This window comes from Pseudomonas sp. DVZ6 (genome assembly GCF_024259445.1).
Taxonomy (GTDB): Bacteria; Pseudomonadota; Gammaproteobacteria; order Pseudomonadales; family Pseudomonadaceae; genus Aquipseudomonas; species Aquipseudomonas peradeniyensis.
Window position 1 is genome coordinate 1 of record NZ_JANCLM010000017.1, and the last position, 56,697, is coordinate 56,697.

General features: G+C 64.0%; 50 protein-coding genes, 1 tRNA gene and 1 pseudogene (1 of these 52 only partly in view). 21 read left to right on the plus strand and 31 right to left on the minus strand.

The features are described 5' to 3' along the window. Positions 1-38: 38 nt before the first annotated feature. From purU to NMG10_RS11910, 6 genes are all read right to left on the minus strand, one after another. The gene (gene purU, locus NMG10_RS11885) at positions 39-896 is read right to left on the minus strand and encodes a formyltetrahydrofolate deformylase (RefSeq protein ID WP_234560647.1); all 858 of its coding nucleotides are present in this window, start codon (positions 894-896) and stop codon (positions 39-41) included. Between the two features lie 12 nt (positions 897-908). Next, positions 909-1,541 (minus strand): sarcosine oxidase subunit gamma, encoded by a 633-nt coding sequence (soxG, locus tag NMG10_RS11890; RefSeq protein WP_186731738.1) that lies wholly within the window; start codon positions 1,539-1,541, stop codon positions 909-911. A 142-nt stretch (positions 1,542-1,683) separates the two neighbouring features. Further along, the gene (locus NMG10_RS11895) at positions 1,684-4,701 is read right to left on the minus strand and encodes a sarcosine oxidase subunit alpha (protein WP_254464412.1); all 3,018 of its coding nucleotides are present in this window, start codon (positions 4,699-4,701) and stop codon (positions 1,684-1,686) included. After that, a complete protein-coding gene (locus NMG10_RS11900; protein ID WP_028688435.1) occupies positions 4,698-5,033 on the minus strand; it encodes a sarcosine oxidase subunit delta in 336 nt (111 codons plus the stop codon). The genes NMG10_RS11895 and NMG10_RS11900 overlap by 4 nt, the downstream gene beginning before the upstream one ends. Positions 5,034-5,049: 16 nt before the next feature. Beyond that, a complete protein-coding gene (locus tag NMG10_RS11905; protein ID WP_110735299.1) occupies positions 5,050-6,300 on the minus strand; it encodes a sarcosine oxidase subunit beta family protein in 1,251 nt (416 codons plus the stop codon). Between the two features lie 15 nt (positions 6,301-6,315). Next, on the minus strand, positions 6,316-7,569 hold the full coding sequence (locus NMG10_RS11910; RefSeq protein ID WP_203649757.1) for a serine hydroxymethyltransferase: 1,254 nt from the start codon (positions 7,567-7,569) through the stop codon (positions 6,316-6,318). Between the two features lie 327 nt (positions 7,570-7,896). On the opposite strand from NMG10_RS11910, the gene NMG10_RS11915 reads away from it, so the two are divergent. Continuing rightward, positions 7,897-8,937 (plus strand): low specificity L-threonine aldolase, encoded by a 1,041-nt coding sequence (locus tag NMG10_RS11915; RefSeq protein WP_254464413.1) that lies wholly within the window; start codon positions 7,897-7,899, stop codon positions 8,935-8,937. 105 nt (positions 8,938-9,042) lie between these two features. On the opposite strand, the gene NMG10_RS11920 is transcribed toward NMG10_RS11915, so the two are convergent. The 3 genes from NMG10_RS11920 to NMG10_RS11930 form a co-directional block, all read right to left on the minus strand. After that, positions 9,043-10,980 (minus strand): methyl-accepting chemotaxis protein, encoded by a 1,938-nt coding sequence (locus NMG10_RS11920; RefSeq protein ID WP_254464414.1) that lies wholly within the window; start codon positions 10,978-10,980, stop codon positions 9,043-9,045. A gap of 178 nt (positions 10,981-11,158) precedes the next feature. Then, positions 11,159-11,461 carry a cell division protein ZapA gene (locus NMG10_RS11925; RefSeq protein WP_203649751.1) on the minus strand — a complete coding sequence of 101 codons (303 nt, stop codon included), beginning with the start codon at positions 11,459-11,461 and terminating at the stop codon, positions 11,159-11,161. Further along, a complete protein-coding gene (locus tag NMG10_RS11930) occupies positions 11,458-11,688 on the minus strand; it encodes a hypothetical protein (protein WP_028688440.1) in 231 nt (76 codons plus the stop codon). The genes NMG10_RS11925 and NMG10_RS11930 overlap by 4 nt, the downstream gene beginning before the upstream one ends. 276 nt (positions 11,689-11,964) lie before the next feature. On the opposite strand from NMG10_RS11930, the gene NMG10_RS11935 reads away from it, so the two are divergent. Next, complete coding sequence (locus NMG10_RS11935; protein ID WP_254464415.1) at positions 11,965-13,590, plus strand: methyl-accepting chemotaxis protein; 1,626 nt, start codon at positions 11,965-11,967, stop codon at positions 13,588-13,590. 124 nt (positions 13,591-13,714) lie between these two features. Here NMG10_RS11935 and gbcB read toward each other — a convergent pair whose 3' ends face one another. Continuing rightward, a complete protein-coding gene (gbcB, locus tag NMG10_RS11940; RefSeq protein WP_050703446.1) occupies positions 13,715-14,815 on the minus strand; it encodes a glycine-betaine demethylase subunit GbcB in 1,101 nt (366 codons plus the stop codon). A 297-nt stretch (positions 14,816-15,112) separates the two neighbouring features. Here gbcB and gbcA point away from each other — a divergent pair, with 297 nt between their 5' ends. Beyond that, the gene (gene gbcA / locus NMG10_RS11945; protein ID WP_186712615.1) at positions 15,113-16,405 is read left to right on the plus strand and encodes a glycine-betaine demethylase subunit GbcA; all 1,293 of its coding nucleotides are present in this window, start codon (positions 15,113-15,115) and stop codon (positions 16,403-16,405) included. A gap of 88 nt (positions 16,406-16,493) precedes the next feature. Here the strand turns inward: gbcA and NMG10_RS11950 are convergent, their stop codons facing one another. From NMG10_RS11950 to NMG10_RS12000, 10 genes and pseudogenes are all read right to left on the minus strand, one after another. Next, positions 16,494-17,402: an RHS repeat-associated core domain-containing protein gene (locus NMG10_RS11950; RefSeq protein WP_232855027.1), complete on the minus strand. Its 909-nt coding sequence runs from the start codon at positions 17,400-17,402 to the stop codon at positions 16,494-16,496. Between the two features lie 270 nt (positions 17,403-17,672). Continuing rightward, positions 17,673-18,014, minus strand: coding sequence for a hypothetical protein (locus NMG10_RS11955; RefSeq protein WP_232855099.1), 342 nt, complete (start codon positions 18,012-18,014; stop codon positions 17,673-17,675). Between the two features lie 135 nt (positions 18,015-18,149). Beyond that, positions 18,150-18,461 (minus strand): annotated as a pseudogene (locus NMG10_RS11960) (RHS repeat-associated core domain-containing protein); the annotation flags it as partial. A gap of 55 nt (positions 18,462-18,516) precedes the next feature. Continuing rightward, positions 18,517-19,407, minus strand: coding sequence for an RHS repeat-associated core domain-containing protein (locus NMG10_RS11965; RefSeq protein ID WP_368044593.1), 891 nt, complete (start codon positions 19,405-19,407; stop codon positions 18,517-18,519). Positions 19,408-20,269: 862 nt separating this feature from the next. Further along, positions 20,270-21,040 carry an electron transfer flavoprotein subunit beta gene (locus NMG10_RS11975; RefSeq protein ID WP_254464416.1) on the minus strand — a complete coding sequence of 257 codons (771 nt, stop codon included), beginning with the start codon at positions 21,038-21,040 and terminating at the stop codon, positions 20,270-20,272. Positions 21,041-21,051: 11 nt separating this feature from the next. Beyond that, on the minus strand, positions 21,052-22,284 hold the full coding sequence (locus NMG10_RS11980) for an electron transfer flavoprotein subunit alpha/FixB family protein (protein WP_254464417.1): 1,233 nt from the start codon (positions 22,282-22,284) through the stop codon (positions 21,052-21,054). After that, positions 22,284-24,236 carry a dimethylglycine demethylation protein DgcB gene (gene dgcB, locus NMG10_RS11985; protein ID WP_254464418.1) on the minus strand — a complete coding sequence of 651 codons (1,953 nt, stop codon included), beginning with the start codon at positions 24,234-24,236 and terminating at the stop codon, positions 22,284-22,286. Before dgcB ends, NMG10_RS11980 begins: the two co-directional genes overlap by 1 nt. A 205-nt stretch (positions 24,237-24,441) precedes the next feature. Beyond that, positions 24,442-26,502, minus strand: coding sequence for a dimethylglycine demethylation protein DgcA (dgcA, locus tag NMG10_RS11990; protein WP_232855022.1), 2,061 nt, complete (start codon positions 26,500-26,502; stop codon positions 24,442-24,444). Between the two features lie 15 nt (positions 26,503-26,517). Beyond that, positions 26,518-27,048 carry a DUF5943 domain-containing protein gene (locus NMG10_RS11995; protein WP_254464419.1) on the minus strand — a complete coding sequence of 177 codons (531 nt, stop codon included), beginning with the start codon at positions 27,046-27,048 and terminating at the stop codon, positions 26,518-26,520. Positions 27,049-27,126: 78 nt separating this feature from the next. Continuing rightward, entirely contained in the window at positions 27,127-28,104 is a 978-nt protein-coding gene (locus NMG10_RS12000; protein WP_050703428.1) for a dipeptidase, read from the minus strand. A gap of 286 nt (positions 28,105-28,390) precedes the next feature. On the opposite strand from NMG10_RS12000, the gene NMG10_RS12005 reads away from it, so the two are divergent. Then, positions 28,391-28,813, plus strand: a complete 423-nt coding sequence (locus NMG10_RS12005) for a lysozyme inhibitor LprI family protein (RefSeq protein WP_203649728.1) — start codon at positions 28,391-28,393, stop codon at positions 28,811-28,813. Positions 28,814-28,949: 136 nt separating this feature from the next. On the opposite strand, the gene NMG10_RS12010 is transcribed toward NMG10_RS12005, so the two are convergent. After that, on the minus strand, positions 28,950-29,894 hold the full coding sequence (locus NMG10_RS12010) for a GlxA family transcriptional regulator (protein ID WP_203649726.1): 945 nt from the start codon (positions 29,892-29,894) through the stop codon (positions 28,950-28,952). Between the two features lie 144 nt (positions 29,895-30,038). Here NMG10_RS12010 and choX (NMG10_RS12015) point away from each other — a divergent pair, with 144 nt between their 5' ends. The 5 genes from choX (NMG10_RS12015) to NMG10_RS12035 all read left to right on the plus strand — a co-directional run bounded on the left by choX (NMG10_RS12015) (position 30,039) and on the right by NMG10_RS12035 (position 34,270). After that, positions 30,039-30,983, plus strand: coding sequence for a choline ABC transporter substrate-binding protein (gene choX, locus NMG10_RS12015; RefSeq protein WP_254464420.1), 945 nt, complete (start codon positions 30,039-30,041; stop codon positions 30,981-30,983). Positions 30,984-31,152: 169 nt separating this feature from the next. Next, the gene (locus NMG10_RS12020) at positions 31,153-32,037 is read left to right on the plus strand and encodes a 3-keto-5-aminohexanoate cleavage protein (protein ID WP_254464421.1); all 885 of its coding nucleotides are present in this window, start codon (positions 31,153-31,155) and stop codon (positions 32,035-32,037) included. Positions 32,038-32,190: 153 nt separating this feature from the next. Beyond that, entirely contained in the window at positions 32,191-33,156 is a 966-nt protein-coding gene (locus NMG10_RS12025; protein WP_234560634.1) for an L-carnitine dehydrogenase, read from the plus strand. 10 nt (positions 33,157-33,166) lie between these two features. Next, the gene (locus tag NMG10_RS12030; RefSeq protein WP_203649712.1) at positions 33,167-33,640 is read left to right on the plus strand and encodes a thioesterase family protein; all 474 of its coding nucleotides are present in this window, start codon (positions 33,167-33,169) and stop codon (positions 33,638-33,640) included. A 372-nt stretch (positions 33,641-34,012) separates the two neighbouring features. Further along, on the plus strand, positions 34,013-34,270 hold the full coding sequence (locus NMG10_RS12035; protein WP_028688456.1) for a hypothetical protein: 258 nt from the start codon (positions 34,013-34,015) through the stop codon (positions 34,268-34,270). A 150-nt stretch (positions 34,271-34,420) separates the two neighbouring features. Here NMG10_RS12035 and NMG10_RS12040 read toward each other — a convergent pair whose 3' ends face one another. Both NMG10_RS12040 and NMG10_RS12045 read right to left on the minus strand, forming a co-directional pair. Then, on the minus strand, positions 34,421-35,527 hold the full coding sequence (locus tag NMG10_RS12040) for a GlxA family transcriptional regulator (protein WP_234560632.1): 1,107 nt from the start codon (positions 35,525-35,527) through the stop codon (positions 34,421-34,423). Between the two features lie 389 nt (positions 35,528-35,916). Beyond that, positions 35,917-37,293 (minus strand): L-serine ammonia-lyase, encoded by a 1,377-nt coding sequence (locus NMG10_RS12045; protein ID WP_254464422.1) that lies wholly within the window; start codon positions 37,291-37,293, stop codon positions 35,917-35,919. Between the two features lie 444 nt (positions 37,294-37,737). Between NMG10_RS12045 and choX (NMG10_RS12050) the strand changes: the two genes are divergently transcribed. The 3 genes from choX (NMG10_RS12050) to choV all read left to right on the plus strand — a co-directional run bounded on the left by choX (NMG10_RS12050) (position 37,738) and on the right by choV (position 40,790). Next, entirely contained in the window at positions 37,738-38,685 is a 948-nt protein-coding gene (gene choX / locus NMG10_RS12050) for a choline ABC transporter substrate-binding protein (RefSeq protein ID WP_254464423.1), read from the plus strand. 81 nt (positions 38,686-38,766) lie between these two features. Further along, complete coding sequence (gene choW, locus NMG10_RS12055) at positions 38,767-39,615, plus strand: choline ABC transporter permease subunit (RefSeq protein WP_172402369.1); 849 nt, start codon at positions 38,767-38,769, stop codon at positions 39,613-39,615. After that, positions 39,612-40,790, plus strand: coding sequence for a choline ABC transporter ATP-binding protein (gene choV, locus NMG10_RS12060; RefSeq protein ID WP_254464424.1), 1,179 nt, complete (start codon positions 39,612-39,614; stop codon positions 40,788-40,790). The genes choW and choV overlap by 4 nt, the downstream gene beginning before the upstream one ends. Before the next feature lie 132 nt (positions 40,791-40,922). Here choV and hisF read toward each other — a convergent pair whose 3' ends face one another. The 6 genes from hisF to NMG10_RS12090 form a co-directional block, all read right to left on the minus strand. Continuing rightward, a complete protein-coding gene (gene hisF, locus NMG10_RS12065; RefSeq protein ID WP_186521271.1) occupies positions 40,923-41,693 on the minus strand; it encodes an imidazole glycerol phosphate synthase subunit HisF in 771 nt (256 codons plus the stop codon). A 9-nt stretch (positions 41,694-41,702) separates the two neighbouring features. Then, the gene (gene hisA / locus NMG10_RS12070; RefSeq protein WP_203649684.1) at positions 41,703-42,440 is read right to left on the minus strand and encodes a 1-(5-phosphoribosyl)-5-[(5-phosphoribosylamino)methylideneamino]imidazole-4-carboxamide isomerase; all 738 of its coding nucleotides are present in this window, start codon (positions 42,438-42,440) and stop codon (positions 41,703-41,705) included. 27 nt (positions 42,441-42,467) lie between these two features. Beyond that, complete coding sequence (locus NMG10_RS12075) at positions 42,468-42,728, minus strand: DUF2164 domain-containing protein (RefSeq protein WP_016714500.1); 261 nt, start codon at positions 42,726-42,728, stop codon at positions 42,468-42,470. Then, positions 42,729-43,367, minus strand: coding sequence for an imidazole glycerol phosphate synthase subunit HisH (gene hisH, locus NMG10_RS12080; protein ID WP_203649682.1), 639 nt, complete (start codon positions 43,365-43,367; stop codon positions 42,729-42,731). Beyond that, positions 43,368-43,961, minus strand: a complete 594-nt coding sequence (gene hisB, locus NMG10_RS12085) for an imidazoleglycerol-phosphate dehydratase HisB (protein ID WP_028688464.1) — start codon at positions 43,959-43,961, stop codon at positions 43,368-43,370. Between the two features lie 255 nt (positions 43,962-44,216). Next, positions 44,217-45,875 (minus strand): OFA family MFS transporter, encoded by a 1,659-nt coding sequence (locus NMG10_RS12090; RefSeq protein ID WP_203649679.1) that lies wholly within the window; start codon positions 45,873-45,875, stop codon positions 44,217-44,219. 436 nt (positions 45,876-46,311) lie between these two features. Between NMG10_RS12090 and NMG10_RS12095 the strand changes: the two genes are divergently transcribed. The 5 genes from NMG10_RS12095 to ppk2 all read left to right on the plus strand — a co-directional run bounded on the left by NMG10_RS12095 (position 46,312) and on the right by ppk2 (position 51,258). Next, the gene (locus NMG10_RS12095; protein ID WP_254464425.1) at positions 46,312-48,561 is read left to right on the plus strand and encodes an AsmA family protein; all 2,250 of its coding nucleotides are present in this window, start codon (positions 46,312-46,314) and stop codon (positions 48,559-48,561) included. Continuing rightward, positions 48,558-49,625, plus strand: a complete 1,068-nt coding sequence (gene mutY, locus NMG10_RS12100) for an A/G-specific adenine glycosylase (protein WP_254464426.1) — start codon at positions 48,558-48,560, stop codon at positions 49,623-49,625. The genes NMG10_RS12095 and mutY overlap by 4 nt, the downstream gene beginning before the upstream one ends. Further along, on the plus strand, positions 49,622-49,894 hold the full coding sequence (locus NMG10_RS12105) for an oxidative damage protection protein (RefSeq protein ID WP_110734368.1): 273 nt from the start codon (positions 49,622-49,624) through the stop codon (positions 49,892-49,894). The genes mutY and NMG10_RS12105 overlap by 4 nt, the downstream gene beginning before the upstream one ends. A gap of 89 nt (positions 49,895-49,983) precedes the next feature. Further along, positions 49,984-50,059: transfer RNA gene (locus tag NMG10_RS12110), tRNA-Phe, on the plus strand. A gap of 188 nt (positions 50,060-50,247) precedes the next feature. Beyond that, complete coding sequence (gene ppk2 / locus NMG10_RS12115; protein ID WP_254464427.1) at positions 50,248-51,258, plus strand: polyphosphate kinase 2; 1,011 nt, start codon at positions 50,248-50,250, stop codon at positions 51,256-51,258. Between the two features lie 115 nt (positions 51,259-51,373). Here ppk2 and NMG10_RS12120 read toward each other — a convergent pair whose 3' ends face one another. Further along, complete coding sequence (locus NMG10_RS12120) at positions 51,374-52,120, minus strand: NRDE family protein (RefSeq protein WP_232855011.1); 747 nt, start codon at positions 52,118-52,120, stop codon at positions 51,374-51,376. A 131-nt stretch (positions 52,121-52,251) separates the two neighbouring features. Between NMG10_RS12120 and NMG10_RS12125 the strand changes: the two genes are divergently transcribed. The 3 genes from NMG10_RS12125 to NMG10_RS12135 are packed head-to-tail and all read left to right on the plus strand — an operon-like array spanning position 52,252 to position 54,879. Continuing rightward, complete coding sequence (locus tag NMG10_RS12125; RefSeq protein ID WP_232855010.1) at positions 52,252-53,034, plus strand: sulfite exporter TauE/SafE family protein; 783 nt, start codon at positions 52,252-52,254, stop codon at positions 53,032-53,034. A gap of 16 nt (positions 53,035-53,050) precedes the next feature. Continuing rightward, positions 53,051-53,860, plus strand: a complete 810-nt coding sequence (gene lgt, locus NMG10_RS12130) for a prolipoprotein diacylglyceryl transferase (RefSeq protein WP_186732418.1) — start codon at positions 53,051-53,053, stop codon at positions 53,858-53,860. A gap of 47 nt (positions 53,861-53,907) precedes the next feature. Then, on the plus strand, positions 53,908-54,879 hold the full coding sequence (locus NMG10_RS12135) for a thymidylate synthase (protein WP_232855009.1): 972 nt from the start codon (positions 53,908-53,910) through the stop codon (positions 54,877-54,879). A 105-nt stretch (positions 54,880-54,984) separates the two neighbouring features. Here the strand turns inward: NMG10_RS12135 and cadR are convergent, their stop codons facing one another. Then, entirely contained in the window at positions 54,985-55,428 is a 444-nt protein-coding gene (cadR, locus tag NMG10_RS12140; RefSeq protein WP_203649648.1) for a Cd(II)/Pb(II)-responsive transcriptional regulator, read from the minus strand. A gap of 111 nt (positions 55,429-55,539) precedes the next feature. On the opposite strand from cadR, the gene NMG10_RS12145 reads away from it, so the two are divergent. Beyond that, positions 55,540-56,697, plus strand: partial view of a heavy metal translocating P-type ATPase gene (locus NMG10_RS12145; protein WP_232855008.1) — the 5' portion only. Its footprint extends 1,074 nt past the window's final position; the window shows 1,158 of its 2,232 coding nt (coding positions 1-1,158); the start codon lies at positions 55,540-55,542; the stop codon falls past the right edge of the window.

Here is a 56,697-nt window from a genome sequence, read left to right on the forward strand (position 1 = left end):
GTGCCGCGAAAGGGCTGCGCAGCAGCCCCGGCACTCGATCAGAGAACGACAGTGCGATTGGCGTTTAGGAAAACCCGCCGTTCGATGTGATAACCAACAGCCCGCGCCAGGGTCAGGCACTCGATATCGCGCCCCTTGGCGATCAGGTCCTCGGGATAGTGCGCATGGTCCACCACCTCCACGCCCTGGGCGATGATCGGCCCTTCGTCCAGGTCGTTGTTGATGTAGTGGGCGGTGGCGCCAACCATCTTCACACCTTTGTTGTAAGCCTGGTGATACGGCTTGGCGCCTTTGAACCCCGGCAGCAGCGAGTGATGGATGTTGATCGCCCAGCCATCCAGCCGCCGGCACAGCTCCGGCGACAGCACCTGCATATAGCGGGCAAGAATGACCAGCTCGGCGCCGCTCTCCTCGATCACCTGCAGCACCTTGCGCTCCTGCGCCGGCTTGTCGTTCGGGTCGAGGGCGAAGTGGTAATAGGGGATCTTGTGCCAGTGCGCCAAGGGTTCGAGGTCGGGGTGGTTGGACACCACCGCGACCACGTCCATGGCCAGCTGGCCGATGCGCTGGCGGTACAGCAAGTCGTTCAGGCAGTGGTCGGCCTTGGACACCATGATCACCACCTTGGGGCGGTGATTCGGCGCGGTCAGCTCGAAGGCCATGCCGAACGCCTCGCTGCGCTCGGCCAGCCCCGCACGGAAGGCATCCTCGTCGAAACCGTCCGGGACGCGGAACTCCACGCGAATGAAGAACCGCCCCGACAGCCGGTCATCGAAAGAATGGTGCTCGGTGACGTAGCAGCGCTGCTCGTAGAGATGACGCGTCACCACATCGACCGTGCCGAGCATGCTCGGGCAGTCGGCAGTGAGAATCCAGGTGTCCGGTGCCCGACTCATGGGTAATGCTCCTTACGCTTCGATAGCCAGGCCGTACTCGGCCGATGCGTCCTGCAGCCACAGCCACCAGTAGTCGGAGAAGCTGCGGCGGATCACCAGCTCCCAGGTGTCCTCGGCAGTGCGACGGATCACCAGCTGCGACTTGGCGAACACGGTACCGACAGCCTTGCCGACCGGGAAGTTGTTCGGGTGTACATCATAGCTGGTGGATTTCATCAGCACGTCGCGCACGTTGGGGCCGCGCAGCTCGAGCAGGGTCTGCCCGCCGCTGACGTTAACCACCTGGATATGCTGGCCGTCGAGGGCGTCGCGCAGTTTCTGCTCGACGGCGAACTCCTGGCCGCCGGGGACGATCAGCAGCCACTCGTCCGGGCCCACCCATTGCAGCGACATCTCGTTGTTGGCGACCACGGTCAGGGCCACCGGCAGCTCCAGGCCCAGGGCCTTGTGCACGCCGCCGGCGAAGGCCTGGTCATGGCCGTTGCCACGGATAGTCAGGTGGCCGAGGAGTTTCTTTTCGCGCAGGGTCACGCCTGCGTTCTTGCGGCCCTTGCCGACCAGGCTGGCCAGGTCGGCGTGGTGCAGCGGCGACTGGGCCTTGGCATCGGAGCCCGGGTTTTGCTGGAAGACGTTGATAGCGCTCATTTCTTACCTGCCTTGAATTCTGTGGGTCAGAGCGACACCGAACCTGTGGGAGCGGGTTTACCCGCGAATGCGGCGGTACAGCCAACATCGCATTCGCGGGTGAACCCGCTCCCACAGGGCCCGGCGTTACCAGCCGCAAGCCTTAGACGTTCTGCCGCTCGCCCTTCGGATCGAAGAACACCGAAGACACGATCTCGGCCTCGATCACGCTGCCGTCGGCCTGGGGCGAATACACCCGCTCGCCCAGGCGCTTGAGACCGCCCTTGACCACGCCCATGGCGAACGAATAGCCCAGGGAGTTGGCCGCGTAGCTGGAGGTGACGTGGCCGACCATGTCCATCGGGATCGGCTGCTTGGGATCGAACACCAGCTGGGCGCCTTCCGGCAGCCACACGTTCGGGTCCACAGGCTTGAGGCCCACCAGCTGCTTGCGGTTCTCGCGCACGGTGTCCTCGCGGTTCATGCCGCGCAGGCCGATCCACGAGTACGGTTTGTTGCGACCGACGCACCAGCTCATGTTGAGGTCGTCCGGGGTCATCGAGCCGTCAGTGTCCTGGCCGACGATGATGAAGCCCTTCTCGGCGCGCAGTACGTGCATGGTCTCGGTGCCGTACGGGGTCAGGTTGTACTTTTTACCGGCCTCGACGATCTGTTCCAGCACGCCCATGGCGTAGTTGGCCTGGACGTTGATCTCGTACGACAGCTCGCCGGTGAACGAGATGCGGAACACCCGCGCCGGCACGCCGCCGACCAGGCCTTCCTTCCAGCTCATGAACGGGAAGCCTTCCTTGTCCAGGTCGATGTCGCTGACCTCGGCCAGCAGCTTGCGGCTGTTGGGGCCGGACAGGGTCATGGTCGCCCAATGGTCGGTGACCGAGGTGAAGTACACCTTCATCTCTGGCCATTCGGTCTGGTGATACAGCTCCAGCCACTGCAGCACGCGGGCGGCGCCGCCGGTGGTGGTGGTCATGATGAAGTGGTTGTCGCCGACGCAGGCGGTGACGCCGTCGTCGAAGACCATGCCGTCTTCCTTGCACATCAGGCCGTAGCGGGCCTTGCCCACGTCGAGCTTGGTCCAGGCGTTGGTGTAGATGCGGTTGAGGAACTCGCGGGCGTCCGGGCCCTGGATATCGATCTTGCCCAGGGTCGAGGCGTCCAGCAGGCCGACGCTGTCACGCACGGCCTTGCATTCGCGGGCCACGGCGGTGTGGATGTCTTCGCCGGGCTTGGGGAAGTACCACGGGCGCTTCCACTGGCCGACGTCCTCGAACTCGGCGCCGTTCTTGATGTGCCAGGCATGCAGGGCGGTGAAGCGCACCGGCTCGAACAGGTGGCCACAGTGCCGGCCCGCCACCGCGCCAAAGGTCACCGGCGTGTAGTTGGGGCGGAACATGGTGGTGCCCATTTCCGGGATGCCGATGCCGAGCGAACGGGCGGCGATGGCCAGGCCGTTGATGTTGCCCAGCTTACCCTGGTCGGTGCCGAAGCCCAGCGCGGTGTAGCGCTTGACGTGCTCGACCGACTCGAAGCCTTCGCGGGTGGCCAGCTCGATAGCGGCGGCGGTGACGTCGTTCTGCTGGTCGACAAACTGCTTCGGCGCACGGGCGGTGCCTTTGTCGTGGGGCACCTGGAACAGGGCCACGGTGGCCTCTTCCTTGCGCGCCAGGGTTTTCGGCAGGGTGCCGACGCTGGCCTTGAAGCCGGCCTCGGTGGCGGCGCGCACGCCGCCCTCGAAGCCGTCGGCGATCACATCGCCCAAGGCGTAGACACCGTTCACACCACCGACGCACACGCGCTTCTGCGGGGCATCGCCCGGCACGAAGCCGAGGATGTCTTCACGCCACACCGGGCGACCGCCCAGGTGCGAGGCCAGGTGCACCACCGGGCTGTAACCGCCGGAGGTGGCGATCAGATCACAGTCGAGAGTTTCCCCAGGGCTGGTGACCTTGTGCGCCTGCACATCGATAGCGGCCACGCGGGCACCGGTGACGTGCTTGCTGCCCTTGGCCTCGATCACGGCGCTGGAGGTAAGGATGCGGATGCCCTTGGCGCGGGCTTCTTCGACCAGCGAACCGCGTGGATTGTGGCGGGCGTCAGCGATGGCGACCACTTGCAGGCCGGCGTCGTGCCAGTCCAGCGCGGCGCGGTAGGCGTGGTCGTTGTTGGTCGACAGCACCAGCTTGCGGCCCGGGGCCACGCCATAGCGGCGCACGTAGGTCGATACGGCGCCTGCGAGCATGTTGCCCGGCAGGTCGTTGTTGCCGTACACCAGCGGACGCTCGTGGGCGCCAGCGGCCAGCACCACGCGGTTGGCACGCACACGGTGCACGCGCTGGCGCACCTGGCCGATCGGCGCACGGTCGCCGAGGTGGTCGGTGAGGCGCTCGTGGATGGTGAGGAAGTTGTGGTCGTGGTAGCCGTTGACCGTGCTGCGCGGCAGCAGGGTGACTTCCGGCAGGCTTTCCAGCTCGGCCACCACGGCATGGACCCAATCGGCGGCCGGTTTGCCATCGAGGGTTTCGCGACTGTCGAGCAAGGTGCCGCCGAACTCTTCCTGCTCGTCGGCCAGGATCACCCGGGCACCGCCACGGGCAGCAGCCAGCGCGGCGGCCAGACCGGCAGGGCCGGCGCCGACGATCAGCACGTCGCAGTGCTGGTTCATGTAGTCGTAGCTGTCCGGGTCGTTCTGCAGCGGCGCACGGCCCAGGCCCGCCGCCTTGCGGATGTACTTCTCGTAGGTCATCCAGAACGACTTGGGGTACATGAAGGTCTTGTAGTAGAACCCAGGCGGCATCATGTTGCCGCCGACCTTGCCGATGATGCCCATCATGTCGTTGTTGACGTTCGGCCAGCCGTTGGTGCTGGTGGCCACCAGGCCAGCATACAAGGCCTGCTGGGTGGCGCGCACGTTGGGGATCTGGGTGGCTTCGCTGGAGCCGATCTGCAGGATCGCATTCGGCTCTTCGGTACCGGCGGCGATGATCCCGCGCGGGCGCGAGTACTTGAAGCTGCGCCCGACGATGTCGACGCCGTTGGCCAGCAGCGCGGCGGCCAGGGTATCGCCGGCATAGCCCTGGTAGGTCTTGCCGTTGAAGCTGAAGTTCAGCACCTTGCTGCGGTCGATACGGCCGCCGCTGGCGAGGCGATAGGTCTGGCTCATACTTTTTCCCCTTGGCCCTTGGCGGTCGCTGGCGCGGTGCTCTGTTTCGAGGCGGCGGTGACCTGAGGCTTCTCGCCGATCTTGTAGGTTTCCAGGATCTCGTAGGTCACGGTGTCGCGGGTGACGTTGAAGTACTGGCGGCAACCGGCGACGTGGTCCCACAGTTCGTGGTGGATGCCGCGCGGGTTGTCACGGAAGAACATGTAGGTGCCCCACTCCTCGTCGGAGCAGGCGTTCGGGTCCAGCGGGCGGGCGATGTGCGCCTGGCCCGACGCGTGGAATTCTTCCTCGGAGCGCAGCTCGCCGCAGTGGGGACAGAAGATTTGCAACATAACGGTTGTCTCCGGGTCAGTGGGCGACGGCAGCGGCGCCGTGTTCGTCGATCAGCGCGCCGTTGTAGAAACGGTCGATGGAGAATGGCGCGGCCAGCGGGTGCATCTCGCCCTTGGCCAGGCTCGCGGCGAAGACGTTGCCCGAGCCCGGGGTGGCCTTGAAGCCGCCGGTGCCCCAGCCGCAGTTGAAGAACATGTTCTTCACCGGGGTCTTGGAGATGATCGGGCAGGCGTCGGGGGTGGTGTCGACGATGCCGCCCCACTGGCGGTTCATGCGCACGCGGGAGAGGATCGGGAACATCTCGACGATCGCCTGCAGGGTGTGCTCGATGACCGGGTACGAACCGCGCTGGCCGTAGCCGACCCAGCCGTCGATGCCGGCACCGATCACCAGGTCGCCCTTGTCGGACTGGCTGATGTAGCCGTGCACGGCGTTGGACATGATCACGCTGTCGATGATCGGCTTGATCGGCTCCGATACCAGTGCCTGCAACGGGTGCGATTCGAGCGGCAGGCGGAAGCCCGCCAGCTTGGCCATGTGCCCGGAGTTACCCGCGGTGACCACGCCGACGCGCTTGGCGCCGATGAAACCCTTGTTGGTTTCAACGCCGATCACGGCGCCATTCTCTTTACGGAAGCCGATCACCTCGGTCTGCTGGATCAGGTCCACGCCCAGGGCGTCGGCGGCACGGGCGAAGCCCCAGGCCACGGCGTCGTGACGGGCCACGCCGCCACGGCGCTGCACGGTGGCGCCGAGGATCGGGTAGCGGGTGTTCTTCGAGCAGTCGAGGTACGGGATCTCGGCCGCGACCTGCTCGGTGCGGATCAGCTCGCCATCCACGCCATTGAGGCGGTTGGCGTTGACCCGGCGCTCGGAGTCACGGATGTCCTGCAGGGTGTGGCACAGGTTGTAGACGCCGCGCTGGGAGAACATCACGTTGTAGTTGATGTCCTGGGACAGCCCTTCCCACAGCTTCATGGCGTGTTCGTACAGGTGCGCCGACTCGTCCCACAGGTAGTTGGAACGCACGATGGTGGTGTTGCGGGCGGTGTTGCCGCCGCCCAGGTAGCCCTTCTCGACCACCGCCACGTTGGTGATGCCGTGCTCTTTCGCCAGGTAGTAGGCCGTGGCCAGGCCATGGCCGCCACCGCCGACGATGACCACGTCGTAGACCTTTTTAGGGGTCGGCGTGCGCCACATGCGCTGCCAGTTCTCGTGGTGGCTGAGGGAGTGCTTGAAGAGGCCGAAGCCCGAATAACGTTGCATGGTGTTCTGCTCCACTCAGCGGTAGACCGGGAAGTCGGCGCACAGGGCGGCGACGTTCTTGGCCACATCGGCCTCGACATCGGCGTCACCCAGGTTGTCCAGCACATCGCAGATCCAGCCGGCCAGTGCCACGCACTGGGCGACCTTGAAGCCACGGGTGGTGACGGCCGGGGTGCCGATACGCAGGCCCGAGGTGACGAACGGCGACTGCGGGTCGTTGGGCACGGCGTTCTTGTTGACGGTGATATGGGCGCGGCCGAGGGCGGCGTCGGCGTCCTTGCCGGTCAGGCCCTGGCGGATCAGGCTGACCAGGAACAGGTGGTTGTCGGTGCCGCCGGAGACCACGTCGTAGCCACGGTCGATGAACACCTGGGCCATGGCCTGGGCGTTTTCGATGACCTGTTTCTGGTAGCTCTTGAACTCAGGCTCCAGCGCTTCCTTGAAGCACACCGCCTTGGCGGCGATCACGTGCATCAGCGGGCCGCCCTGGGCGCCGGGGAACACGGCGGCGTTGAGCTTCTTCTCGATCTCTTCGTTGCTCTTGGCCAGGATCAGGCCGCCACGCGGACCGCGCAGGGTCTTGTGGGTGGTGGTGGTGACCACGTCGGCGAAGGGGATCGGGTTGGGGTACAGGCCGGCGGCGACCAGGCCGGCAACGTGGGCCATGTCGACGAACAGCAGCGCGCCGACTTTATCGGCGATCTGACGGAAGCGTGGGAAATCCAGGGTCTTGGAGTAGGCCGAGAAGCCGGCGACGATCATCTTCGGTTTGTGCTCGACGGCCAGGCGCTCGACTTCGTCGTAGTCGATCAGGCCGGTATTGGTGTCGATACCGTACTGCACGGCGTTGTACAGCTTGCCCGAGGACGACACCTTGGCACCGTGGGTCAGGTGGCCGCCGTGGGCCAGACTCATGCCCAGGATGGTGTCGCCGGCCTGCAGCAGGGCGAGGTACACGGCGCTGTTGGCCGAGGAACCGGAGTGCGGCTGGACGTTGGCGTAGTCGGCGCCGAACAGCTGCTTGGCGCGCTCGATGGCCAGGGCTTCTACCTTGTCCACATGCTCGCAGCCGCCGTAGTAGCGCTTGCCCGGGTAACCCTCGGCGTACTTGTTGGTCAGGCCGCTGCCCTGGGCCTGCATCACGCGCTTGCTGGTGTAGTTCTCCGAGGCGATCAGCTCGATGTGATCTTCCTGGCGCTGTTCCTCGGCATTCATCGCCGCCAGCAGTGCGTCGTCATAACCCTGGATCTGGTCTTGCTTGCTGAACATCGTGTATCTCCCGGCAGCGATCGTTTCTTGTCTGGTGAGGGTTTTCCCACCCTTTGCAGCGATGGTATGACCGGGCACGGTGGTACAGATGCCTGCGCGCGCCTTGCAATGGCGCGTTTACGACATTCATCCACCGACAACACCAATCCCTGTAGGAGCGGCCTTGTGCCGCGAAAGGGCTGCGCAGCAGCCCCGACGATTTGTGCCATGCCATACATCCTGGGGCCGCTTCGCGCCCCTTTCGCGGCACAAGGCCGCTCCTACATAGGCAACCGCCAAATCGATGGTTTAGAGTGCGATCCTGCGTCGTACAAAAGGACAGGCGTCATGACCGACAACAACCAACAATTCGCCAGCGACAACTACTCCGGCATCTGCCCCGAAGCCTGGGCCGCGATGGAAAAGGCCAACCACGGCCACCAACGCGCCTACGGCGACGACCAGTGGACCGAACGCGCCTCGGAATACTTCCGCAAGCTGTTCGAGACCGACTGCGAGGTGTTCTTCGCCTTCAACGGCACCGCCGCCAACTCCCTGGCCCTGGCCTCGCTGTGCCAGAGCTACCACAGCGTGATCTGCTCCGAGACCGCCCACGTCGAGACCGACGAATGCGGCGCGCCGGAGTTCTTCTCCAACGGCTCCAAGCTGCTGACCGCCGCCAGCGTAAACGGCAAGCTGACGCCCCAGTCGATCCGCGAAGTGGCGCTCAAGCGCCAGGACATCCACTACCCCAAGCCTCGCGTGGTGACCATCACCCAGGCCACCGAAGTGGGTACCGTGTATCGCCCCGACGAGCTCAAGGCGATCAGCGCCACCTGCAAGGAACTGGGGCTGAACCTGCACATGGACGGCGCGCGCTTTACCAACGCCTGCGCGTTCCTCGGCTGCTCGCCGGCCGAGCTGACCTGGAAGGCCGGGGTTGATGTGCTGTGCTTTGGCGGCACCAAGAATGGCATGGCGGTCGGCGAGGCAATCCTGTTCTTCAACCGCGACCTGGCCGAGGACTTCGACTACCGCTGCAAGCAGGCCGGGCAACTGGCGTCGAAGATGCGTTTCTTGTCGGCGCCGTGGGTCGGGCTGCTGGAAGATGGCGCGTGGATGCGCCATGGCAAGCACGCCAACCACTGCGCGCAGTTGCTGGCGTCGCTGGTGAGCGATCTGCCGGAAGTCGAGCTGATGTTCCCGGTGGAGGCCAACGGGGTGTTCCTGCAGATGCCGGAGCATGCGCTGGAGGTGCTGCGCAACAAAGGCTGGCGATTCTATACCTTCATTGGTAGCGGTGGGGCGCGGTTCATGTGTTCGTGGGATACCCAGGAAGCCCGGGTGCGGGAGCTGGCGGCGGATATCCGCGCCATTTTCGGCGCCTGACAGATCGCATTCGCGGGTAAACCCGCTCCCACAGGTACGGCACCGTCTTCAAGGGCAGTGATCAACCTGTGGGAGCGGGTTACCCGCGAAGAATCCAACATCGATCTAAAGCCTGAACCCACCCATCTGCCGCGCCAGATCATCAGCCAGCCCACGCAACGCCTGGCACTCCTCGCGACACCCCTGCACTTCGCTGGCCGTCTGCCGCGCCAGGTCGGAAATCCCCTGCACCGTCCGGTTGATCTCCTCGGTCACCGCCGACTGCTCCTCGGTCGCCGTGGCCACCTGCTCGTTCATGCCGCTGATGCGCTCGACCTGATCGGTGATAGCCCCCAGCGAAGCCCCCGTGCGCTGGCTCGACTCGACCCCGTTGCCGGTCGCCTGCTGCCCCGCCTGCATCGACGCCACGGCGGTGCCCGCACCCTGCTTGAGTCGGTGGATCATCTGCTGCACCTCGTCGGTGGATACCTGGGTGCGCCGCGCCAGGGTCCGCACCTCATCGGCCACTACGGCAAAACCCCGGCCCATCTCGCCGGCCCGCGCCGCTTCGATGGCGGCATTGAGCGCCAGCAGGTTGGTCTGCTCGGAAATACTGCGGATCACCGCCAGCACTTCGTCGATCGAGGCGACCTCGTCCGCCAGCTGCGTTACCGCCTCGGCAGCGCGGCCAATCTCGCCGGACATGCCTTCGATGTTGTGGATGGAACGGCGTACCACCTCCCGCGCCTGCAACGCCTCGTCGCGCGCCGACTGCGAGGCATGGGCGGCGGAGCCAGCATTCTGGGCGATGTCCTGCACGGTCAGGCCCATCTCGTGCACGGCGGTGGCGACCATCTCAGTCATTTCCTGCTGACGGCCCGAGCGCTCGGCGGTGTTGTCCACCACCTGGGTCACCTGCTCCACCGACAAGTGCAGGCGCTCGGTGGTGCGCAGCACTTCACCGATCAGGCCGCGCTGGCTGTCGAGGAAGCGGTTGAAGCCACGGGCCAGGTCTCCCAGCTCGTCCTGGCGCGAGTCGTCCAGGCGATGGCTGAGATCACCCGCGCCACCGCCGATCTGCACCAACGCCGCCGTGACCTGACGAATGGGCCGCACCAACCCGCGTGCCAGCAGCACCACCAGCAACAGCGACAGCAGCGCCACACCGCCGCCGATCAGGCAGGTCTGCCAGATGGCCTGGCGGGCCTGGGCGTAGATCTCGGCTTCCGGCACCTCGGCCACCAGGGTCCAGTTCAGGTCACGCAGGGGCAGGCCCAGGGCCAGGTAATCCTCGCCATCACGCTGGAAACGGCTGCTGCGCAGGCCTTTACCGCCCACCAGCACGGCCTTCGCCGCCTCGACGTCCAACTGCTCGGCAAGTTGGCGCTTGCCACTGAACTGCTGGTCGGGATGGACCTGGATCAGGCCGTCATTGCGCACCAGGAAAACCTTGCCGTGCTCGCCGAAACTGAAATCGTGGATCAGCTTCGACAGTTCGGTCATACGCAGGCCCATGCCGGCGACGCCGACCAGCTGGCCGTCCTTCTCGACCCGATAGTCGATAAATAGCGCCAGCTCACCAGTGGAGCCGTCGATATCGATGTTGATCAGGCGCTCGGCGCCGCTGTCGATGTAGCCGTAGAACCACTTGTCCTTGGGGTTGGCGCGGCTGAGGGTGCGGTCCAGGCCCTTCTCGTTGTAGTAGTGGCCGGTGACGGTCGAGGCGAACAGGGTGGTGAAGGCGTGGTTGCGCTGCTTGGCCGCGTCCAGGTATTCGATGAAGCGTGGCAGCTCGGCCGGGGCTTCACCGGCGGCCAGCCAGTCGCGCAGGAGGGTGTTGCCGGCGATGTCCGCCGCCGCCACCAGCGGCTGGCCGAGCATGCGCTCGATATCGTTGCGGATGGCCTCGACGCTGGCCGGCAACGCCGTGTCCACCAGGTAGCGCTCGGTGAGGCGGTTGAGCGCCATTGTGTAGATCACCACCACCACCAGGATGCTCGCCAGCAGGGCCGCGCCCATGCTCGCGATCAGTTGCCACTGGATGCTCCGCCGCCAGATACGCATGTCCCACTCCCCGATAATTATTGTTTTTCGGGAAGTGTATACACTTAAGTATCCAGTTATTCCAGTGATCCGAGACAGCACAAAACAACTGTGGGAGCGGGTTTACCCGCGAAGACGATGGTGGCTTCACCGACGTCTTCGCGGGTAAACCCGCTCCCACAGGGGATGCTTGAGCGCTTTACTGGTCGCCGATGGTCCGGCTGATGGCATCGACCGTGGCGTCGATCTGCGCCTGGGTGCGCTCGAGGGTGCTGTCGTGCTCACGCTGCAGCTCGATCTGCTTGGAGCACAGGTTCAGCGCGGCCAGCACCAGCAGCTTGTCGCCGATCAGGGTCGGGTAGTTGCGCTTGGTTTCGGCCAGCGCGACGTTGAGCATGCGCACGGCCTGGGAGAGGGTTTCTTCCTGGCCTTCGGGCGCCTTGAGCGAATAGTCGTTGCCCAGGATCGACACGACATTGACCGGCTGCGCTTGCAGTCTCATGCGTTCACGACACCCGCGCTGGCGCGCTCGACCAGGGCCTGGATGCGGGCGGCGGTGGCGCCGTGCTTCTCTTCCTGCTCCATCAGCGACAACTGCAGGCTGTCGTTCTCTTCCTTGGCCTGGGCCAGTTCCTGGCCGAGGCTGGCGTTCTGCTCGGCCAGTTGCGCGTTCTTGTGCATCAGGTCGCTGACCAGTTGCTCGAGTTGATTCAGGGAAGTTTCCAACATGCGTCTATCTCGGTTGTTGCAAAGGGCGCACACGATAAGGAAAAACTGCCGCCCCCGCCATTAAATATCGGATTCAAAAGGTGTTTGCCAGGTTCAGGTTGACCCAGGATCGGCCCCCTTGTTCCGACCTGGATCAACCGCTGGTCAGGAAAATAGTTAGCTGCCTCACAATTTTTGCATTGCGGACTCAAGACTGGCCGGTCACGACCGATAGGCAGGCAGGTCTTCTTTCGTCGCATGGATCGCGGCACCTCTTCTGCCTTGGGAACTGCCTCCATGTCCTTACGCAATATGAATATCGCGCCGCGCGCGCTGCTCGGGTTCGCCGTGATCGGCCTGCTGATGCTGGGCCTCGGCGTGTTCTCGCTGATCCAGATGGGCAACATCCGCCAGGCCGGGGTGACCATCGAGGAAATCAGCGTGCCCAGCATCAAGACCCTCGACGAGCTGACCGCGCTCAACCTGCGCCTGCGCACCCTGTCCTACCGCCTGCTGCTCAACCGCGAACCGGCCACCCAGCAGGACACCCTGCGCCTGCTGGACGAGCGCAACGCGCAGATAGACAAGGCCCGCCGCGCCTACGAGCCGCTGGTAACCGCCGCCGACGAGAAAGCCGCCTTTGACCAGTACGGCCTGCTGCTCAACCAGTACCGCCAGCTCGAGGCACGCATGCGCACGCTGAGCCAGGCCGGCGACCTCGACGCCCTGCGCGACCTGCTCAACCGCGACCTGCTGGACAACTCCGAGCAGATCAACAAGATCATGGACACCCTGGTGCGCATCAACACCGACCAGACCAGCGCCACCAACGCCCAGGCCGCCGAGCAGTACAGCGGTGCCTTCGGCCTGGTGATCAGCCTGCTGGTGGCCGCCACGGTGCTGACCCTGCTGTTCGCCTTCCTGCTCACCCGCAGCATCGTCAAGCCCATCGATGAGGCGCTGAAGTCCGCCGAGCAGATCGCCGAGGGCGACCTCACCCACCACATCGATGCCGAGGGCACCGACGAGGCCGCGCGCCTGCTCAAGGCCATGGCCAAGATGCAGGACAAGCTGCGCGACACCCTGCAGCTGATCGCCGGTTCCGCCACCCAGCTGGCCTCCGCCGCTGAAGAGCTGAACAGCGTCACCGACGAAAGCGCCCGGGGCCTGCAGCAGCAGAACAACGAGATCGAGCAGGCCGCCACCGCCGTCACCGAGATGACCAGCGCGGTCGAGGAAGTGGCGCGCAACGCGGTGAGCACCTCCGAGGCCTCCAGCGAAGCCAGCCGTTCGGCCGGCGATGGCCGTGACCTGGTGATGGAGACCGTGGGCGCCATCGAGCGCATGAGCGGCGACGTGCAGTCCACCGCCAAGCTGATCACCCACCTGGCCGAGCAGTCCCGCGATATCGGCAAGGTGCTGGACGTGATCCGTGGCCTGGCCGACCAGACCAACCTGCTGGCGCTCAACGCCGCCATCGAGGCCGCCCGCGCCGGCGAGGCTGGTCGTGGCTTTGCCGTGGTCGCCGACGAGGTGCGCGCACTGGCGCATCGCACCCAGCAGTCCACCAGCGAGATCGAGCGGATGATCGGCAGCATCCAGGGCGGCACCGAGCAGGCCGTGGACTCGATGCGCACCAGCACCGAGCGCGCCGAGTCGACCCTGAACATCGCCCGTGGCGCGGGCCTGGCGCTGGATACCATCGCCGGCGCGGTGGCGCAGATCAACGAGCGCAACCTGGTGATCGCCAGTGCCGCCGAGGAGCAGGCCCAGGTCGCCCGTGAAGTGGACCGCAACCTGGTGAACATCAACGACCTGTCGGTGCAGAGCGCCACCGGGGCGCATCAGACCAGTGCGGCGAGTGCCGAGCTGTCGCGTCTGGCGGTGGATCTGAGCAGCCTGGTGGCCCGCTTCCGCACCTGAAAAAGCCGGGGCCGCTTTGCGGCCCTTTCGCGGCACAAGGCCGCTCCTACAGGGTTACGCGTTTTCCTGTAGGAGCGGCCTTGTGCCGCGAAAGGGCTGCGAAGCAGCCCTGTACGTATTCAGATCAATACTCGATCCGCACATCCCCCTTCGGCACGCTGCAGCACGACAGGATGTAGCCCTCGGCCTCATCCTCCTCGGTAATCCCGCCGTTGTGCTCCATCTCCACCTCGCCGCCGAGCTTGAGCACCTTGCAGGTGCCGCAGATACCCATGCCGCAGGCCTTGGGAATCATCAGCCCGACCTTGGCCGCCGCCGCATGCACGGTCTCGCCCGGGGCCACGCGGATACTCTTGTCGCTGCCGACGAACTCCACCAGGTTGAGGTCGGCCACATCCACTTCCGGCGCATCGGCCGCGGCTTCGGCATGCTCCACCGCGTCGGCCTTGGCCTCAGGCGGCGTCGCGCCGAACGATTCCTCGTGGTAGTTCTTCATGTCGAAGCCGACTGCCTCGAGCATGCGCTTGACCGCGCTCATGTACGGCGTCGGGCCGCAGCAGAAAATCACGCGCTCCAGGTAGTCCGGGGCGATCAGCTCCATCAGCCGCTGGTTCAGGTAGCCACGGTAACCGGCCCAGGGTTCGCCCAAGCCGTGCTTCTCGCAGATGATGTGCAGGCTGAAGTTGGGGATGCGCGAAGCCATCTGCTCCAGCTCGCGGTGGTAGATGATGTCCTTCGGCGAGCGGGCGCTGTGCACGAAGACCATGTCGACGTTGGCGTTGGTGTCGTAGAACCAGCGCGCCATGGACATCACCGGGGTGATGCCGACGCCGCCCGAGAGGTACAGCACCTTGCCCGCCGGGAAATCGATGGCGTTGAACAGCCCCACCGGCCCGTGCACCGGCAATTCGGCGCCCTCGTGCATGGTGTCGTGGAGGAAGTTCGACACCAGCCCGCCCGGCACACGCTTGACGGTGATGGAGAAGCTGTAGGGCACCGACGGCGAACTGGAGATGGTGTACGAACGCATCACAGGCTTGCCTTCGATCTCCAGCTCCAGCGTGACGAACTGCCCGGGCTTGAAGAAGAACATGATCGGCTGGTCGGCCATGAAGCAGAAGGTGCGCACGTCCCAGGTTTCCTGGATGACCTTGACGCAACGCACGATGTGGCGGCCATTGGCCCAGGTCTGGGTGGTAACCGGATTGAGGAAGGTATCGGACATGTTCATCTCCAGCAGCCGACTGTCGGCCATTCTTATGGCTCCGATAATGCGCAAGCGCACCGCGCCGTACATTCCCATCCGCGACATCGGCGTGCTTATCGCGACCAGCCCCGCGCTACAAGGGTTGGCGCGTCGGAATTCGATGCGGCCATGTCGCCCGTGGATATGGTCCTTTCCCGGCCCGGACGCACACTCCTCGGCAAAACAACAGGCTGTTTATCGCGAACAACAGCCTTGCGGCACTACAACAACGATTAGCCACTTCAGCCGGCCGCACGCGGCCCCGAGGACCACACGATGGACGTCACCGCAACCCTGAGCCTGGGCGATCCACTGGAACCTGCACGCAAGGCCACCGCCGAGATGCTGCAGACCCGCGAGCGCACCTACTCGCTGCCGCAACCGTTCTACTGCGACGAGCGCCTGTTCCAGATCGACATGCAGGAGATCTTCCACAAGGAATGGCTGATCGCCGGCATGGTTTGCGAGATCCCGACCAAGGGCAACTACATCACCCTGCAGATCGGCAAGAATCCGATCATCGTGATACGCGGTGCCGAAGGTAAGGTGCACGCCTTCCACAACGTCTGCCGCCACCGCGGTTCGCGCCTGTGCGTCAGCGACAAAGGCAAGGTGGCCAAGCTGGTCTGCCACTACCACCAGTGGACCTACGAACTCGATGGTCGCCTGCTGTTCGCCGGCACCGAGATGGGCGCCGACTTCGACATGAACCAGTACGGCCTAAAGCCCGTGAACGTGAAGGTGGCCGGCGGCTACATCTTCATCAGCCTGGCCGAGAACCCGCCGGCCATCGACGAGTTCCTCGCCACCCTCGACCACTACATGGAACCCTACGACATGGAGAACACCAAGGTGGCGGTGCAGACCACCTTGATGGAGAAGGCCAACTGGAAACTGGTGTTGGAGAACAACCGCGAATGCTACCACTGCAGCGGCTCGCACCCCGAATTACTGAAGACCCTGCTGGAGTGGGACGACACCAACGACCCTCGCGCCAGCCAGGAATTCAAGGATCACGTCGCCGCCTCGGCCGCCGCCTGGGAAGCCGAGAAGATTCCGTACCTGCACAAGAGCCATGGCCTGCGTAACCGCATCGTGCGCATGCCGCTGCTCAAGGGCACCGTGTCGATGACCATGGACGGCAAGCAGGCCTGCCAGAAGCTGATGGGCCGTATCAAGAACCCGGACCTGGGCTCGATGCGCATCCTGCACCTGCCGCATTCGTGGAACCACTGCATGGGCGACCACATGATCGTGTTCACCGTGTGGCCGATCAGCGCCCAGGAGACCATGGTCACCACCAAATGGCTGGTGCACAAGGATGCGGTGGAGGGCGTCGATTACAACCCCGAGGACATGCGCAAGGTGTGGGACGCCACCAACGACCAGGATCGGCGGTTGGCGGAGGAGAACCAGCGGGGCATCAACTCCACGGCGTACCAGCCGGGGCCTTACTCGAAAACCTATGAGTTTGGGGTGGTGAACTTCATCGACTGGTATAGCCAGCGGCTGTTGAACAATCTGGGGGCGGAGCCGGCGGCTTATCTGAGGGAAGTGCAGGCTCAATGAGGTAGTAGAAGGGTACAGTCGACTACTTGTCTCAAAGGGCCGCATTGCGGCCCTTTGAGTGGAGCGGGTTTACACCTGGTCACTCATATCAATCGCTCAGGTCGCGTATTTCATGCTTTTTGCTTTGGGGGCTTCTAGGCGGGGAAGCACTGTCCTGGCCTCCTCCAGACACATGGCCTAGATCAGGTTGCGTGACAACCCCGACCCTTCTTCGCCGAAGACCAGACCCAGTGTTGACTCGCGGTCGAACACCATTTTCGAGGTCAATAGTTTGAGTCCCTTGTTCTCTGGTGGAGGGTGGAGGGTTAATCAAAGCTGCACCTCCAGACTCTACATCCACCGATGGTTCATTGACTCCACGGAAGTAAGCCCTCACGTTTGCTTTTACATTTTTTGCTGGCTCAGCACCGGGTGCAAGAGAACTCACTATTGCCTTCCCAGCGGTGGCTATGGCGCCAGTAGCAGTTGACGCCACAACCATCAAGTCTGCGCCAGTTACTCCAAGCGCATTCACCGCCTGCGCCACGAATGCCACGAACGGAGCGGTAATCGCCGCCCTATTCAGCGCGACACCCAACTCGTCTTGCGGGGGCGGACTCGTGAGCGTCGCGCCAAGTGAAACTGCATTGGTGGTGATAAAGAAGCCGGCTTTGGCCGCAGTGTAAGGATCAACGACAATATGACCTGTCGGATCACGCCGGTCGACCGGATTGCCCCTACAGTAGCAATAGGCATTGAGCCCCCCTCCGCCAAAGGGGCTCCACGAATCCCCACTGAGAAAGCGCATGAGCCTGGTGCTGTAGACGCGATAACTGCCCAGCACATAGCCATCCAGGGCTTGCTCGAAAGGCTGACCGGTGAAGCCCAATGCCGTGGGGAACGAGGATGGCGACCTTTGTCCATAAGGTGTGTAGGCTGCGGCGATCCTGTTGGTGGAGCGCTGAACCAGGAGAGGACTCTGCAGTCTGTCGCTCGCTATTAGCGTTGGCGTAGCCATTGGGTGCACCTTTGCTGTGCAGATTGCGTGCTATTAATCGATTGGACGATAAGAGAAACGGGAAAAATATCAGTCCAACTGAATATTCATGCCTGTCGACAAGCACCTAGAACTTGGCCATACAGGTAAAAACAGGACTTTCAAACAAAAACTTACCGCACAAAAATCCACTCAAGACAACAACAGCCCTTGCCATATTTATCGACAAGCAGCAATTCTGACCAGCGCTATATGTAACTCGAAACTTCTAAAGTTAGTTTTCGCGCCACCCTACCGCTCCCTGATCAACTTTGAGCTTGGCCATGTACCTAGCCGCTCGCGGCCAACCTGAAGCTCAGAATATTCACCTCCGTCATTGCTTGCCGCAATAGCCTCACCCTCTACATCTTTGACGGGAAGCTCAGAGAATCTTCCAACCGCCTTAGACTTAGCATATCGACCAATTTCCGACATGCTTTTCTCTACTTTCGCCATCTCACTGGAGATATCAGAACTCATAATTTCCATTGTGGCCACCTGAACAAGAACAGTTAGACGCTCCTTGCTAAACTCATTGCCCACCCCCTTACTTCTGTCCAAGAAGCCCTCCGACTTATCAATCAATTTTCTCATATTTACCAACTCCTTTTTTAACTCACTATATCTAAACTTGAATAGAGATATGAGCCGATCAAAAAAACTTGAATCCCCCTTATCAGTCAAAGTTACCATCGACCCTGAAAACCGCCCCTGTGTTTGACCTGAGCGATCATGCCAATTTATGGGGTCCCCCCCACAATATACATAACAGTTTATCCCCCCCTTTCCGAATGGACTGAGTCGATCAGGCGAGTTAAACCGCATCAGGTTCGGATTGAGTGCTCGACGGCCGTGCCCTGCCATGTAACAAGCCATAGTTTTTTCAAGCGGCAGCCCTGTGTACCCGATGCAGGCCAGATCTGTATGGGATAAGCTATGGCCGTAGGGTGTATAGGAAATTATTCTCTCAGAGTGACCATCAGCAGCCGTCAACCGGCTGTGTTGTTGATCACATCCAAGGATCAGGGAAGATGAGAGCACGTCAAAACTCCTAGCTGCGGCACTGAAACCGCTCTACAAGTAGGTTGCACGTATTTTATTTAGCTTTGTTGCCATTTCGAATTTCGTCTCCGCTGGCTTGGACACTATTACCCATCAAGGCCTGCCCCACCCCGCCCCCACTAGGTGGTCCTCCAAACGTTTCCATCCTACTCTGTCGGCGACTGATTGCCTTATCATTCGCTTGTATTAATTTCTGCACCTCTGTTAGTTCACCACCTGTAACCATACTTAGACCCGGCGAAGGCGGCGGGGATATGTCATCGCTTAAGATCTGAATTACCTTTTTGACTCCGCCCTTCTTGATCACCCAGTATCCAGCACCAACTGCAACACCGGTAGCGATTACTGCGTTGCTCACTGTTGTCCAATCAGCCATGTCGTTAGCCAGGCTATCTTGTCCGCTTCCGTCCGGGCTTGAGGAGGCCGCATTATATTGCATGCGAGCAGCATTCATTCCAAGTGCAGCAATAGTACCAGTAGCCGTATCAACAACCCAGTCCACGGCAGATGGAAGCTGTCTCGTCACAACAGATTTGACGACATTCACGCCAAGTACAACTAACCCAGGTGTATTGCCTGCAGCCGTCACTATAAAATTTGGAATATTTCCGCTTGGATCGTTCCTGTTAATTGGATCACCTTGACAGTAGGCATAACTATTCACCCCGCCTCCCCCAAACGGACTCATCACATCGGCAGAGAAAAACCGCATCAAAGACGGACTAAAAACACGATGACCATTACCCAGCAGGTAACAGCCCAACTCGAACTCTCGCAGTTGGCCAGTGAACCCCGTTATCGATGCCCCTTTCGGCGCGCGGCGCCAGCCATAGGGTGTGTAGCCGACCGGTGTCCGGCCTGACGAAGTCATCGTTGTATGTGGGCTTTGCAGCCTGTCTGCGGCGAGCAAACATTTCCGGGCCATGTGCTTGTGCTCTATGGGCTGATTGGCGCCAAGCTAGCATTGCCGTTGTGCTGAGATAACTGACAAAAATGCCAGGTCTCCATGACCGGAAGTGCCTGATCGCGGGCTTTATCCACAGCCATTCCAGTAGACTGGACGACGTAGTTTGAATGATTGGGGTTTCTGAATTGGTCAAAAAACAACCAACAGCTTACAAGCCTTTGAAAGCGTGGGGTTCAGACAAAACCGAACATGTTTTCCACAGATGGACCAACAGAGAATGTTGATAAGGCAGACCCGGAATCTTGCAGGCCTGTGGATAGCGTCATGAAGCGCTTTTGTTCCAAGACTTTAGCCACGATGACGAAGGACTGATCAAAAAACATCCATCACCCTCCAACCCAATGGATTCAATGCCTGTAGATAAATCCAAACATGTTGTCCACAGGGCCACCAACAGCGATTGTGAGCAACTTCGCTGGTAACTGGCACTACAGTTGGGTTGTGCCTTTCACCGAACTGAGCATTTTTTGATCTATCCTCTGTAGGCCTTTAATTTCAATGGCTCTGGCAATTCACGAACATTTTATACACAGCCTGGCAAACAGATTCAGTGGGCAAGTGACGGAGCGGGTTCGAATCAATGTCAGCCGTGCTGGATTCCGAGGATAGTTATGCACAGGGATCAGCGCGGCTATGGTGGAGCGCAAACAGTGGCCCCCTGTGGGAGCGGGTTTACCCGCGAAACGAGCACTGCGGTGCCTGGCACCAGCTTCGCTGGTATTCGCGGGTAAACCCGCTCCCACAGGGGATGTGATCTGGCCTAATGATTTTGGACACCTTCATCGGGCGTTATGAGCTTGTGGATAGTGTTTACCGCCTATCAGCGCAGAACACCCTCCTCCACCAGCAGCTTCAGGATCGCCTCGGCGCCCTCCTGTGGCGACACATCCTTGAGCACCTTGCCGCCCCCGCCACTGGCCTTGGCCGTAGCGGCTTTCATGCGGTCCGCACCACTCTTGGCCTTGATCACCTTGAGCCGCTTGGGCCTTGGCCTGGCCGGTTGCAGGGCATCCTCGGCCAGCAGCGGATCCTCGATCAGCGCCACGTTACGCGCCGCCAACACCCCACGTCGCGCCGGGCCGAAGGCCGATTGCCGAGGCTTGGGCGCGGCGTTATCCACAGTTGCCAGTAACGGCAAGCGCACCTTCAGGCGACGCCGTTGGCCCCTTGGCAAGGCTTGCAGCACCTGGGCGGTGCCGTTGTCGATGGATTCGACCTCGGCCAGCCCCACCACCAGCGGCCAGCCCAGCTTCTCGGCCAGCAGGAATGGCAGCATCCCCGAGCCTTCGCCGGTTTCAGCCTGGCTGCCGGTCAGCACCAGCTGTGCTCCCGCGTCACGCAGATAGTCGCCGAGCACGCTCAGCACATCGGCGCCGGCAGGCTGTTCCAGCACATCCAGATGCTCCAGCCCCATGCCCAGGTAGGCACGCAGCGCCTCTTCGCGAGGATCGCCGGCATGCACCACCTGCAAGTTATCCCCAGCCAGTTGCAGGCCCAGCTCCACGGCGCGGGCATCCTGCTCGGCGCGGCGGGCGCGGCCGGAGCTGGGGTGGGCGCCGATCGAGACCAGGCTGATGACTTTCGTACTCATGCTCGCTGCCCCTATGCCGCGTCGCGCTGGCCGCCGCTGCGGAAGTTGTCCACAGCCTCGATCAGCGCCTTGAGAATCGCCGAGCTGTCGCCAATCACCGACAGGTCGGCTCGCTTGATCATGTCGCAGCCTGGGTCCATGTTGATCGCCACCACCTTGTCGCAGGCACCGATGCCCTGCAGATGCTGGATGGCGCCGGAGATACCCACGGCCACGTAGACCCGCGCCGTGACCCAGGTGCCGGTGGCGCCGACCTGGCGGTTGCGCGGCATGAAGCCGTCGTCCACCGCCACCCGCGACGCACCCTCGGTGGCGCCGAGGGCCGCGGTGGCCCGGTGATACAGGTCCCAGTCCTTGACGCCGTTGCCACCGGAGACGATGAACTCGGCCTCGGCCATGGCGATGGCGGCCGGGTCGACGGCCACCGAGCCCAGGTCTTCGATACGCGACAGGCTGCGCGCCACGCCTGTGGACAACTCCACCGGCAGCGCTTCGTGACGGGTTTCGCTGACCGGCTCGGCACATTCGGCGGCGGCCAGGATCAACCGCGGCACACTGCGCTGGATATCCTGCTGGCCGGCACCGGCGCGACCGATGCATTGGCCATCCTTGACCTGCCACACCCGCGTCGCCGGGCGTTCGCCTAGCGCGGCGGCCAGGCGGCGTCCCAGTTCGCCGCCGCCGGTACGGCTGTCGGGCAACAGCCAGTGGTGCGGCGCGAATTGGTTATCCACAGCCCGCAGGCCCTGGACCAGTTGCTCCGGTGCATAACCTGCGAAGGCCTCGCCCTCGATGACCAGCAACCGATCAACGCCGGCTGTGGAAAAGTTGTTTTCCTTGTGCTCGCCGAACACGACGGCCAACACCGCGCCATCGCTACCGGCAAGGCTATGGGCAAGGCCCAGCAGGTCGCGGTCGTGGCTGCCCAGGCGGCCACCGACCATGTCCGGCACCACGGCAATGTAGAAGGCCGGTTGCACCACAGTGTGCAGCGGCAACTGCACTTCGGCGGCCGCACTGCGTCGCCCGCCGACACCGGTGCCCTGCTGGGCGCCGCTGCGGTCGATGCGCTTGAGGCCGCTGGGGCCGATGAAGCCGGCGGCGATCGCGTGCGGGTTCTTGCGGATAATGCCGTGGGGGCCCATCCAGCTCGTCTGTTGCGTCTGCATCGCCGCGTGCAGCGGGTGCAGGCGGTTACGGGCGATCCACTCGGCGCGTGGGTCGCGGCGGATGATGTCGCTCATCAGTGCACCTCCGCAGGTTCACGTTTGGCGGCCTGCGACTTCGGGGTTGCAGGGGTTTGGTCTTCGATCAGCACATCGGCGACCAGCTCGGCCAGGTCCTTGATCTGTGGACGCGGTTCGACCACGCCTTCGAGCATCGCCGTGCACTGTGGACAACCCACCGCCACCAGCTCGGCCTCGGTCTCGCGGATATCGTCCATGCGCATGTCGGGAATACGCTGCTTGCCGGGGATATCGGTGATCGGCGCACCGCCGCCACCGCCGCAACAGCGGGAGCGGAAGCCCGAGCGCTGCATCTCGCGCACTTCGATACCCAGCGCCTTGAGCACTTCGCGCGGGGCTTCGTATTCGCCGTTGTAGCGGCCCAGGTAGCACGGGTCGTGGTAGGTGACACTGCCGCCCTTGTGCTGGCCGAGGTTGAGCTTGTTCGCGGCGATCAGCTCGGCGATGTAGGTGCTGTGGTGCTGCACCTGGTAGTCGCCGCCGAGGGCGCCGTACTCGTTCTTCAGCACATGGAAGCTGTGCGGATCGCAGGTGACGATGCGCTGGAACTGGTACCTGGCCAGGGTCTGTATGTTGCGCTTGGCCAGTTGCTGGAAGGTCGCCTCGTCGCCCAGGCGCCGGGCCACGTCACCGCTGTCGCGCTCCTCAAGGCCGAGCACGGCGAAGTCCACGCCCGAAGCCTTGAGCACTTTGACGAAGGCCCGCAGGGTGCGCTGGTTGCGCATGTCGAAGGCGCCGTCGCCGACCCAGAACAGCACCTCGGTGCGCTTCACCTCGGACATCAGCTTGAGGTTGAGGTCGGCCGCCCAGTTCATCCGCCCGCCCGGGGCGAAACCGCCAGGGTTGTCGGTGGCGATCAGATTGTCCAGCACCTCGGCGCCCTTGTTCGGCGTGGCGCCCTTTTCCAGGGTCAGGTGGCGGCGCATGTCGACGATGGCATCGACATGCTCGATCATCATCGGGCATTCCTCGACGCAGGCGCGGCAGGTGGTGCACGACCACAGCGTCTCGGCATCCACCAGGCCGTTGACGATCGGCTGGTGCGGATGGCCGCCATGCTCGCCGACCGCCTTGCCGGGGTAAGGGCTGCCAGCGAACTGCGCGTCGGTGCCACCGGCCAGGCCGATGACCATGTCCTGGATGAGTTTCTTCGGGTTCAGCGGCTGGCCGGCGGCGAACGCCGGGCACATGGCCTCGCACTTGCCGCACTGCACGCAGGCGTCGAAACCGAGCAGTTGGTTCCAGGTGAAATCGACCGGTTTCTCCACGCCCAGCGGTGCGTTGGGGTCTTCGAGGTCCAGCGGCTTGAGGCCGGTGGAGCGGCCACCGCCGAAGCGCTCGGCGCGGCGGTGCCAAGCCAGGTGCAGGGCACCAGCGAAGGCGTGCTTCATCGGGCCGCCCCAGGTCATGCCGAAGAACAGCTCGGACACGCCCCACAGCACGCCAACGCCCAGCAAGGCGACCAGCACCCAGCCACCGGTCCCTTCCGGCAGGATGCCGGCAACCGGCAGCGTGGCGATGAAGAAGCTCGCCGCGAACATCAGCAGGCTTTTCGGCAGGCGCATCCATGGGCCCTTGGACAGGCGCGAAGGCGGATTGAGCCGGCGTTTGAAGACGAAGAGCGCGCCCGTGAACATGATCACCGTGGCCACCAGCAAGGCGTAGCCGAGGATCTTGCTGTGCAGGCCGAAGCCATGCACCAGGATCGCCAGCACGGCCGACAGCACGAAGCCGCCTGCGGTGGCGACGTGGGTCTTGGACATGTACTTGTCACGCTCGACCACATGGTGCAGGTCCACCAGGTAGCGCCGCGGCATGGCCAGCAGGCCACCAATCAGGTCAACCTTGCTAGGCCGCCCGCGCCGCCACATGCGCACCCGGCGCAGGGCGCCGAGCACCGCCAGGCCGAGGGCGGTGAACAGCAGGATGGGTAAGAGGGTGTTCAACATGGGAGGCTCCCACAACAGCTAGAATCCTGCGCCGCTCTCAAGGGCGGCACCGACCCCTGTAGGAGCGGCCTTGTGTCGCGAAAGGGTCGCGAAGCGGCCCCAGCATTCTCAGCGCTGACAAATTGCTGGGGCCGCTGCGCAGCCCTTTCGCGACACAAGGCCGCTCCTACAGGGGGCCAATCCCGCCTCTAGAGAGGCGGTGCGATCAGAAGTCCTTGCACAAGCGCAAGGCGTCATAGATCGCCGCATGCACGTTGCGCTGGGCCACGCAGTCACCGATGCGATACAGCAGGTAACCCTCGCCCGGCTGGCTGAGGATCGGCTGCGGCTTGATGGCGAACAGCGCCTCCACGTCGATCTGGCCCTTGTTGCGCGAGCCGTCCTTGAGCGCGTAGTACAGCTGCTCGTCAGGCCGCACACCGTTCTCCACCACCACCTGATCGACCACGCGCTCTTCCTTGGCGCCGGTGTACTCGTTCTCGAGCACCGCCACCAGCTTGTCGCCCTCGCGATAGACCTTTTCCAGCATCATGTCGCCGGTCATGATCACTTCCTTGGGGTACATGCTGCGGTAGTAGGTCGGGAAGCTCGTGCCGCCCATGGCCACGCCCGGCTTGATGTCGTCGGTGACGATCTCGACCTGGCTGCCCTTGTCGGCGATGAAGTCGGCCACCGACATGCCGGTGAACTCGCAGATGGTGTCGTACACCAGCACGTTCTTGCCCGGCGCCACCTTGCCATCCAGCACATCCCAGCTGCTCACCACCAGCCCTTCGGCGGCACCCCAGTGCTCGTTCTGCTCGAGGAACGAATGGCCGCCCACCGCCAGCACGATGATGTCCGGGCGCAGGTCCTGGATGGTGTCCACATCCGCGGCGGTCCCCAGGCGCAGGTCGACCTTGAGGCGGGCGAACTCCAGCTGGTACCAGCGGGTGATGCCGGCGATCTGGTCGCGCTGCGGCGCCTTGGCGGCGATGGTGATCTGCCCGCCGATCTGGTCTTTCTTCTCGAACACGGTGACGTCGTGGCCACGCTCGGCGGCGACGCGGGCCGCCTCCATGCCGGCCGGGCCTGCGCCAACCACCACCACCTTGCGCTTCGGCCCGGTGGATTTCTCGATGATGTGCGGCACGCCCATGTATTCACGGGAGGTCGCGGCGTTCTGGATGCACAGCACATCCAGGCCCTGGTACTGACGGTCGATGCAGTAGTTGGCACCGACGCACTGCTTGATCTGGTCGACCTGGCCCATCTTGATCTTGGCGATCAGGTGCGGGTCGGCGATGTGCGCGCGGGTCATGCCGACCATGTCGACGTAGCCGCCTTCGAGGATGCGCGTTGCCTGGTTCGGGTCCTTGATGTTCTGCGCGTGCAGCACCGGGACCTTGACCACTTCCTTGATGCCGGCCGCCAGGTGCAGGAAGGGCTCCGGCGGGTAGCTCATGTTGGGGATGACGTTGGCCAGGGTGTTGTGGGTGTCGCAGCCCGAGCCGACCACGCCGATGAAATCGAGCATGCCAGTGGCGTCGTAGTAGGCGGCGATCTGCTTCATGTCCTCGTGGCTCAGGCCATCGGGGTGGAACTCGTCGCCGCAGATGCGCATGCCCACGCAGAAGTCGTCACCGACTTCCTTGCGCACGGCCTTGAGCACTTCCAGGCCAAATTTCATGCGGCCTTCGAAGGTGCCGCCCCACTCGTCGGTACGCTTGTTGACCCGTGGGCTCCAGAACTGGTCGATCATGTGCTGGTGCACGGCCGACAGCTCGACACCATCCAGGCCGCCCTCCTTGGCACGACGCGCCGCTTGCGCGTAGTTGCCGATCACCCGCCAGATCTCCTCCACCTCGATGGTCTTGCAGGTGGCGCGGTGCACCGGTTCGCGAATGCCCGACGGCGACATCAGGGTCGGCCAGTTGAAGCCGTCCCAGCGCGAGCGACGGCCCATGTGGGTAATCTGGATCATGATCTTGGCGCCATGCTTGTGCATGGCGTCGGCGAGGTTCTGGAAGTGCGGGATGATGCGGTCGGTAGACAGGTTCACCGACGACCACCACTCCTGCGGGCTGTCGATGGCCACCACCGACGAGCCGCCGCAGATGGCCAGGCCGATGCCGCCCTTGGCCTTCTCTTCGTAGTACTTCACGTAGCGGTCGGTGGTCATGCCGCCGTCGGTGGCGTAGACCTCGGCGTGCGCGGTGCTGAGCACACGGTTGCGGACGGTCAGCTTGCCGATCTGGATCGGCTGGAACATTGCTTCGAAGGCCATGACGCTATCTCCGGCTTACAACGGCTTTGTAACGAACAGGCCATCTTCGTGGCCTTCTTCCGACCCACCGTAGACCTGCTCGGCCACGGTACGGATCGAGCTGCCGCGGGCAGCGAGAATCTGGTCCATGGCCCCGGCGAACCAGCCGGTGAACATGTAGTCGACCTTGCGGCCGCACTTGCCATAGACGTACACGAATGCGGAGTGCTTGAGCTTGACGCTGCAGGTGCCTTTTTCCAGGTCGATGTCCTGGATCTGGAACAGGCCCCAACCACGCTGGGACAGGCGCTTCATGTAGTGCTCGAACACCGCCACGCCTTCCAGGCCATGGCATTCGGCCTCTTTCTCGCACCAGTGCCAGGCGGACTTGTAGCCGGCCTTGTAGAGGATCTCGGCGTACTTGTCGGCGCCCAGCACCTCCTCGATGCCCATGTGGTTGTTGACGAAGAAATGCCGTGGCACATAGAGCATCGGCAGGGCGTCGCTGGTCCAGACACCGGTCTCGCTGTCGACTTCGATTGGCAATTGCGGGGCGATCTTGGCCATGGAAACTCAACTCCATAAAATTTTTTGTTTGGATGCCCCGGCGTTGCTGGCAGGGGCTTTCAGGCTTGGAGAGCGGCTTTATTCGCCCCACACATCCTTGAGGATGCTGACCCAGTTTTCGCCCATGATCTTGCGCACCACGCGTTCGGAGTGGCCGCGTTTGAGCAGGGTTTCGGTCAGGTTGGGGAACTCGCCGACGGTACGGATACCCAGCGGGTTGATGATCTTGCCGAAGTTGGTCAGGCGACGGGCGTAGCCCTTGTCGTGGGTCAGGTACTCAAAGAAGTCCTGGCCGTGGCCCTGGGTGAAGTCGGTGCCAATGCCGATGGCATCCTCGCCTACGATGTTCATGGTGTACTCGATGGCCTCGGCGTAGTCGTCGATGGTCGAGTCGATGCCCTTGGCGAGGAACGGCGCGAACATGGTCACGCCGACGAAGCCGCCGTGGTCGGCAATGAACTTAAGCTCCGCGTCGGACTTGTTGCGTGGGTGTTCTTTGAGGCCCGATGGCAGGCAGTGGGAATAGCAGACCGGCTTCTTCGACTCGAGGATGACTTCTTCGGAGGTCTTGGAGCCGACGTGGGACAGGTCGCACATGATGCCGACGCGGTTCATCTCGGCGACGATCTCGCGGCCGAAGCCCGACAGGCCACCATCACGCTCGTAGCAACCGGTGCCCACCAGGTTCTGGGTGTTGTAGCACATCTGCACGATGCCCACGCCCAGTTGCTTGAACACGTCGACATAGGCGATCTGGTCCTCGAACGCATGGGCGTTCTGGAAGCCGAAAAGGATGCCGGTCTTGCCCAGCTCCTTGGCCTTGCGGATGTCGGCGGTGGTGCGCACCGGCATCACCAGGTCGCTGTTGTCGCGGATCAGCTTCTGGCTGGACGCGATATTGTCGACGGTGGCCTTGAAGCCCTCCCACACCGAGACCGTGCAGTTGGCCGCGGTCAGCCCGCCCTTGCGCATGTCCTCGAACAGCTCGCGGTTCCATTTGGCAATGATCAGGCCGTCGATGACGATGCTGTCGGCGTGAAGTTCGGCTGGGCTCATCAGGCTGTCCCCTTTTATTGAAGTCTGCATGCGCCGAACCTTGTGCCGGCGCTTTGGGGCCAGCATATGCCTGCCGCCCGAGGCGCCCCGATGCAAAAACGACAGGGGGTTTGCCGAAAGCGTCAAAGCCCGACAGGGCACGCTCTGGCCTGCGCCTCGCAGATGAGAGCCAGTCTCGACAACTGCCTTTGCAAGCCTTTGATGAACATTTCGTCAGGGAGCTATCGCCGCGCCCGAGGCTGAGCGAGAATCCCGGCGATTCGTCAGCCTGTTCAGGAGAAAACGGATGAAATCAATGGCATGGCTGGTCCTGCTGGCCGTCGCGTGCGGCGCTCAGGCCGCCGAAGAAGAAAGCACGCCCTGCGACAACGTCGAGAGCGACCAGCAGGGCTATGCCTGCGCGGCCTACAACAAGCAGACCGCCGAGCGCGAGCTGAAGGCTGCCTACGATGACTTGATGCAACGCATCCGCGACCAGTACGCCGACGAAAGCGACAAGGCCGGTGCGCTGACCGGGCGTATGGAGGCAGCCGAGAAGCTGTGGGCGCAATTGCGCGATGCCGACTGCAAGGTCGAGACCTATGCCGAAAAGCCAGGCAGCAAGGCGTTCGAGGCGGCATGGAACACCTGTGTAGCGCAGCGTAGCGATGAGCGGTCGGAGTATCTGCAGACCATTGGTCAACAGGAACACCGCGTTGTGCCGTTTTAACCTGTAGGAGCGGCCTCGTGCCGCGAAAGGGCCGCGAAGCGGCCCTGGCAATATCAGCTTGATGCACGATTCATGGGGGCGCTTCGCACCCCTTTCGCGGCACGAGGCCGCTCCTACAAAGGTCCTGGGCCCGGTCTCAAACTACCTTGGCCAGTCGATCCTCCCGCGGACACCGCTCGAACCGCGTCCGATAGCAGCGGGTGAAATACGACGCCGACTCGAATCCGCACGCCACCGCCACCTCCAGCACGCTCATGTCGGTCTGGCGCAGCAACTGGCGGGCCTTGTCCAGCCGCAGCCGCAGGTAGAAACCACTGGGCGTGTCGTCCAGGTACAAGCGAAACAGCCGCTCCAACTGGCGCCGGGTCACCTGCACGCCATCGGCCAGCACCTGGGTGTTGAGCGGCAGTTCGGTGTTGCGCTCCATCTCGCCGATCACCTTCACCAGCTTCTTGTTGCGCAGCCCATAACGCGTGGCGATCTCCATGCGCTGGTGGTCCTGGCGCGGGCGTATTCGCCCGAGCACGAACTGCTCGGAAACCTGCACCGCCAGCTCACTGCCGTGGGCCTGGGCGATCAGGTCGAGCATCAGGTCGATGGAGGCCGTGCCGCCGGCGCAGGTGATGCGTCGGCGGTCGATCTCGAACAGCTCCTGGGTCGCCTGCAGACGTGGATAGCGCTCCTTGAACGCCTCCAGCGCCTCCCAGTGCAGGGTCGCCCGGTGACCGTCGAGCAGCCCGGCCTCAGCCAGCACCATCGCGCCCGTGTCGATGCCCCCGAGCACCACGCCTTCATGGTCGAGGCGGCGCAGCGTCTGTTGCAGCGCCGATCCATAGCACGCCAGTGGCTCGAAGCCGGCCACCAGCAGCAACAGTCGCCCATGCCCACCCTCCCCCAGCGCGCCGTCGGCATTCACCGACATGCCGTTGCTGGCCTCTACCGCGCCACCGTCCAGGCTCAGTACACGCCAGCGGTACAACGGGCCACGGAAGCGATTGGCCACGCGCAACGGCTCGATGGCACTGATGAAACCCATGGCGGAAAAGCCGGGTAGCAACAGGAAGTCTATGGTTTCCGGCATCGCATGCTCCGCGCAAAGGTGGTCGCCTCCGTGCAAGTGTTGGTCGCCAGGGTGCGATTTTCCACCCTGCTGCCAGCGTAGCGTGTTCTCACGGCCCGCAGAGGCCGGACCCATAACAATATGCACTGCCGATGGAGAGCCACCATGCAACGCTTTATCCGCCGCAGCCTGTTGTCCCTCGTGCTCAGCACCACCGTAGCCGCTCCCCTGTTCGCCGCCGAACCCGCCGTCTGCAAGGACGTGCGTCTGGGCGTGGTCAACTGGACCGACGTGATCGCCACCAGCGCCATGGCCCAGGTGCTGCTCGATGGCCTGGGCTACCAGACCAAGCAGACCAGCGCCTCGCAGCAGATCATCTTCGCCGGCATCCGCGACAAGCGCCTGGACATGTTCCTCGGGTACTGGAACCCGATCATGACCCAGACCATCACCCCGTTCATCCAGGCCAACCAGGTCAAGGTCCTCGACAAGCCCAGCCTGGAAGACGCCCGCGCCACCCTGGCCGTGCCGAAATACCTGGCCGACAAGGGCCTGAAGACGTTCGCCGACATCCACAAGTTCCAGAAGGAGCTGGGCGGCAAGATCTACGGCATCGAGCCAGGCTCCGGCGCCAATACCCAGATCAAGGCGATGATCAGCAAGAACCAGTTCGACCTGGGCAAGTTCCAGCTGGTCGAGTCGAGCGAGGCCGGCATGCTTGCCGCGGTGGATCGCGCGGTACGGCGCAAGGAGGCGGTGGTGTTCTTCGGCTGGGCGCCGCACCCGATGAACGTCAACATCGACATGGTCTACCTCGGCGACAGCCAGGATGCCCTGGGCCCGGACGAAGGCCGCGCCACGGTGTGGACGGTGACCGCGCCGGACTATGCCGAACGCTGCCCCAACGCCCACCGCCTGCTGGCCAACCTCAGCTTCAGCGCCGAGGACGAGAGCCGGATGATGCAGCCGCTGCTCGATCACAAGGACGCGCTGGAGTCCGCCCGCCAGTGGCTCAAGGACCACCCCGAGGACAAGGCCCGCTGGCTTGACGGGGTAACGACCTTCGATGGCAAGCCCGCCGCGGACAACCTCAAGCTCACTACCAACTGACCAGTCAACCCGGTCGCTGTAGGAGCGGCCTTGTGCCGCGAAAGGGCTGCGCGGCAGCCCCAGGATTTATGTGGCGCTGCTGAGCTTCTGTGGCCGCTTTGCGGCCATTTCGCGGCACAAGGCCGCTCCTACAGAAATCTATCGCCCAAATCATTACCAGGAATCCACCATGAACCACGACGTCATCATCACCTGCGCCCTCACCGGCGCCGGCGACACGGTCGCCAAGAGCCACCTGGTCCCGGTCACCCCGAAACAGATCGCCGAATCCGCCGTGGAAGCCGCCAAGGCCGGCGCCACCGTGGTCCACTGCCACGTTCGAGATCCGCAAACCGGCCGCTTCAGCCGCGACGTCAACCTCTACCGCGAAGTGATGGAGCGCATCCGCGAGGCTGACATCGACATCATCGTCAACCTCACCGCCGGCATGGGCGGCGACCTGGAGATCGGCCCCGGCGAGTCGCCCATGGAGTTCGGACCAGGCACCGACCTGATCGGCCCATTGGAGCGCCTGGCCCACGTCGAGGCGCTGCTGCCGGAAATCTGCACCCTCGACTGCGGCACCCTCAATTTCGGCGATGGTAACGCCATCTACGTCTCCACCCCGGCCCAGCTGCGGGCGGGCGCCAAACGCATTACCGAGCTGGGTGTGAAGGCCGAACTGGAAATCTTCGACACCGGCCACCTGTGGTTCGCCAAGCAGATGATCAAGGAAGGCCTGCTGGACGACCCGCTGTTCCAGCTGTGCCTGGGCATCCCTTGGGGCGCGCCGGCCGATACCACCACCATGAAGGCGATGGTCGACAACCTGCCCGCCGACGTCACCTGGGCCGGTTTCGGTATCGGCCGCATGCAGATGCCCATGGCCGCCCAGGCCGTGCTGCTCGGCGGCAACGTCCGGGTAGGGCTGGAAGACAACCTGTACCTGGACCGTGGCGTGCTGGCCAGCAACGGCCAGTTGGTGGAACGGGCGGCGGAAATCATCACCCGCATGGGTGCCCGCGTGCTCACCCCGGCCGAAGGCCGGGAAAAGATGAACCTCAAGCGTCGCTGAGCCCCCGCAGATCATGGGGATCTTGTGGGAGCGGGCTTGCCCCGCGAAACAGGCACCGTGCCGGATGGCACCGGCTTGGCCGGTGATCGCGGGCCAAGCCTGCTCCCACGCGTGCACGACACATCATTGATCAACGTTCCGCAGGAGCCAGATATGCCTTTCATTACCGACATCAAGACCTTCGCCGCCCTGGGTAGCGGCGTGATCGGCAGCGGCTGGGTTGCCCGCGCCCTGGCCCATGGCCTGGACGTGATCGCCTGGGATCCGGCGCCGGGCGCCGAGGAGGCCCTGCGCAAGCGCATCGCCAATGCCTGGCCGGCCCTGGAGAAGCAGGGCCTGGCGCCCGGCGCCTCGCAGGATCGCCTGACCTTTGTCGCCACCATCGAGGCGTGCGTGCGCGACGCCGATTTCATCCAGGAGAGTGCACCCGAACGCCTGGACCTCAAGCTCGACCTGCACGCGAAGATCAGCGCCGCCGCCAAGCCCAACGCGATCATCGGCTCCAGCACCTCGGGCCTGCTGCCCAGCGAGTTCTACGAGTCGGCCACCCATCCCGAGCGCTGCGTGGTGGGCCACCCCTTCAACCCGGTGTACCTGTTGCCACTGGTGGAGATCGTCGGTGGCCGCAATACCAGCCCGGACGCCATCGAGGCGGCGAAAACCATCTACACCGCGCTGGGCATGCGCCCACTGCATGTGCGCAAGGAAGTCCCCGGCTTTATCGCCGACCGCCTGCTCGAAGCGCTCTGGCGCGAGGCCCTGCACCTGGTCAACGACGGTGTCGCCAGCACCGGCGAGATCGACGACGCGATCCGCTTCGGCGCCGGTCTGCGCTGGTCGTTCATGGGCACCTTCCTTACCTACACCCTGGCCGGTGGCGACGCCGGCATGCGCCACTTCATGGCCCAGTTCGGCCCGGCGCTCAAGCTGCCCTGGACTTACCTGCCGGCACCGGAGCTGACTGACAAGCTGATCGACGATGTGGTGGAAGGTACCTCGGAGCAGTTGGGTGAACGCAGCATCGCCGCGCTGGAGCGCTATCGTGATGACACCCTGCTGGCGGTGCTGGAGGCGGTCAGTTCCAGCAAAGCCAGTCACGGCATGGCCTTCGGCGACTGAGGAGAACACGATGCCCGCCCTGATCACCTACCGTACCCGGGTGTTGCCGGAATGGGTCGACTACAACGGCCACCTGCGTGATGCCTATTACCTGCTGATCTTCAGCTACGCCACCGATGCGCTGATGGAACGCATCGGCCTGGACGCCGATGCTCGTGGCCAGAGCGGGCATTCGCTGTTCACCCTGGAGGCACACATCAACTACCTGCACGAGGTGAAGCTCGATACCGAGGTGTGGGTGCAGACGCAGGTCATCGGCTTCGACAGGAAGCGCCTGCATCTGTACCACAGCCTGCACCGGGAGGGGTTCGACGAGGCCTTGGCGGCCAGTGAACAGATGCTGCTGCATGTGGATCTGGCGGGGCCGAAGTCGGCGCCGTTTGGCGAGCACAGTGTTGCGCTGCTGCAGGGCCTGATGGATGAGCAGCGTGATCTGCAGGCACCACAGTTTGTCGGGCGCGTGCTGGGGTTACCTGCTGGCTGACAGATCCTGGGGGCGCTTTGCGCCCCATTCGCGGCACAAGGCCGCTCCTACAGCGGGTTTGCGTAACCTCTGTAGGAGCGGCCTTGTGCCGCGAAAGGGCTGCGCAGCAGCCCCCACCGCTCTCAAAAAAACAACCCCGGAAAGCCGTGAGCATCCGGGGCCAAGAGCGAGCAACATCCACTGTGCATGAAGTGAGGGTGACCAAGCCCTCGGTGCCGTGAATGACTTCAGTGTGCGGCCTTCCTTCCCCGACGATTTAGCCGTAAACGACCTGTTCTTAGCCAAAGCGGCCATCGCGACAATCCGCCCTTGCCGCCCTGGCGCGTCGGACACAGAATCGATGGCAAACAACAGCGGCGAAGGACATTAGTCATGATGCATGCGGACTTGATCGACCAGGACGACCTGCTGGGCCAGCTGCGCTCGCGGGGTTTCGACATTCCGGCCGGCGCCAGCGCCGAGCAGGCCTGCGAGGTGGTGATACGCGGGCTGACCGAGCCCAATGCGCGGGCCCTGAAGGGCATGGTCGAGCAGATGTACACCGGCAGCGCGACGATCCTGCCGGCCGTGCGCCAGGCCATCGACAAGCAGTTGCTGCCGGCGTTGGCGCAGTTCAACAAGCGCGCCTGAAGCACTGACTGGCCCTTTGTAGGAGCGGCCTTGTGCCGCGAAAGGGCTGCGCAGCAGCCCCAGGAGCTTAGCGTTGATGCCTAGATTGCTGGGGCTGCTTTGCAGCCCTTTCGCGGCACAAGGCCGCTCCTACAGGGGGCCAGTTTTCAGCTACAGGCGCACGCTGGCAAAGGTCGACTCATTACGCGCCTGACTCAGCGCCGCCATCGGCCCGCTGTGCGGCGACAGGGCCATGGCCTGCGGAATCGGCATCATCGCCACCTGCTGGGTGGTGTTCGAACCCACGCGCTCGTCACGCGGCGGGATGCCAAAGTACTCGCGGTAGCACTTGGAGAAGTGCGGCGTGGACACGAACCCGCACACCGACGCCACCTCGATGATCGACATCGGCGTCTGCTTGAGCAACTGCCGGGCACGGATCAGGCGCAGCTTGAGGTAGTAGCGCGACGGCGAGCAGTGCAGGTACTTCTGGAACAGGCGCTCGAGCTGACGCCGCGACACCGCCACGTACACCGCCAATTCGTCCAGGTCGATCGGCTCCTCGAGGTTGGCTTCCATCAGCGCGACGATTTCCTGCAGCTTCGGCTGATTGGTGCCGAGCATGTGCTTGAGCGGCACGCGCTGGTGGTCCTGCTCGTTGCGGATGCGCTCGTAGACGAACATCTCGGAGATCGCCGCCGACAGCTCGCGGCCATGATCGCGGCTGATCAGGTGCAGCATCATGTCCAGCGGCGCGGTGCCGCCGGAGCTGGTGAAGCGGTTGCGGTCGAGGGTGAACAGGCGGGTGCTCATGTTCACCCGGGGGTAGGCTTCCTGCATCGCTGCCAGGCATTCCCAGTGCACGCTGCAGTCGAAGCCGTCGAGCAGGCCGGCGCAGGCCAGCGCCCAGCTGCCGGTGCACACCGCGCCCAGGCGGCGCGACTGGCGGGCCTGGGCCTGCAGCCAGGTGACGTGCTCGCGGGTGACGGTGCGCTGGATGCCCACGCCGCCGCAGACGATCACCGTGTCCATGGGTGGTGCGCTGTGCATCGCCGCGTCCGGGGTGATCTGCAGGCCATCACTGGCCCATACCTGGCCACCGTCGACGGTCAGCGTGTGCCAGCGGTACAGCTCGCGGCCGGACAGCTGGTTGGCCATGCGCAGGGGTTCGACGGCCGAGGCCAGGGAGATGAGGGTGAAGTTGTCCAGCAGGAGAAAGCCGATGGACTGGGGTGCTGTGCGGTTCTGGGTTGGGTTCCCGGAGGTGTACGACGTCATCGCGATTTCTCCTCACACAATGCAGGGTGTGCCTCAGGCGAGCACTGTTCTTGTAATGGCCCCGTTTCGTATGCAGGGGCTTTGCCAATCTCAACGCAAATGGCATGCCTGAAATTGAACGCTCATCCAATAAAACCCAAAAACGACGTCGGCATGCGCCTTCCAGCGGGCCGGGGGATGAGCGTCAGGTCAAACGCAAACGGGCGCGCCAGCGCCCCTGCGCGTCACCGCTGAGCAATTCGGTAGCACTTGTGGGAAGGTTGCCCAGATGCGACAGACTTGAGTGTCACCGACAATGACCCTGCTGGTAACGACAGGCGACGGCCGGTAGATGACAACCGATGCGCCAGAATGTGGCGCATCGGTCAGGCGTGGGCCAGAACGGCGCATCAGCACTCGATGACGCTGACCGCAAGGCCGCCGCGCGAAGTTTCCTTGTACTTGTCGTGCATGTCGGCGCCGGTGTCGCGCATGGTGCGGATCACCTGGTCGAGGGAGATGAAGTGCTCGCCGTCGCCGCGCAGGGCCATCTGCACGGCGTTGATCGCCTTCACCGCGGCGATGGCGTTGCGCTCGATGCACGGCACCTGGACCAGGCCGCCGACCGGGTCGCAGGTCAGCCCGAGGTTGTGCTCCAGGGCGATCTCGGCGGCATTCTCCAACTGCGCGGGCGTCGCGCCCAGCACTTCGGCCAGGCCTGCCGCGGCCATGGCGCAGGCCGAACCGACCTCGCCCTGGCAACCGACCTCGGCGCCGGAGATCGAGGCGTTCTTCTTGCACAGGATGCCCACCGCCGCCGCGCCGAGGAAGAAGTCCACCACGTTGGATTCGTCCACCACATCGGAGAAACGCATGTAGTAGTGCAGCACCGCCGGAATGATCCCGGCCGCGCCGTTGGTGGGCGCGGTGACCATGCGCCCGCCGGCGGCGTTCTCCTCGTTGACCGCCAGGGCGTAGAGGTTGACCCACTCCATGGCGCTCATGGTCGAGCCGATCACATTGGGCTTGCCCAGCTCTTGCAGGCTGCGGTGCAGGCGGGCGGCGCGACGGCGCACATTCAGCCCGCCGGGCAAGATGCCCTCGTGCTTGAGGCCGTTGTTCACGCACTCCTGCATGGCTTGCCAAAGCTTGAGCAGACCGGCGCGGATCTCGGCTTCGCTGCGCCAGACCTTTTCGTTGGCCAGCATCAATTGCGACACGCTGAGGTCGTTTTGCCTGCACAGGCGCAACAGTTCGGCGGCGCTGTTGAAGTCATAAGGCAGCACGGTCTGGTCGGCATCCAGCACGCCACTGGCGGCCTGTGCGGCATCGACCACGAAGCCGCCGCCCACCGAGTAGTAAGTGTCGCGATGCAGCTCGCCGCCCTCGCCTTCGGCGATCAGGGTCATGGCATTGGGGTGATACGGCAGGTTCTCGTCCAGCAACAGCATGTCGCGGCCCCAGACAAACTCGATGGGCAAGCGATTGTCGAGCTTGAGCACGCGGGTTTCGCGCAGGTCGGCGATGCGTGGGGTGATCTGGCTGGGGTCGATGGCGTCGGGCCATTCGCCCATCAGGCCCATGATCGTGGCGTTGTCGGTGCCGTGGCCGACGCCGGTGGCCGACAGCGAGCCATACAGCCGTACCTCGATGCGCCGAACCCACTCCAGCTCGCCGCGTTCGCGCAGCCCCTGGACGAACAGCGCGCCGGCGCGCATGGGGCCGACGGTGTGTGAGCTGGAAGGCCCGACACCGATCTTGAACAGGTCGAACACGCTGATGGCCATTGTCGCATCACCTCTTGATGGGCTTGTCTCGCAGCGCCGAACACCGCCTTGCGCAACTGCTAGGCTGAAAGCTCGAGCCGCCTTGGAATGCTCGCATCATCGGGCTTTTGCCCACCCCCTCGCCGTCTGCAACCGACGTACTTTTGTCCAGCAGCGCCGCCACTGCACCGGCCCTGCGTGCGCCGTTTTCCAGCGCCGGGACGCCGTAAAAACCGAGGCCGGGGGGTGGAAAAATCCAGTTGCGACATCGTCCGTACTGGATGCGACCCGTCCTGTACTGGATACGACGCCACCAGTAGGCGATTGCCGAACGCTGGAGGATTATCGAAAGCGACTCGTATTGCACGGCCTCGCATCCTGCCCTCTGCAGGCCTGGTCGACCGGAGCCCTGAGAACGCCCGGCGACCCACGCGAACCCGAAGATAAAATCACAGGAGTCCATCCATGAAAGGTTCACCCTCGCTGTTGCTGGTCGCGTTGCTGTCCGCTCCGCTGCTGGCCCAGGCCGCCGAACCCGAGCAGTGTCAAACGGTGCGTTTCTCGGATGTCGGCTGGACCGATATCACGGTCACCACCGCGACCACCAGCGTCGTGCTCGAAGCCCTGGGCTACAAGACCCACACCACCATGATCTCGGTACCGGTGACCTACAAGTCGCTGGCCACCGGCAAGGACCTGGACGTGTTTCTCGGCAACTGGATGCCGACCATGGAGAACGACATCAAGCAGTACCGCGACGCCGGCACCGTCGAGACGGTGCGCGCCAACCTGGAAAACGCCAAGTACACCCTGGCCGTTCCCCAGGCGCTGTATGACAAGGGCCTGAAAGACTTCTCGGACATTCCGAAATTCAAGAAGGAACTGGACGGCAAGATCTACGGCATCGAACCGGGCAACGACGGCAACCGCACCATCCAGAGCATGATCGACAAAAACGCCTTTGGCCTGAAGGACGCCGGTTTCAAGATCGTGCAGTCCAGCGAGGCCGGCATGCTGTCGCAGGTGGACCGCGCCCAGAAACGCGGCGAGGACGTGGTGTTCCTGGGCTGGGAACCACACCCGATGAACACCCGATTCGAGATGCAGTACCTGACCGGCGGGGACGAATTCTTCGGTCCCGACTTCGGCAAGGCCACCGTGCTCACCAACACCCGCAAGGGCTATGTACAGGAATGCGCCAACGTCGGCCAGCTGCTGAAGAACCTGTCGTTCGAGCTCAAGGATGAAAGCACCATGATGGGCTATGTCCTGGACGACAAGATGAAACCTGAGGCCGCGGCCAAGAAGTGGCTCAAGGACAACCCCGGCAAACTGGATGCCTGGCTGGCCGGCGTAAGCACCGTGGACGGCAAGCCCGGCCTCGAGGCGGCCAAGGCCAAACTGACGCAATAACGCAAGACGCAATGGCAACACCGCGGGGCGGGACCGTGCCCGCCCCGAACTGATTTCAATCTTTGCAGGTGGAAGCTCGCTATCATGCTTATCGATCAGAAAATACCCCTGGGGCAGTACATCGCCTCATTCGTCGAATGGTTGACCCAGAACGGCGCCAGCTACTTCGACGCCATCGCCGCAGGCCTGGAATTCATGATCCATGGGGTCACCAGCGCCCTGACCTGGTTCAACCCGTTCGTGCTCATCGCCCTGTTCGCCGCCCTCGCGCACCTGATCCAGCGCAAGTGGGCCCTTACCGTATTCGTCGCCCTGTCGTTCCTGCTGATCCTCAACCTGGGCTACTGGCAGGAGACCATGGAAACCCTGGCGCAGGTCACCTTCGCCACGGTGGTGTGCGTTGTCATCGGCGTGCCGCTGGGCATCGCCGCCGCGCACAAGCCGATGTTCTATACCGCCATGCGCCCGGTGCTGGACCTGATGCAGACCGTGCCCACCTTCGTCTACCTGATCCCGACCCTGACCCTGTTTGGCCTGGGCGTGGTACCGGGGCTGATCTCTACCGTGGTGTTCGCCATCGCCGCGCCTATCCGCCTCACCTACCTGGGCATCTGCGATGTGCCGCAAGAGCTGATGGACGCGGGCAAGGCGTTTGGCTGCTCGCGCCGCCAGCTGCTCACCCGCATCGAACTGCCGCACGCCATGCCAAGCATCGCTGCCGGCGTCACCCAGTGCATCATGCTGTCGCTGTCGATGGTGGTAATCGCCGCCCTGGTCGGCGCTGACGGCCTGGGCAAACCTGTGGTCAACGCACTGAACACCGCTGATATCTCCCTGGGCTTCGAAGCGGGCCTGGCGATCGTGCTGCTGGCGATCATGCTCGACCGTATCTGCAAGCAACCGGAACTGCCGGTAAGGGGTGAGGCATGAGCATCATTCGTTTCGAAGACGTCGACGTCATCTTCTCCAACAAGCCACGCGAAGCGCTGTCGCTGCTGGACCAAGGCAAGACCCGCGAGCAGATCCTCAAGCAGACCGGTTTGGTGGTGGGCGTCGAAAAGGCCAACCTGGATATCAACAAGGGCGAGATCTGCGTGCTGATGGGCTTGTCCGGCTCGGGCAAGTCGAGCCTGCTGCGCTGCATCAACGGCCTGAACACCGTGAGCCGCGGCAAACTGTTCGTCGAGCACGAAGGCAAGCACATCGACATCGCCCACTGCACCCCGGCGGAACTTAAGATGATGCGCACCAAGCGCATCGCCATGGTGTTCCAGAAGTTCGCCCTGATGCCCTGGCTGACGGTGCGCGAGAACATCAGTTTCGGCCTGGAAATGCAGGGCCGCCCGGAGAAGGAACGGCGCAAGCTGGTCGACGAGAAGCTCGAGCTGGTGGGCCTTACCCAGTGGCGCAACAAGAAGCCGGACGAACTCTCCGGCGGCATGCAGCAGCGCGTGGGCTTGGCCCGGGCGCTGGCGATGGATGCCGACATCCTGCTGATGGACGAGCCGTTCTCGGCCCTCGACCCACTGATCCGCCAGGGCCTGCAGGACGAACTGCTGGCCCTGCAGAGCAAGCTGAGCAAGACCATCGTGTTCGTCAGCCACGACCTCGACGAGGCGCTGAAGCTGGGTAGCCGCATCGCGATCATGAAGGACGGGCGGATCATCCAGTACAGCAAGCCGGAAGACATCGTGCTCAACCCGGCCGACGAGTATGTGCGCACCTTCGTCGCCCACACCAACCCGCTCAACGTGCTGTGCGGTCGCAGCCTGATGCGCAGCCTGGACCAGTGCAGGCGGGTCAACGGCTCGGTATGCCTGGACCCGGGGATCGACTCATGGCTGGACCTTGGCGAAGGCAATTCGATCAAGCGTGCACGCCAGGGCCAGAACGGGCTGGACATGCAGAACTGGGTACCGGGGCAGGATGTGGAGCTGCTGGAGCGCAGACCGACCGTGGTGCACGCCGATATCGGCATGCGCGAGGCGCTGCGGATTCGTTACCAGACCGGCAACAAGCTGGTGCTGCAGGACAACGACAAGGTGGTGGGGATTCTGGGGGATACCGAGCTGTATCACGCGTTGCTCGGCAAGAATCACGGGTGACGCGAACGCCGGTTGGATGACAACGTGGGAGCGGGCTTGCCCCGCGATGCGATGGTGAATGTCCCATCGCATCGCGGGGCAAGTCGCATCGGCGCACCGCCGCTCCCACGTTTGCTCACATCGCCTGAAAATTCAGCGAACGACAATCCCACGCGAAGCCATATAGGCCTTCGCCTCCGGCACCGTGTACTCGCCAAAGTGGAAGATACTGGCCGCCAGCACCGCGCTGGCATGCCCTTGCAGAATCCCGTCAGCCAGGTGCTGCAGGTTACCCACCCCACCCGAGGCAATCACCGGAATCCCCAGCGCATCGCTGATCGCCCGGGTAACCCCCAGGTCGAAGCCGTTCTTCATACCATCCTGGTCCATGCTGGTCAGCAGGATCTCGCCGGCACCCAGGCCTTCCATCTTCTTCGCCCACTCGACGGCATCCAGCCCGGTCGGCTTGCGCCCACCGTGGGTGAAGATTTCCCAGCGCGGCGTTTCACCGGGCCCGGACACTTTCTTGGCATCGATGGCGACAACGATGCACTGCGAACCGAAACGGTCCGCCGCCTCACCCACGAACTCCGGGTTGAATACCGCGGCGGTGTTGATCGAGACCTTGTCGGCACCGGCGTTGAGCAGGTTGCGGATGTCCTGCACGGTACGCACGCCGCCGCCCACGGTCAGCGGGATGAACACCTGGCTGGCCATGCGCTCGACGGTATGCAGGGTGGTGTCACGGCCATCGACGCTGGCGGTGATATCCAGGAAGGTGATCTCGTCCGCGCCCTGCTCGTTGTAGCGGCGGGCGATCTCCACCGGGTCGCCGGCATCGCGGATGTTCTCGAACTTGACGCCCTTGACCACCCGGCCGTTATCCACGTCCAGGCAAGGGATGATGCGCTTGGCCAATGCCATGGTCGTTCCTCAGCCTTGGTAGTTGTCGCAGAAGGCCTGGGCCTCGGCGACGTCGAGGGTGCCTTCGTAGATGGCGCGGCCGGTGATGGCGCCGATGATGCCAGGGGCTTTCGCGTCCAGCAGGGCCTTGATGTCGCCCAGGTTGTGGATGCCCCCCGAGGCGATCACCGGAATTCGGGTAGCTTCGGCCAGGGCCTTGGTGAAGGGCACGTTGCAGCCCTGCATCATGCCGTCCTTGGCGATGTCGGTGTAGACGATCGCCGAGACACCATCGGCCTCGAAACGCTTGGCCAGGTCGATGACCTGCACCGAGCTCACTTCGGCCCAGCCGTCGGTGGCGACGAAGCCGTCCTTGGCATCCAGGCCGACGATGACCTTGCCCGGGAAGGCCTTGCAGGCTTCGGCGACGAACTCGGGCTGCTTGACCGCCTTGGTGCCGATGATCACGTGGCTGACGCCGGCCTTGACGTAGTGCTCGATGGTTTCCAGCGAGCGGATGCCGCCGCCGATCTGGATCGGCAGGTTCGGGTAGCGCCGGGCGATGGCGGTGACCACCTCACCATTGACCGGCTGGCCTTCGAAGGCGCCGTTCAGATCGACCAGGTGCAGGCGACGGCAGCCACCCTCGACCCATTTGGCGGCCATGCTCACCGGGTCGTCGGAGAATACGGTGGAGTCTTCCATGCGGCCTTGGCGCAGGCGTACGCAGGCACCGTCCTTGAGATCGATAGCGGGGATAATCAGCATCTTGGCAACCTGTCTTGTTCGTTGGGTTCAGGGCTTCTCGAGCGCCCACAGGTCGCTTTCGATGCTCTCGAACCGCTCCTTGAGGTGCAGCTGAACATCGGCAATCGCCCTGTTGTAGTAATGGGGTGCAATTTCCTTGCTGAACAGCTCGAGGACCTCGGCCACCTCGAACGACCCCAGCTGCAGCTCGAAGCGGTCTTCGAGGAAGCGCTTGAGCGTGTCGAGCGCGTCGCGCTCCTGCTCCGGGGCCAGCGTGATGACGGGGGCCTTGGTCTTCGATCGGCTCATTTACCAGCGCCCGTCCCAGGCGACGAAGTTCTGCAGCAGCTGCAGGCCATGGGTATGGCTCTTCTCCGGGTGGAACTGCACGGCAAAGCGTGAGCCATCGGCCAGCGCGGCGGCGAAATCGACGCCATAGTGGCCGCGACCGACCACCTGGCCTGGCTTGCCGGCGTTGATGTAGTAGCTGTGCACGAAGTAGAAACGCGCCCGGTCGGGGATGTCGTGCCACAACGGGTGGTCATTGGTCTGGCCGACCTCGTTCCAGCCCATGTGCGGCACCTTCAGGTGCTCGCCGTCTTCCTTCAGGTCTTTACCGAAGAAGCGTACCTGGCCTGGGAACAGGCCGATGCAGTCGACGCCTTCGTTCTCTTCGCTGTGGTCGAGCAGCGCCTGCATGCCGACACAGATGCCGAGGAACGGGCGATCCTGGCTGACCTCGCGGACCAGGCTGTCGAAGCCCAGGCGGCGGATCTCGGCCATGCAGTCGCGGATCGCGCCGACGCCGGGAAACACCACGCGGTCGGCCTCACGAATCACCGCGGCGTCGCTGGTCACCAGCACCTTGCCGGCGCCCACGTGCTCCAGTGCCTTGGCCACCGAGTGCAGGTTGCCCATGCCATAGTCGATTACGGCTACCGTCTGCATTTACAGGCACCCTTTGGTGGACGGCATCTGCCCGGCCATGCGCTCGTCGAGGGTAACGGCCATGCGCAGCGCGCGGCCGAAGGCCTTGAACACGGTCTCGATCTGGTGGTGGGTGTTGTGGCCACGCAGGTTGTCGATGTGCAGGGTCACCAGGGCGTGGTTGACGAAGCCCTGGAAGAACTCCTGGAACAGGTCGACATCGAAGCCGCCGACGGTGGCGCGGGTGTAGGGCACATGCATCTGCAGGCCCGGCCGGCCAGAGAAATCGATGACCACGCGCGACAGCGCTTCGTCCAGCGGCACATAGGCATGGCCGTAGCGGAAGATGCCTTTCTTGTCGCCAATGGCCTGGGCGAACGCCATGCCCAGGGTGATGCCGACGTCCTCGACGGTATGGTGATCGTCGATATGCAGGTCGCCCTTGCACTCGATGTCCAGGTCGATCAGCCCATGTCGGGCGATCTGGTCGAGCATGTGTTCAAGGAAAGGCACGCCGATTTCAAATCGGGCCTTGCCGCTGCCATCGAGGTTGATCGAGCACTTGACCTGGGTTTCCAGGGTATTGCGCTCGACGGAAGCCTTACGTTCGACCATCACCAGCTCCGCAAAATCATTGGGCGAAAAGGGCTCCATTATAGGCCCAGAATGCGCCGGCTTGAAACGCGGATGACATATGGCAAGGCTAGTAATTGCGGGGGTGGGACGGGTCTACAGGTCTATACAACCGAGCCCCGGGGCTGCGTTGCAGCCCTTTCGCGGCACAAGGCCGCTCCTACAATGGCACCGCGCACCTCTGTAGGAGCGGCCTTGTGCCGCGAAAGGGGCGCAAGGCGCCCCCGACGATCTCAATCAGTGAAACAGTACCGCCGTCTTCTGCAAGGTGATCCAAACCCCCCAGCCCAGCGGAATCACCACCACCGCCCAGGCCAGCAGCACCAATGGCAGACTGCCCGGCGCCGCATGCCACTCCAGCGAGCGTGCCGAATCGACACCTTTGTCATGGCTCAGCGCCCGCTCGGCAGCCAGTTCGGCATCGGTCATGAAGTACTTGTCCGCCACCGGCCGCACCAGCATGTTGCAGATGAAGCCCAGCACCAGCAGGCCGGCGAGGATGTACAGGGTCATGTCGTAGGCCGCGGCCCGCTCCACCCCCGCCGCCAGCTGCGCCTCGCGCAGGTAGGTGATCAGTACAGGACCGAGCACGCCGGCCGCCGCCCAGGCAGTCAGCAGGCGACCATGGATGGCGCCGACCATCTGCGTGCCGAACAGGTCGGCCAGGTACGCCGGCACGGTGGCGAAGCCGCCGCCATACATCGACAGGATGATGCAGAACGCCGCCACGAACAGCGCCACGTTGCCGATGTGCCCCATGTTCGGCACCAGGCTGTAGAGGCCCACGCCCAGGGCGAAGAAGGCGAAGTAGGTGTTCTTGCGGCCGATGTAGTCGGAGAACGACGCCCAGAAGAAGCGTCCGCCGATGTTGAACAGGCTCAAAAGGCCGGTGAAGCCGGCGGCAATGGCGGCAATCTGCGCCAGCTGCGCGGCGTTCAGCTCGCTGAAGGTCAACTCGTTGCCCAGCAGCTTGCCGGCGAACACTTCCTGCAGCAGCGGCGAGGCCATGCCGAGAATGCCGATACCGGCCGACACGTTCAGGCACAGCACCAACCACACCAAGGCAAATTGCGGGGTCTTCCAGGCCACGCTGACGTGCACGTGACGGTCGGTGACCATGGCGTTGGCCTTCTTCGCCGGCGGCGTCCAGCCCTCAGGCTTCCAGCCGGTCGGCGGCACGCGGTAGGCCAGGGCGCCAGCGGTCATGAACACGAAGTAGATCGCGGCCATGGCGACGAAGCTCTGCCATACGCCCACTTCGGTCGGGCTGGAGAAATGGCCCATCAGCGCGGTGGCCAGCGGCGCGCCCACCATGGCACCCCCGCCAAAGCCCATGATCGCCATGCCGGTGGCCATGCCGCGCTTGTCCGGGAACCACTTGATCAGCGTCGACACCGGCGAGATGTAGCCCAGCCCCAGGCCGATCCCGCCGATCACCCCCGAGCCCAGCCACATCAGCCACAGCTGGTGGGTCTTCACGCCGATCGCCGAGATCAGCAGGCCGCCGCACCAGCACAGTGCCGATACCAGGCCGGCCTTGCGCGGGCCGGCGTGTTCCAGCCAGCCGCCGAGCACTGCGGCCGAGCAGCCGAGGAACACGAAGAACAGGGTGTAGATCCAGCTGAGCATGGAAATCGGCCAGTCGCACTCGGCGCTGAACAGACGGGCGATGAAGCCCATGTCAGCGGCGCATGCCACTGGCGCGCTGACACCCAGGGCCTGGGACAGCGGCAACCAGAACACCGAGAAGCCATAGGCCATGCCAATGCACAGGTGGATCGCCAGGGCCGCCGGCGGCACCAGCCAGCGGTTGAAGCCCGGGCGGGCGATGATGCGCTCCTTCGACAGGAAGCCCGGCGCGCTTGCCGCCGCCCCCGCCGTGATACTGCTGTTCATGGATTGTTCCTTTTGTAGGTGGGCTGTGCGCGTGGACGGCTCTGCTTTGGCTGCACGCAAGGCAGCCCGGCCGCTTGGGCTGGCACCCCGCGACAATGGGTCGCGGGGGCTCCACGGGCGGGCGCAAGATTACCAGCAGGGGGTGACATGAAAGCAATCTGATATCGTGTTTTTTTCGCTAGCTGAATCGGTATTTCGTGTATTCAGGTGAGGTTGTGTCGCCTGTTCGGGCCTCATCGCGGGGCAAGCTCGCTCCCACGCAAGTCCATGCCGCTCTCGGTCATGCGTGGGAGCGGGCTTGCCCCGCGATGAGGCCCGAGCAGGCAATAAATGAACTGTCGCCATTGCCACTGTCGAAATGTCGGATACGCAGAGCCAAGTGCCACGGCGCTATACTCGCCGCTGAATTTCTAAATCGGACTACAAGGACTCGCCCATGAAAGCGTTCGGCAAAATCCTGGGGCTGGGGCTTCTCGGGTTGTTGCTGATCATCGTGGCGCTGGGCTTCGCCCTGAGCCACCTCTTCGATCCCAACGACTACAAAGACGAAATCCGCAAGCTGGCCCGCGACAAGGCCCATGTGGAGCTGACCCTCAACGGCGACATCGGCTGGAGCCTGTTCCCCTGGCTGGGCCTGGAGCTGCACGAGGCGAGCATCGCCACGCTGAACAACCCCAAGGTGCCGTTCGCCGACCTGCAGATGCTCGGCCTGTCGGTGCGCGTGCTGCCGCTGCTGCGCCGCGAAGTGCAGATGAGCGATGTGCGGGTCGAAGGCCTCAACCTGACCCTGACCCGCGACGCCAATGGTCACGGCAACTGGGAAGACATCGGCAAGCCACTGCCGCAGCCGACCGTCGCCGGCGCACCTGCCAGCACGCCCGCCGAGGCGTCGGACACCGTACCCGCCAAACCAGAGGCCAGCGAACGTTCGGTCAAGCTTGATATCGACAGCCTGACCGTCAACAACGCCCGCGTGCTCTACACCGACGAGAAGGCCGGGCAGACCTACGGCGCCGAAAGCATCCAGCTGAGCACCGGCCCCGTGCACGAAGGCGCGAACATCGCGCTAAAGGCCAGCGCCTTCCTCAGTGCCAGCCAGCCGAACATCAAGGCGCGCACCGAGCTGACCGGCGAGCTGCGCTTCGACCGCAAGCTCAAGCGCTACAACCTGGAAGACATGCGCCTGTCCGGCGAGACCTCGGGCGAGCCGCTGGCCGGCAAGACCCTGACCTTCGTCGCCCAAGGGCAGGTGCTGGTCGACCTGGCGGCCAATGTCGCGTCCTGGAGCGGCCTGAAGGTCTCGGCCAACCAGCTGCGCGCCCTGGGCGAGCTGAACGTGCGTGATCTGGACAAGGCCCCGCAGGTCAGCGGCGGCCTGTCCATCGCCCAGTTCGACCTGCGCACCTTCCTCGACGGCATCGGCCACCCGCTGCCGGCCACCGCCGACCCGGCGGCGTTCAAGAAACTGGAGCTGGTCACCCGCCTGCAGGGCACGCAGAGCAGCCTGGCCCTGGAAGACCTGGCAGTGAAGCTGGACGACAGCACCTTCACCGGCCGTGTCGCCGTGGACGATTTCGCCAAGCAAGCGTTGCGTGTGCGCCTCAAAGCCGACACGTTCAACGCCGATCGCTACCTGCCGGCCAAAAGCGAACAGGCCAAGGGCGCCACGGCGGCACGCCAGGCCGAGGTCAAGCAGCAGGAGGCCACCGCCGTCGCTGGCGCGGGCACCACACCGCTGCCCGACGCACCGACCCAGGTGGCCTGGAGCAACGACAAGCTGTTGCCGGTCGACCGCCTGCGCGCCCTGGACCTGCAGGCCGACCTGTCGTTCGGCGCGCTGACCCTGGACAAACTGCCGATCAGCGACGCACAGCTGACCGCCAGCGGCCAGGCCGGCCTGGTCACCCTGCAGACCCTGCGCGGCGGCCTGTACAACGGCACCTTCGAGGCCAAGGGCACTGTCGATGTGCGCCCCGCCGTGCCGCAGATCGGCGTGAACACCAAGATCAATCGCGTGCCGGTGGAGCACTTCATCAAGCGCGAAAGCCCGGACCAGGCGCCGCCGGTCAAGGGCCTGCTGACCCTGAACAGCGACCTCACCGCCACCGGCAACAGCCAGAAGGCCCTGGTCGATACGCTCAACGGCAACGCCAGCTTCACCATCAACGACGGCGTGCTGGTCAACGCCAACCTGGAACAGCAACTGTGCCAGGCCATCGCCACCCTCAACCGCAAGCAGCTCAGCGGCGAACAGCGGGGCAAGGACACACCGTTCCAGGAGCTGCGCGGCAGCCTGGTGGTGCGCAACGGCGTGGCCAGCAACCCGGACCTCAAGGCGCGCATCCCGGGCCTGACCGTCAACGGCCATGGCGACCTCGACCTGCGCGTACTGGGCATGGACTACAACGTCGGCGTGATCGTCGAGGGCGACCAGCGCGCCATGCCCGACCCGGCTTGCCAGGTCAACGAGCGCTTTACCGGCGTCGAAGTGCCGCTGCGCTGCCGTGGCCCGCTGGAGCTGGGCGCCAAGGCCTGTCGCCTGGACCAGGACGGCCTGGGCAAGGTCGCCGCGAAGCTGGCCGGCAACCGCCTGAAGGACAAGATCGATGAAAAACTCGAAGAGAAACTCGGAGACAAAGTGAGCCCGGAACTCAAAGATGCGCTCAAGGGGCTGTTCAAACGATGAGCCCCCAGCAGTTCTCCAGCGCCGTGCTGGACTGGTACGACCAGCACGGCCGCCACGACCTGCCCTGGCAACAGGGCATCACCCCGTATCGGGTGTGGGTCTCCGAAATCATGCTGCAGCAGACGCAAGTCAGCACCGTGCTCAACTACTTCGACCGTTTCATGCAGGCCCTGCCGACCGTGCAGGCCCTGGCCGAGGCGCCGGAGGACGAGGTGCTGCACCTGTGGACGGGCCTGGGCTACTACACCCGCGCCCGTAACCTGCAAAAAGCCGCGAAGATCGTCGTCGAGCAGCATGGCGGCGAGTTCCCGCGCAGCGTCGAGCAACTCACCGAATTGCCCGGCATCGGGCGCTCCACGGCAGGCGCCATCGCCAGTATCAGCATGGGCATCCGCGCGCCGATCCTCGACGGCAACGTCAAGCGCGTGCTGGCCCGCTTTACCGCGCAGGCAGGCTACCCCGGCGAGCCGAAAGTAGCCAACCAGCTATGGGCCACCGCCGAGCGCTTCACACCGATGACCCGGGTCAACCACTTCACCCAGGCGATGATGGACATGGGCGCCACGCTGTGCACCCGCAGCAAGCCCAGTTGCCTGATCTGCCCGTTGCAGCGCGGCTGCGAAGCCCACCTGCACGGCGAGGAGACCCGCTATCCCGAGCCCAAGCCGCGCAAGGCCCTGCCCCAGCGCAAGACCCTGATGCCGCTGCTGACCAACCACGAAGGCGCGATCCTGCTCTATCGCCGCCCCTCCACCGGCCTGTGGGGCGGCCTGTGGAGCCTGCCGGAGCTGGACAGCCTGGAACAGCTCGACGACCTCGCCTACCAGCACGGCCTGCGCCTGAGCGGCAGCCAGGCCCTGGACGGTCTGACCCACACCTTCAGCCATTTCCAGCTGGCCATCGAACCCTGGCTGGTGCGTGTCGAGCCCGTCGGCTCGCACGTGGCCGAGCCCGACTGGCTCTGGTATAACCTCGCCACCCCGCCGCGCCTGGGCCTCGCCGCCCCGGTCAAGAAGCTGCTGCAACGCGCGGCCGACGAATTGATTGCAGGAGAGAAGCCATGACCCGCACCGTGAAGTGCCGCAAGTACAACGAAGAACTCCCCGGCCTGGACCGCCCGCCCTATCCCGGCGCCAAGGGCCAGGACATCTTCGAAAACATCTCGCAGAAGGCCTGGAAGGAGTGGCAGGACCACCAGACCATGCTGATCAACGAGAAGCGCCTGAACATGATGAATGCCGAGGACCGCAAATTCATCCAGGCCGAGATGGACAAGTTCTTCGCCGGTGAGGATTACGCCCAGGCCGAAGGCTACGTTCCGCCCTCGAATTGACCCACGAATCGTAAGCGACGGAATTAATTTAAATTTTTTTGAAAAAGTCGTTGACGGCCTCTGAGAAAATCTATTTAATTCACCCCGTCGCCCAGATAGCTCAGTCGGTAGAGCAGAGGATTGAAAATCCTCGTGTCGGCGGTTCGACTCCGTCTCTGGGCACCACCTTCAAGCTTCTGGTGGTTGCAAAGTTACCCGAAGCGACACAAAAAACCCGCCTAGTGCGGGTTTTTTGTTGTCTTCAGTTTTACCCCAGGAATCCTTCGCCCCTGGTTGATCGATATCAAAATGCCTCCCTTCGCGCCTGCATAGGATGGAAGGTGGACATTCGACCGACCCCCGCAAGGACCTCCATGAGCGAAGAATCCGCCACCCTCCTCCTGCCAGCGCCCGCCGAGGCCGACAGCAGCCCCAAGCCAGCCCCTCGCCCTCGTCGCCCACGCCAGCGCAAGCCGGCCACCAGCACCGCCGCGCAAGAGACCATCACCCAGGTCAGCCAGCAGCCCGCCGCCCTGGAAGTGGCCAATGCCCGCAAAGGCAGCAACGAAGACAGCACCTCGGCCCGCCTGCCGGCCAACTACCCCTACCGCACGCGCATGCGCCGCCAGGACTACGAGAAGGCCAAGCATGACCTGCAGATCGAGCTGCTCAAGGTGCAGAACTGGGTGAAGGAAACCGGCCAGCGCATCGTCGTGCTGTTCGAGGGCCGTGACGCCGCCGGCAAGGGCGGCACCATCAAGCGCTTCATGGAGCACCTGAACCCGCGCGGCGCGCGCATCGTTGCACTGGAGAAGCCCTCCGAGCAGGAGAAGGGCCAGTGGTACTTCCAGCGCTATGTCCAGCACCTGCCCACAGCCGGTGAAATGGTGTTCTTTGACCGCTCCTGGTACAACCGCGCCGGGGTCGAGAAGGTCATGGACTTCTGCTCGCCCCTGCAATACCTGGAGTTCATGCGTCAGGCGCCGGATCTGGAGCGCATGCTGTGCAACAGCGGCATCCTGCTGTTCAAGTTCTGGTTCTCGGTGAACCGCGAGGAGCAGTTGCGCCGCTTCATCTCCCGTCGTGACGATCCACTCAAGCACTGGAAGCTGTCGCCCATCGACATCAAGTCGCTGGACAAGTGGGAGGACTACACCGCGGCCAAGGAGGCGATGTTCTTCCATACTGACACCGCCGATGCGCCATGGACGGTGATCAAGTCGGACGACAAGAAGCGGGCGCGGATCAACTGCATTCGCCACTTCCTGCATTCGCTGGATTATCCGGGCAAGGACCACAGCGTGGCGCATGCGCCGGATCCGCTGCTGGTCGGGCGGGCTTCGCGGGGGTTCGAGGAGGATGAGCCGGCAGTGCTGGCAGGCTGAATCGCTGGGGCTGCTGCGCAGCCCTTTCGCGGCGCAAGGCCGCTCCTACAAATCATACGCGCCCCCTGTAGGAGCGGCCTTGTGCCGCGAAAGGGGCGCAAAGCGCCCCCTGCATTCAAACGTCTATATCCACCTCGCCCAAGTGCCCACCATACGGTCCGAAACTGCGCTCGACCATCTGCCGCCGCCCCTGGTCATCGACGATCAGCACCGTGCTCGCCCGCGTCCCATAGTTCTGGCTGGCGATGAACACGCTCGACAGCAGCCTTTCGGTGGCAAGCCCCACGCCGGTCTCCGGCAACTCGCCGTCCGGCGCGGGCTGCGCATCGCCCAGCAGGGCCAATAGCCGTTGCGGATCGGCGGCCTCGAGCAATCCCTCAAGCCCACTGCGCGCCTTGACCAGCTTCGGCCACGGCGTATCCAGCCCGGCATTCGACAGCCCGTAGACACCAGGCTCCAGCAAGCGCGGCGCGGCCTCGCGGGCATGCAAGTAGCCCAGCCGCCCGCCATCGCCCACCAACAGGTTGAACCCCGAGTACTGCTCGCTGCGGCTGGCCACCTGGTCCAGGTAGGCCTCGACCCCCAGTTCGCCCTGCAGGTACGCCGCCACCAGCTCGCCCCGTGAGCGCGGCCCCGGTGGCTGGCGCGGGTCGCGGATGTTGGTCAGCGCGGCGAAGCGCCCGTTCGGCCCCACGCCAAGCCAGGTTCCGCCAGCCTCCAGGTCGCGTCCGGCATGCACGCCTGGGGCATCCTCCCAGGCGGCCAGGGCCTGGGTTGGCCGGGCATAGAACTCGTCGCGGTTGGCTGCGACGATCAGCGGCCGGGCCGTCCCCGGCCGCCAGGCGAATACGATCAGGCACATAGGTTGTCCCCTGTGTTTTCGGCCACTCTACCCGCGCCGCCGACCGCTATCCATCATCTGACACAGAGTTCACTAGAGCGCCGGGCTTGGCTTCCGTTACCATGCCGGATTGTTTTCCACTGGGGCCACGAATGGAATTCGCTCTCTATCTGCTGTTGGGCGCCTGCGCCGGGGTGCTGGCCGGGCTGTTCGGCGTCGGTGGCGGCATCATTATCGTGCCGGTGCTGGTGTTCAGCTTCACCCTGCAGGGCTTTGACCCTTCGGTGCTGACTCACCTGGCGGTCGGCACGTCGCTGGCGACCATCGTCTTCACCTCGATCAATGCCGTGCGCGAGCACCAGCGCAAGGGCGCGGTGCAATGGCCGATCTTCGCCTGGATGACCGTGGGCATCCTGCTCGGCGCGCTGGTCGGGGCCAAGACCGCCTCGCTGATCCAGGGTCCGATGCTGCAGAAGATCATCGGCGTGTTCGCCCTGGTGATCGCCGCGCAGATGGCCCTGGACCTCAAGCCCAAGGCCAGCCGCGGCATCCCCGCAAAGCCTGGGTTGACCGCCGCCGGCGGGGTGATCGGCTGGGCCTCGGCGATCTTCGGCATCGGTGGCGGTTCGCTGACCGTGCCGTTCCTCACCTGGCGCAGCCTGCCCATGCAGCAGGCGGTGGCCACCTCGTCGGCCTGCGGCCTGCCGATCGCCCTGGCCAGTGCCCTGGGCTTCATCTGGCTGGGCTGGCACGAGGAACACCTGCCGGCCCACAGCCTGGGCTACGTCTACCTTCCGGCGCTGGTCGGCATCGCGGCCACCAGCATGTTCTTCGCCCGCTACGGCGCGCGTCTGGCGCACAAGCTGTCGCCGCGTGTGCTCAAGCGCCTGTTCGCCGCGCTGCTGTTCTGCGTCGGACTCAGCTTCCTTATCTGAACCTAGAGGAAAGACAATGCTGCCTTACCCGCAGATCGACCCGGTGGCCGTGGCCCTCGGTCCACTGAAAATCCACTGGTACGGCCTGATGTACCTGATCGGCATCGGCGGCGCCTGGCTGCTGGCCTCGCGCCGGTTGAACCGCTTCGACCCGACCTGGAGCCGCGAGAAACTCTCCGACCTGGTGTTCTGGCTGTCGATGGGGGTGATCGTCGGCGGGCGCCTGGGCTACGTGCTGTTCTACGATCTGCATCAGTACCTGGCCAACCCGACCTTGATCTTCGAAGTGTGGAAAGGCGGCATGTCGTTCCACGGCGGTTTCATCGGTGTGATGCTGGCCGCGCTGTGGTTCGGCAAGCGCAACAACAAGTCGTTCTTCGAGCTGATGGACTTCGTCGCGCCGCTGGTGCCGATCGGCCTGGGCGCCGGGCGTATCGGCAACTTCATCAACGCCGAACTGTGGGGCAAGGCCACCGACGTGCCGTGGGCAATGGTGTTCCCGCCGTTCAGCGACCCGGCCCAGCTGCCGCGTCACCCGTCGCAGCTGTATCAGTTCGCCCTCGAAGGTGTGGCATTATTTGTCATCCTTTGGCTGTACTCGCGCAAGCCGCGCCCGACCATGGCCGTTTCCGGCATGTTCGCGCTGTTCTACGGCATCTTCCGCTTCATCGTGGAGTTCGTGCGGGTACCCGACGCCCAGCTGGGCTACATCGCCTTCGGCTGGTTGACCATGGGTCAGTTGCTCTGCGTGCCGATGGTCGTCGGCGGCATCTTCCTGATCTGGTGGGCCTACAACCGTAAACCGTCGGCCAAGGCCACCGTCTGATTTCCACGGCAGGGGTGATTCCCTGCCGTTTTTGCTACAGGTAAGCCATGAAACAGTATCTAGATCTGGTCCGTGACGTCATCGACAACGGCACGCTGCAGGAAAACCGCACCGGCATCCGCACCATCAGCCTGCCGGGCGCCATGCTCAAGTTCGACCTGCAGAAAGGCTTCCCGGCCATCACCACGCGCAAGCTGGCGTTCAAGTCGGCGATCGGTGAGATGGTGGGCTTTTTGCGCGGCGTGAAGAACGCCGGCGAGTTCCGCGAGCTGGGCTGCAAGGTCTGGGACCAGAACGCCAACGAGAACGCCCAGTGGCTGGCCAACCCGTTCCGCCAGGGCCATGACGACCTCGGCGAGATCTACGGCGTGCAGTGGCGCCAGTGGCCGGGCTACAAGCGCATCCCGCTGAGCAACCCGGCAGCCATCGAGATGGCCGAGCAGGCAGGTTTTCGCCGCATCGCCCAGGACGAAGAGGACGGCCAGGCGTTCGTCATCCTGTACAAGGCCATCGACCAGGTGCGCCAGTGCCTGGACACCATCGCCAACGACCCGGGCAGCCGCCGCATCCTGTTCCACGGCTGGAACTGCGCCCAACTGGATGAAATGGCCCTGCCGCCGTGCCACCTGCTGTACCAGTTCCACCCGAATGTCGAGACCAAGGAAATTTCCCTGACCCTCTACATCCGCTCCAACGACCTGGGCCTGGGCACGCCGTTCAACCTCACCGAAGGCGCGGCGCTGCTGTCGCTGTTCGGCCGCCTGACCGGCTACACCCCGCGCTGGTTCACCTACTTCATCGGCGACGCCCATGTGTACGAGAACCACCTGGACATGCTGGGCGAGCAGATGAAACGCGAACCGCTGGCCGCGCCGAAGCTGGTGATCAGCGACCGCGTGCCGGCATTTGCCGAAACCGGCAGGTACGAGCCGGAGTGGCTGGAGAAGATCGAACCGAGCGACTTCTGGCTGGAAGGCTACGAGCACCATGCGCCGATGACGGCGCCGATGGCGGTCTGACAGATCTTCATCGCCTGAGCTGACGCAATCGCGGGGCAAGCCCGCTCCCACGCAGGTTATACACAGCCGGCGTGGGAGCGGGCTTGCCCCGCGATGCTTTTGGCATCAATGCCCGTGACTGCGCCCCACATGGGAATGCTCGGTCTCCGGCACCGTCACCGCCCCATTGGTTTCCAGCTGCTGCAGAATCGCGCACTCCGCCCCCTGCGCATTGCACTGCTGCCTCAATTCCACCAGCTGCGCCTGCAGCGCCACCAGCCCGTCGATCCTCGCCTGCACATGCTCGATATGCGCGTCGATCAGCGCATTGACGCTGCCGCATGAGCCGTCGGGGCTGTCGCGCAGGCCCAACAGGCTGCGGATTTCATCGAGAGTCATGTCCAGGGTGCGGCAGTTGCGGATGAAGGTCAGCCGTTCGACATGGGCCTGGGTGTAGAGCCGATAGTTGCCGTCGCTGCGGGCGGGCTCGGGCAGTAGTTGCTCGCGTTCGTAATAGCGGATGGTCTCCACGGCGCAGTCGGTGGCCTTGGCCAGTTCTCCGATCTTCATGGCAAATCTCCAGCAGAGGGCTTGACCCTATAGTGGCTACAGGGTGTTCACTTGGCAACAACCCACTCTGCGGATAACTGCAGAGGCCAGTGCTCAGTTAAGGATGATTCCATGAACCAGCCTGTCAGCCCCGACCACAAGCATGACCACGCGCATGGCCACGAGCCCCACGCCCACAGCTGCTGCTCCAGCAAGGCTGCCCCGGCCCTGGTGCAGCTGACCGAAAAGGCCAGCGCCCAGGCGCAGCTCAGCCGCTTTCGCATCGAGGCCATGGACTGCCCTACCGAACAGACGCTGATCCAGGACAAGCTGGGCAAGCTGGCCGGCATCGAGCAACTGGAGTTCAACCTGATCAACCGCGTGCTCGGCGTGCGCCACACGCTGGCCGGCACCGCCGAGATCGAGCGGGCCATCGACAGCCTGGGCATGAAGGCCGAGCCGCTGGCCGCCGAGGACGACGGCAGCGCCGTTGCGCCGCAGGCAGCCAAGACCCGCTGGTGGCCGCTGGCCTTGTCGGGTATCGCGGCGATCGCCGCAGAAATCGTGCACTTCTCCGGCAAGGCGCCGGAGTGGGTGGTTGCCGCCCTGGCATTGGCGGCGATCCTCGGCTGCGGCCTGGGCACCTACAAGAAGGGCTGGATCGCCCTGAAGAACCACAACCTCAACATCAATGCCCTGATGAGCATCGCCGTGACCGGCGCCGTGCTGATCGGCCAGTGGCCGGAAGCGGCCATGGTCATGGTGCTGTTCACCATCGCCGAGCTGATCGAGGCACGCTCGCTGGATCGCGCGCGCAATGCCATTGGCGGCTTGATGCAACTGGCGCCGGACCTGGCCACCGTGCAGCAGGCTGACGGCCAGTGGCGCGAGCTCGACGTGCGCGAGGTGCCGATCGGCACCCTGGTGCGGGTGCGTCCGGGCGAGCGTATCGGCCTGGATGGCGAGGTGGTCAGTGGCCAGTCCAGCGTCGACCAGGCGCCGATTACTGGCGAGAGCCTGCCGGTCGAGAAGGCCGTGGGCGACAAGCTGTTCGCCGGCACCATCAACCAGGCCGGCGCCCTGGAGTACCGCGTCACCGCCGCCGCCGGCCAGTCGACCCTGGCGCGGATCATCAAGGCCGTCGAGGAGGCCCAGGGCGCCCGTGCGCCGACCCAGCGCTTCGTAGACCAGTTCTCGCGCATCTACACCCCGGTAGTGTTCGCCGTGGCCCTGGCCGTGGCGGTGATCCCACCGCTGTTCATGGCCGGCGCCTGGTTCGACTGGATCTAC

Bases quoted from the DNA above. Each gene is read 5' to 3' on its own strand.
- hisF (WP_186521271.1), bottom strand. From the start codon at position 41,693: ATGGCATTGGCCAAGCGCATCATCCCTTGCCTGGACGTGGATAACGGC.
- NMG10_RS12105 (WP_110734368.1), top strand. From the start codon at position 49,622: ATGACCCGCACCGTGAAGTGCCGCAAGTACAACGAAGAACTCCCCGGC.
- NMG10_RS12135 (WP_232855009.1), top strand. From the start codon at position 53,908: ATGAAACAGTATCTAGATCTGGTCCGTGACGTCATCGACAACGGCACG.
- NMG10_RS11920 (WP_254464414.1), bottom strand. From the start codon at position 10,980: ATGCGTATCTGGCGGCGGAGCATCCAGTGGCAACTGATCGCGAGCATG.
- NMG10_RS11900 (WP_028688435.1), bottom strand. From the start codon at position 5,033: ATGTTGCAAATCTTCTGTCCCCACTGCGGCGAGCTGCGCTCCGAGGAA.
- NMG10_RS12075 (WP_016714500.1), bottom strand. From the start codon at position 42,728: ATGAGCCGATCGAAGACCAAGGCCCCCGTCATCACGCTGGCCCCGGAG.
- NMG10_RS12000 (WP_050703428.1), bottom strand. From the start codon at position 28,104: ATGAGCCCAGCCGAACTTCACGCCGACAGCATCGTCATCGACGGCCTG.
- NMG10_RS11905 (WP_110735299.1), bottom strand. From the start codon at position 6,300: ATGCAACGTTATTCGGGCTTCGGCCTCTTCAAGCACTCCCTCAGCCAC.
- purU (WP_234560647.1), bottom strand. From the start codon at position 896: ATGAGTCGGGCACCGGACACCTGGATTCTCACTGCCGACTGCCCGAGC.
- NMG10_RS12025 (WP_234560634.1), top strand. From the start codon at position 32,191: ATGCCTTTCATTACCGACATCAAGACCTTCGCCGCCCTGGGTAGCGGC.
- hisA (WP_203649684.1), bottom strand. From the start codon at position 42,440: ATGCTGATTATCCCCGCTATCGATCTCAAGGACGGTGCCTGCGTACGC.
- NMG10_RS11975 (WP_254464416.1), bottom strand. From the start codon at position 21,040: ATGAGTACGAAAGTCATCAGCCTGGTCTCGATCGGCGCCCACCCCAGC.
- NMG10_RS11930 (WP_028688440.1), bottom strand. From the start codon at position 11,688: ATGTTGGAAACTTCCCTGAATCAACTCGAGCAACTGGTCAGCGACCTG.
- NMG10_RS12045 (WP_254464422.1), bottom strand. From the start codon at position 37,293: ATGGCCATCAGCGTGTTCGACCTGTTCAAGATCGGTGTCGGGCCTTCC.
- NMG10_RS12090 (WP_203649679.1), bottom strand. From the start codon at position 45,875: ATGAACAGCAGTATCACGGCGGGGGCGGCGGCAAGCGCGCCGGGCTTC.
- ppk2 (WP_254464427.1), top strand. From the start codon at position 50,248: ATGAGCGAAGAATCCGCCACCCTCCTCCTGCCAGCGCCCGCCGAGGCC.
- gbcA (WP_186712615.1), top strand. From the start codon at position 15,113: ATGGACGTCACCGCAACCCTGAGCCTGGGCGATCCACTGGAACCTGCA.
- choX (WP_254464423.1), top strand. From the start codon at position 37,738: ATGAAAGGTTCACCCTCGCTGTTGCTGGTCGCGTTGCTGTCCGCTCCG.
- dgcA (WP_232855022.1), bottom strand. From the start codon at position 26,502: ATGGCCTTCGAAGCAATGTTCCAGCCGATCCAGATCGGCAAGCTGACC.
- NMG10_RS11965 (WP_368044593.1), bottom strand. From the start codon at position 19,407: ATGGCCCGGAAATGTTTGCTCGCCGCAGACAGGCTGCAAAGCCCACAT.
- NMG10_RS12040 (WP_234560632.1), bottom strand. From the start codon at position 35,527: ATGACGTCGTACACCTCCGGGAACCCAACCCAGAACCGCACAGCACCC.
- NMG10_RS11910 (WP_203649757.1), bottom strand. From the start codon at position 7,569: ATGTTCAGCAAGCAAGACCAGATCCAGGGTTATGACGACGCACTGCTG.
- NMG10_RS12020 (WP_254464421.1), top strand. From the start codon at position 31,153: ATGAACCACGACGTCATCATCACCTGCGCCCTCACCGGCGCCGGCGAC.
- NMG10_RS12125 (WP_232855010.1), top strand. From the start codon at position 52,252: ATGGAATTCGCTCTCTATCTGCTGTTGGGCGCCTGCGCCGGGGTGCTG.
- NMG10_RS12035 (WP_028688456.1), top strand. From the start codon at position 34,013: ATGATGCATGCGGACTTGATCGACCAGGACGACCTGCTGGGCCAGCTG.
- NMG10_RS12030 (WP_203649712.1), top strand. From the start codon at position 33,167: ATGCCCGCCCTGATCACCTACCGTACCCGGGTGTTGCCGGAATGGGTC.
- cadR (WP_203649648.1), bottom strand. From the start codon at position 55,428: ATGAAGATCGGAGAACTGGCCAAGGCCACCGACTGCGCCGTGGAGACC.
- NMG10_RS12010 (WP_203649726.1), bottom strand. From the start codon at position 29,894: ATGCCGGAAACCATAGACTTCCTGTTGCTACCCGGCTTTTCCGCCATG.
- lgt (WP_186732418.1), top strand. From the start codon at position 53,051: ATGCTGCCTTACCCGCAGATCGACCCGGTGGCCGTGGCCCTCGGTCCA.
- NMG10_RS11955 (WP_232855099.1), bottom strand. From the start codon at position 18,014: ATGAGAAAATTGATTGATAAGTCGGAGGGCTTCTTGGACAGAAGTAAG.
- hisB (WP_028688464.1), bottom strand. From the start codon at position 43,961: ATGGTCGAACGTAAGGCTTCCGTCGAGCGCAATACCCTGGAAACCCAG.
- NMG10_RS12120 (WP_232855011.1), bottom strand. From the start codon at position 52,120: ATGTGCCTGATCGTATTCGCCTGGCGGCCGGGGACGGCCCGGCCGCTG.
- gbcB (WP_050703446.1), bottom strand. From the start codon at position 14,815: ATGTCCGATACCTTCCTCAATCCGGTTACCACCCAGACCTGGGCCAAT.
- NMG10_RS11995 (WP_254464419.1), bottom strand. From the start codon at position 27,048: ATGGCCAAGATCGCCCCGCAATTGCCAATCGAAGTCGACAGCGAGACC.
- choX (WP_254464420.1), top strand. From the start codon at position 30,039: ATGCAACGCTTTATCCGCCGCAGCCTGTTGTCCCTCGTGCTCAGCACC.
- NMG10_RS12095 (WP_254464425.1), top strand. From the start codon at position 46,312: ATGAAAGCGTTCGGCAAAATCCTGGGGCTGGGGCTTCTCGGGTTGTTG.
- soxG (WP_186731738.1), bottom strand. From the start codon at position 1,541: ATGAGCGCTATCAACGTCTTCCAGCAAAACCCGGGCTCCGATGCCAAG.
- NMG10_RS11925 (WP_203649751.1), bottom strand. From the start codon at position 11,461: ATGAGACTGCAAGCGCAGCCGGTCAATGTCGTGTCGATCCTGGGCAAC.
- NMG10_RS11980 (WP_254464417.1), bottom strand. From the start codon at position 22,284: ATGAGCGACATCATCCGCCGCGACCCACGCGCCGAGTGGATCGCCCGT.
- choV (WP_254464424.1), top strand. From the start codon at position 39,612: ATGAGCATCATTCGTTTCGAAGACGTCGACGTCATCTTCTCCAACAAG.
- mutY (WP_254464426.1), top strand. From the start codon at position 48,558: ATGAGCCCCCAGCAGTTCTCCAGCGCCGTGCTGGACTGGTACGACCAG.
- NMG10_RS11950 (WP_232855027.1), bottom strand. From the start codon at position 17,402: ATGGCTACGCCAACGCTAATAGCGAGCGACAGACTGCAGAGTCCTCTC.
- NMG10_RS11915 (WP_254464413.1), top strand. From the start codon at position 7,897: ATGACCGACAACAACCAACAATTCGCCAGCGACAACTACTCCGGCATC.
- NMG10_RS11935 (WP_254464415.1), top strand. From the start codon at position 11,965: ATGTCCTTACGCAATATGAATATCGCGCCGCGCGCGCTGCTCGGGTTC.
- NMG10_RS11895 (WP_254464412.1), bottom strand. From the start codon at position 4,701: ATGAGCCAGACCTATCGCCTCGCCAGCGGCGGCCGTATCGACCGCAGC.
- dgcB (WP_254464418.1), bottom strand. From the start codon at position 24,236: ATGTTGAACACCCTCTTACCCATCCTGCTGTTCACCGCCCTCGGCCTG.
- NMG10_RS12005 (WP_203649728.1), top strand. From the start codon at position 28,391: ATGAAATCAATGGCATGGCTGGTCCTGCTGGCCGTCGCGTGCGGCGCT.
- hisH (WP_203649682.1), bottom strand. From the start codon at position 43,367: ATGCAGACGGTAGCCGTAATCGACTATGGCATGGGCAACCTGCACTCG.